Source organism: Arthrobacter sp. zg-Y895 (assembly GCF_020731025.1).
In the GTDB taxonomy this organism is placed as follows: Bacteria; Actinomycetota; Actinomycetes; order Actinomycetales; family Micrococcaceae; genus Arthrobacter_B.
This window is the reverse complement of sequence record NZ_JAJFZY010000008.1, coordinates 1-57,041: the sequence shown is the minus strand read 5'-3', so window position 1 is coordinate 57,041 and position 57,041 is coordinate 1. Positions and strand designations below refer to the sequence as shown.

53 protein-coding genes, 3 tRNA genes and 1 other RNA gene (1 of these 57 running past the window's edge) are annotated in these 57,041 nt (G+C 65.5%); 33 read left to right on the top strand and 24 right to left on the bottom strand.

The window, feature by feature from the left end; genetic code table 11:
- Both LJ760_RS13230 and LJ760_RS13225 read right to left on the bottom strand, forming a co-directional pair.
- Window positions 1–660, bottom strand: partial view of an Fpg/Nei family DNA glycosylase gene (locus tag LJ760_RS13230; protein WP_227921045.1) — the 5' portion only. 261 nt of this gene lie to the left of the window's left edge; 660 of the gene's 921 nt are visible here — the first part of the coding sequence; it begins with the start codon at window positions 658–660; the stop codon falls past the left edge of the window.
- The gene (locus LJ760_RS13225; RefSeq protein ID WP_227921043.1) at window positions 660–1,130 is read right to left on the bottom strand and encodes a ribose-5-phosphate isomerase; all 471 of its coding nucleotides are present in this window, start codon (window positions 1,128–1,130) and stop codon (window positions 660–662) included. Before LJ760_RS13225 ends, LJ760_RS13230 begins: the two co-directional genes overlap by 1 nt.
- 248 nt (window positions 1,131–1,378) lie before the next feature.
- Between LJ760_RS13225 and LJ760_RS13220 the strand changes: the two genes are divergently transcribed.
- The 5 genes from LJ760_RS13220 to LJ760_RS13200 all read left to right on the top strand — a co-directional run bounded on the left by LJ760_RS13220 (window position 1,379) and on the right by LJ760_RS13200 (window position 8,978).
- A complete protein-coding gene (locus LJ760_RS13220; protein ID WP_227921040.1) occupies window positions 1,379–4,474 on the top strand; it encodes an LGFP repeat-containing protein in 3,096 nt (1,031 codons plus the stop codon).
- Window positions 4,475–4,652: 178 nt separating this feature from the next.
- Window positions 4,653–7,205 (top strand): aminopeptidase N, encoded by a 2,553-nt coding sequence (pepN, locus tag LJ760_RS13215; RefSeq protein WP_227921038.1) that lies wholly within the window; start codon window positions 4,653–4,655, stop codon window positions 7,203–7,205.
- Window positions 7,206–7,263: 58 nt separating this feature from the next.
- Entirely contained in the window at window positions 7,264–7,782 is a 519-nt protein-coding gene (locus LJ760_RS13210) for an OsmC family protein (RefSeq protein WP_227921036.1), read from the top strand.
- A 49-nt stretch (window positions 7,783–7,831) separates the two neighbouring features.
- Window positions 7,832–8,500, top strand: a complete 669-nt coding sequence (locus tag LJ760_RS13205) for a mechanosensitive ion channel family protein (RefSeq protein ID WP_227921034.1) — start codon at window positions 7,832–7,834, stop codon at window positions 8,498–8,500.
- Window positions 8,493–8,978, top strand: a complete 486-nt coding sequence (locus LJ760_RS13200) for a globin (protein WP_227921032.1) — start codon at window positions 8,493–8,495, stop codon at window positions 8,976–8,978. The genes LJ760_RS13205 and LJ760_RS13200 overlap by 8 nt, the downstream gene beginning before the upstream one ends.
- A gap of 18 nt (window positions 8,979–8,996) precedes the next feature.
- Here the strand turns inward: LJ760_RS13200 and LJ760_RS13195 are convergent, their stop codons facing one another.
- Together LJ760_RS13195 and LJ760_RS13190 are read right to left on the bottom strand one after the other, a co-directional pair.
- Complete coding sequence (locus tag LJ760_RS13195; protein ID WP_227921029.1) at window positions 8,997–9,659, bottom strand: hypothetical protein; 663 nt, start codon at window positions 9,657–9,659, stop codon at window positions 8,997–8,999.
- Complete coding sequence (locus tag LJ760_RS13190; protein ID WP_227921018.1) at window positions 9,659–10,132, bottom strand: acyl-CoA thioesterase; 474 nt, start codon at window positions 10,130–10,132, stop codon at window positions 9,659–9,661. Before LJ760_RS13190 ends, LJ760_RS13195 begins: the two co-directional genes overlap by 1 nt.
- 147 nt (window positions 10,133–10,279) lie before the next feature.
- On the opposite strand from LJ760_RS13190, the gene LJ760_RS13185 reads away from it, so the two are divergent.
- The gene (locus tag LJ760_RS13185) at window positions 10,280–11,164 is read left to right on the top strand and encodes an acyl-CoA thioesterase (protein ID WP_227921016.1); all 885 of its coding nucleotides are present in this window, start codon (window positions 10,280–10,282) and stop codon (window positions 11,162–11,164) included.
- A 78-nt stretch (window positions 11,165–11,242) separates the two neighbouring features.
- Here LJ760_RS13185 and ettA read toward each other — a convergent pair whose 3' ends face one another.
- The 5 genes from ettA to LJ760_RS13160 all read right to left on the bottom strand — a co-directional run bounded on the left by ettA (window position 11,243) and on the right by LJ760_RS13160 (window position 16,391).
- Complete coding sequence (gene ettA, locus LJ760_RS13180; RefSeq protein ID WP_227921013.1) at window positions 11,243–12,925, bottom strand: energy-dependent translational throttle protein EttA; 1,683 nt, start codon at window positions 12,923–12,925, stop codon at window positions 11,243–11,245.
- An 801-nt stretch (window positions 12,926–13,726) separates the two neighbouring features.
- Window positions 13,727–14,185 (bottom strand): DUF6993 domain-containing protein, encoded by a 459-nt coding sequence (locus LJ760_RS13175; RefSeq protein WP_227921011.1) that lies wholly within the window; start codon window positions 14,183–14,185, stop codon window positions 13,727–13,729.
- A 64-nt stretch (window positions 14,186–14,249) separates the two neighbouring features.
- Window positions 14,250–14,846, bottom strand: coding sequence for a single-stranded DNA-binding protein (gene ssb / locus LJ760_RS13170; RefSeq protein WP_227921008.1), 597 nt, complete (start codon window positions 14,844–14,846; stop codon window positions 14,250–14,252).
- 195 nt (window positions 14,847–15,041) lie between these two features.
- A complete protein-coding gene (locus LJ760_RS13165) occupies window positions 15,042–16,124 on the bottom strand; it encodes an alpha/beta hydrolase (protein ID WP_227921006.1) in 1,083 nt (360 codons plus the stop codon).
- Window positions 16,125–16,318: 194 nt separating this feature from the next.
- Window positions 16,319–16,391 (bottom strand) — tRNA-Arg (locus LJ760_RS13160).
- A 282-nt stretch (window positions 16,392–16,673) separates the two neighbouring features.
- On the opposite strand from LJ760_RS13160, the gene LJ760_RS13155 reads away from it, so the two are divergent.
- The 5 genes from LJ760_RS13155 (at window position 16,674) to LJ760_RS13135 (ending at window position 20,476) form a co-directional block, all read left to right on the top strand.
- Window positions 16,674–17,501 carry a DUF4397 domain-containing protein gene (locus LJ760_RS13155; protein WP_227921003.1) on the top strand — a complete coding sequence of 276 codons (828 nt, stop codon included), beginning with the start codon at window positions 16,674–16,676 and terminating at the stop codon, window positions 17,499–17,501.
- Between the two features lie 87 nt (window positions 17,502–17,588).
- A complete protein-coding gene (locus LJ760_RS13150) occupies window positions 17,589–18,269 on the top strand; it encodes a class F sortase (RefSeq protein WP_227921001.1) in 681 nt (226 codons plus the stop codon).
- 62 nt (window positions 18,270–18,331) lie between these two features.
- Window positions 18,332–18,904 carry an RNA polymerase sigma factor gene (locus LJ760_RS13145; RefSeq protein WP_227920999.1) on the top strand — a complete coding sequence of 191 codons (573 nt, stop codon included), beginning with the start codon at window positions 18,332–18,334 and terminating at the stop codon, window positions 18,902–18,904.
- Window positions 18,885–19,718 (top strand): anti-sigma factor, encoded by an 834-nt coding sequence (locus tag LJ760_RS13140; protein WP_227920996.1) that lies wholly within the window; start codon window positions 18,885–18,887, stop codon window positions 19,716–19,718. The genes LJ760_RS13145 and LJ760_RS13140 overlap by 20 nt, the downstream gene beginning before the upstream one ends.
- A 20-nt stretch (window positions 19,719–19,738) precedes the next feature.
- Window positions 19,739–20,476, top strand: coding sequence for a M50 family metallopeptidase (locus LJ760_RS13135; RefSeq protein ID WP_227920994.1), 738 nt, complete (start codon window positions 19,739–19,741; stop codon window positions 20,474–20,476).
- Window positions 20,477–20,489: 13 nt separating this feature from the next.
- On the opposite strand, the gene LJ760_RS13130 is transcribed toward LJ760_RS13135, so the two are convergent.
- Complete coding sequence (locus LJ760_RS13130; RefSeq protein WP_227920992.1) at window positions 20,490–20,909, bottom strand: DUF3224 domain-containing protein; 420 nt, start codon at window positions 20,907–20,909, stop codon at window positions 20,490–20,492.
- 118 nt (window positions 20,910–21,027) lie between these two features.
- Here LJ760_RS13130 and LJ760_RS13125 point away from each other — a divergent pair, with 118 nt between their 5' ends.
- The gene (locus tag LJ760_RS13125; protein WP_227920988.1) at window positions 21,028–22,293 is read left to right on the top strand and encodes a glycosyltransferase family 87 protein; all 1,266 of its coding nucleotides are present in this window, start codon (window positions 21,028–21,030) and stop codon (window positions 22,291–22,293) included.
- On the opposite strand, the gene mptB is transcribed toward LJ760_RS13125, so the two are convergent.
- Window positions 22,256–23,800, bottom strand: a complete 1,545-nt coding sequence (mptB, locus tag LJ760_RS13120) for a polyprenol phosphomannose-dependent alpha 1,6 mannosyltransferase MptB (protein ID WP_227920986.1) — start codon at window positions 23,798–23,800, stop codon at window positions 22,256–22,258. The two genes, LJ760_RS13125 and mptB, sit on opposite strands and share 38 nt — an antisense overlap.
- A 241-nt stretch (window positions 23,801–24,041) precedes the next feature.
- Here mptB and LJ760_RS13115 point away from each other — a divergent pair, with 241 nt between their 5' ends.
- The 6 genes from LJ760_RS13115 (at window position 24,042) to LJ760_RS13090 (ending at window position 28,231) form a co-directional block, all read left to right on the top strand.
- Window positions 24,042–24,650: a hypothetical protein gene (locus tag LJ760_RS13115; RefSeq protein ID WP_227920983.1), complete on the top strand. Its 609-nt coding sequence runs from the start codon at window positions 24,042–24,044 to the stop codon at window positions 24,648–24,650.
- Window positions 24,651–24,701: 51 nt separating this feature from the next.
- Entirely contained in the window at window positions 24,702–25,304 is a 603-nt protein-coding gene (gene orn / locus LJ760_RS13110; protein WP_442860643.1) for an oligoribonuclease, read from the top strand.
- A 140-nt stretch (window positions 25,305–25,444) separates the two neighbouring features.
- Window positions 25,445–25,520, top strand: a tRNA-His gene (locus LJ760_RS13105).
- A 186-nt stretch (window positions 25,521–25,706) separates the two neighbouring features.
- Window positions 25,707–26,159, top strand: coding sequence for a DUF6507 family protein (locus tag LJ760_RS13100; protein ID WP_227923761.1), 453 nt, complete (start codon window positions 25,707–25,709; stop codon window positions 26,157–26,159).
- Window positions 26,159–27,457 (top strand): hypothetical protein, encoded by a 1,299-nt coding sequence (locus LJ760_RS13095; protein WP_227923759.1) that lies wholly within the window; start codon window positions 26,159–26,161, stop codon window positions 27,455–27,457. The genes LJ760_RS13100 and LJ760_RS13095 overlap by 1 nt, the downstream gene beginning before the upstream one ends.
- A 27-nt stretch (window positions 27,458–27,484) precedes the next feature.
- Window positions 27,485–28,231, top strand: coding sequence for a hypothetical protein (locus tag LJ760_RS13090; RefSeq protein ID WP_227923758.1), 747 nt, complete (start codon window positions 27,485–27,487; stop codon window positions 28,229–28,231).
- Window positions 28,232–28,699: 468 nt separating this feature from the next.
- Here the strand turns inward: LJ760_RS13090 and LJ760_RS13085 are convergent, their stop codons facing one another.
- On the bottom strand, window positions 28,700–29,077 hold the full coding sequence (locus tag LJ760_RS13085) for a VOC family protein (RefSeq protein WP_227923757.1): 378 nt from the start codon (window positions 29,075–29,077) through the stop codon (window positions 28,700–28,702).
- A gap of 528 nt (window positions 29,078–29,605) precedes the next feature.
- On the opposite strand from LJ760_RS13085, the gene LJ760_RS13080 reads away from it, so the two are divergent.
- Together LJ760_RS13080 and LJ760_RS13075 are read left to right on the top strand one after the other, a co-directional pair.
- On the top strand, window positions 29,606–30,763 hold the full coding sequence (locus LJ760_RS13080) for an acyl-CoA dehydrogenase family protein (protein WP_227923756.1): 1,158 nt from the start codon (window positions 29,606–29,608) through the stop codon (window positions 30,761–30,763).
- A 40-nt stretch (window positions 30,764–30,803) separates the two neighbouring features.
- Window positions 30,804–31,376 (top strand): peptide deformylase, encoded by a 573-nt coding sequence (locus tag LJ760_RS13075; RefSeq protein ID WP_227923754.1) that lies wholly within the window; start codon window positions 30,804–30,806, stop codon window positions 31,374–31,376.
- 80 nt (window positions 31,377–31,456) lie between these two features.
- On the opposite strand, the gene LJ760_RS13070 is transcribed toward LJ760_RS13075, so the two are convergent.
- The 3 genes from LJ760_RS13070 to rnpB all read right to left on the bottom strand — a co-directional run bounded on the left by LJ760_RS13070 (window position 31,457) and on the right by rnpB (window position 34,874).
- A complete protein-coding gene (locus LJ760_RS13070) occupies window positions 31,457–32,920 on the bottom strand; it encodes a glyceraldehyde-3-phosphate dehydrogenase (protein ID WP_227923752.1) in 1,464 nt (487 codons plus the stop codon).
- 116 nt (window positions 32,921–33,036) lie between these two features.
- A complete protein-coding gene (locus LJ760_RS13065; protein WP_227923750.1) occupies window positions 33,037–34,344 on the bottom strand; it encodes an MFS transporter in 1,308 nt (435 codons plus the stop codon).
- A 124-nt stretch (window positions 34,345–34,468) separates the two neighbouring features.
- An RNA gene (gene rnpB / locus LJ760_RS13060) (RNase P RNA component class A) lies at window positions 34,469–34,874 on the bottom strand.
- A gap of 78 nt (window positions 34,875–34,952) precedes the next feature.
- Between rnpB and LJ760_RS13055 the strand changes: the two genes are divergently transcribed.
- Window positions 34,953–35,717: a YaaA family protein gene (locus LJ760_RS13055; protein ID WP_227923747.1), complete on the top strand. Its 765-nt coding sequence runs from the start codon at window positions 34,953–34,955 to the stop codon at window positions 35,715–35,717.
- A 4-nt stretch (window positions 35,718–35,721) separates the two neighbouring features.
- Here the strand turns inward: LJ760_RS13055 and LJ760_RS13050 are convergent, their stop codons facing one another.
- From LJ760_RS13050 to LJ760_RS13040, 3 genes are all read right to left on the bottom strand, one after another.
- Window positions 35,722–36,681, bottom strand: coding sequence for a reverse transcriptase-like protein (locus LJ760_RS13050; RefSeq protein WP_331460728.1), 960 nt, complete (start codon window positions 36,679–36,681; stop codon window positions 35,722–35,724).
- 3 nt (window positions 36,682–36,684) lie between these two features.
- A complete protein-coding gene (locus tag LJ760_RS13045; RefSeq protein WP_227923745.1) occupies window positions 36,685–37,425 on the bottom strand; it encodes a zinc ribbon domain-containing protein in 741 nt (246 codons plus the stop codon).
- Between the two features lie 77 nt (window positions 37,426–37,502).
- The gene (locus tag LJ760_RS13040; RefSeq protein WP_227923743.1) at window positions 37,503–38,411 is read right to left on the bottom strand and encodes a Nif3-like dinuclear metal center hexameric protein; all 909 of its coding nucleotides are present in this window, start codon (window positions 38,409–38,411) and stop codon (window positions 37,503–37,505) included.
- Window positions 38,412–38,539: 128 nt separating this feature from the next.
- Here LJ760_RS13040 and msrA point away from each other — a divergent pair, with 128 nt between their 5' ends.
- From msrA to epsC, 3 genes are all read left to right on the top strand, one after another.
- On the top strand, window positions 38,540–39,064 hold the full coding sequence (msrA, locus tag LJ760_RS13035; RefSeq protein WP_227923740.1) for a peptide-methionine (S)-S-oxide reductase MsrA: 525 nt from the start codon (window positions 38,540–38,542) through the stop codon (window positions 39,062–39,064).
- 83 nt (window positions 39,065–39,147) lie between these two features.
- Window positions 39,148–40,083: a cysteine synthase A gene (gene cysK / locus LJ760_RS13030; protein ID WP_227923738.1), complete on the top strand. Its 936-nt coding sequence runs from the start codon at window positions 39,148–39,150 to the stop codon at window positions 40,081–40,083.
- A gap of 48 nt (window positions 40,084–40,131) precedes the next feature.
- Entirely contained in the window at window positions 40,132–40,716 is a 585-nt protein-coding gene (gene epsC, locus LJ760_RS13025) for a serine O-acetyltransferase EpsC (RefSeq protein WP_227923736.1), read from the top strand.
- A 66-nt stretch (window positions 40,717–40,782) separates the two neighbouring features.
- Here the strand turns inward: epsC and gndA are convergent, their stop codons facing one another.
- The 6 genes from gndA to LJ760_RS12995 form a co-directional block, all read right to left on the bottom strand.
- On the bottom strand, window positions 40,783–42,219 hold the full coding sequence (gene gndA, locus LJ760_RS13020; protein ID WP_227923735.1) for an NADP-dependent phosphogluconate dehydrogenase: 1,437 nt from the start codon (window positions 42,217–42,219) through the stop codon (window positions 40,783–40,785).
- A 125-nt stretch (window positions 42,220–42,344) separates the two neighbouring features.
- Window positions 42,345–43,202 (bottom strand): serine hydrolase, encoded by an 858-nt coding sequence (locus tag LJ760_RS13015; RefSeq protein WP_227923732.1) that lies wholly within the window; start codon window positions 43,200–43,202, stop codon window positions 42,345–42,347.
- An 86-nt stretch (window positions 43,203–43,288) separates the two neighbouring features.
- Window positions 43,289–43,364, bottom strand: a tRNA-Val gene (locus LJ760_RS13010).
- A gap of 84 nt (window positions 43,365–43,448) precedes the next feature.
- The gene (locus tag LJ760_RS13005) at window positions 43,449–44,399 is read right to left on the bottom strand and encodes an NAD-dependent protein deacetylase (protein ID WP_227923730.1); all 951 of its coding nucleotides are present in this window, start codon (window positions 44,397–44,399) and stop codon (window positions 43,449–43,451) included.
- Entirely contained in the window at window positions 44,396–44,860 is a 465-nt protein-coding gene (locus LJ760_RS13000) for a peroxiredoxin (RefSeq protein WP_227923728.1), read from the bottom strand. The genes LJ760_RS13005 and LJ760_RS13000 overlap by 4 nt, the downstream gene beginning before the upstream one ends.
- Window positions 44,857–45,276, bottom strand: a complete 420-nt coding sequence (locus LJ760_RS12995; RefSeq protein ID WP_227923726.1) for a DUF3052 domain-containing protein — start codon at window positions 45,274–45,276, stop codon at window positions 44,857–44,859. Before LJ760_RS12995 ends, LJ760_RS13000 begins: the two co-directional genes overlap by 4 nt.
- Window positions 45,277–45,559: 283 nt before the next feature.
- Here LJ760_RS12995 and aceE point away from each other — a divergent pair, with 283 nt between their 5' ends.
- The 9 genes from aceE to fabF all read left to right on the top strand — a co-directional run bounded on the left by aceE (window position 45,560) and on the right by fabF (window position 56,951).
- Window positions 45,560–48,304: a pyruvate dehydrogenase (acetyl-transferring), homodimeric type gene (aceE, locus tag LJ760_RS12990; RefSeq protein ID WP_231709533.1), complete on the top strand. Its 2,745-nt coding sequence runs from the start codon at window positions 45,560–45,562 to the stop codon at window positions 48,302–48,304.
- 295 nt (window positions 48,305–48,599) lie between these two features.
- Entirely contained in the window at window positions 48,600–49,553 is a 954-nt protein-coding gene (locus LJ760_RS12985; RefSeq protein ID WP_227923721.1) for a carbohydrate ABC transporter permease, read from the top strand.
- A complete protein-coding gene (locus LJ760_RS12980) occupies window positions 49,550–50,470 on the top strand; it encodes a carbohydrate ABC transporter permease (protein WP_227923719.1) in 921 nt (306 codons plus the stop codon). The genes LJ760_RS12985 and LJ760_RS12980 overlap by 4 nt, the downstream gene beginning before the upstream one ends.
- A 45-nt stretch (window positions 50,471–50,515) precedes the next feature.
- Window positions 50,516–51,871 (top strand): ABC transporter substrate-binding protein, encoded by a 1,356-nt coding sequence (locus LJ760_RS12975; protein WP_227923717.1) that lies wholly within the window; start codon window positions 50,516–50,518, stop codon window positions 51,869–51,871.
- Between the two features lie 60 nt (window positions 51,872–51,931).
- Complete coding sequence (locus tag LJ760_RS12970) at window positions 51,932–53,155, top strand: PucR family transcriptional regulator (RefSeq protein ID WP_227923715.1); 1,224 nt, start codon at window positions 51,932–51,934, stop codon at window positions 53,153–53,155.
- A 109-nt stretch (window positions 53,156–53,264) separates the two neighbouring features.
- A complete protein-coding gene (locus LJ760_RS12965; protein WP_227923713.1) occupies window positions 53,265–54,218 on the top strand; it encodes an ACP S-malonyltransferase in 954 nt (317 codons plus the stop codon).
- Entirely contained in the window at window positions 54,215–55,276 is a 1,062-nt protein-coding gene (locus tag LJ760_RS12960) for a beta-ketoacyl-ACP synthase III (protein WP_227923710.1), read from the top strand. Before LJ760_RS12965 ends, LJ760_RS12960 begins: the two co-directional genes overlap by 4 nt.
- A 113-nt stretch (window positions 55,277–55,389) precedes the next feature.
- The gene (locus LJ760_RS12955) at window positions 55,390–55,635 is read left to right on the top strand and encodes an acyl carrier protein (protein ID WP_055240832.1); all 246 of its coding nucleotides are present in this window, start codon (window positions 55,390–55,392) and stop codon (window positions 55,633–55,635) included.
- 80 nt (window positions 55,636–55,715) lie between these two features.
- Window positions 55,716–56,951 carry a beta-ketoacyl-ACP synthase II gene (fabF, locus tag LJ760_RS12950; RefSeq protein WP_227923708.1) on the top strand — a complete coding sequence of 412 codons (1,236 nt, stop codon included), beginning with the start codon at window positions 55,716–55,718 and terminating at the stop codon, window positions 56,949–56,951.
- Window positions 56,952–57,041 lie beyond the last annotated feature (90 nt).

The window sequence follows — 57,041 nt, the reverse complement described above, 5'->3', positions numbered from 1 at the left end:
CAGCCGCCAGGGAGACATCCGGGCCCGGAAGAGCACTTCCGCGCGGTAGACGTTGCCAACCCCCGCCAGCACCTCCTGGTTCATCAGCAGGAGGCCGACAGGTGAGCCCTTGCTGCGCAGCCGGCGGATGAATTCCGCAGCGCGCCCGGCACCGGCGCCGCCGTCATCACCGCCGCCGCCGTCCCCGTCCGCCAGCGGGTCCGGCCCCAGTCTGGCCAGCACCTTCTGGCGTTCGGCTTCGGTCACCACTTCACAGGCAGTGGGACCGCGCAGGTCCGCCCAGCCGTGCGTGGAAACCAGCCGGACCCGCACCGCGCCCTTGGGTTCGGGCGGCCCGGAGTAGCCCGCGCCGTCGTCGCCTGCCACCTCCTGCTCCCCCAGCCGCCGGGGCGCCCCGATGCTGGAGGATCCGATGAACGTTTCGTCCCCGCCGAAATCGAAGGCCCCGTAGAGGCCCAGGTGGATACGCAGGTAGAGATCATGGTCGAAGCGCAGGAACAGCTGCTTGCCGTGGGCTTCCGCCGCCTCGAGCACATGTCCGTCCAGCCGGCCGGCACCGGCAGCAAACCGGCCCTGCGGGCTGCTTACGGCAAGCCTTTCACCACCGAACACCGAGGAGAACTGCCGGGCCAGGCGGTGGATCGAATGCCCTTCGGGCATTAGAGCGTGGAGCCGGTGGTTTCGTACCGTGCAATCTGTCCGATCCGGCGGACATGGCGTTCGGCGTCACTGAAGGGCTCGGCGAGGAAGGCTTCGATGATTCCGGTGGCCTCCTCGACGCTGTGCTGGCGGCCGCCGACCGCGACGATATTGGCATCATTGTGCTGGCGTGCGAGCTTTGCGGTCTCCAGGTTCCATGCCAGCGCGGCCCGGACTCCGCGGACCTTGTTGGCCGCAATCTGTTCGCCGTTGCCTGAACCGCCCAGCACGATTCCCAGGGCGTCCGTGCCCGCTTCCTGGTCCCGGACCACGGCCTCGGCAGCGTCGATGCAGAACGCGGGGTAGTCGTCCTCGGCATCGTATTCGCGGGGGCCGTGGTCGACGACGTCGTACCCCTTGCCCGTCAGATGGGCAATGAGGTGGGAGCTCAGTTCCATGCCTGCATGGTCGGTTGCAATGTGGACGCGCATTTGGGGTAAGTCCGTTTCTTGAGGATGGGGAAAAGACGCTTCCAGCCTAGCTTCCGCTGCAGCCGCGCCTCCAAATTCCGCCGCCTCGACCGGAAACCGCTCTTACATGGCGTTCACGCGTGCCGATAGAGCAGGTAGGACTATACTCCGATCCCTCCGGATTGGAGCGGTCTACCCGCGTCCGACGCTGGCGTCGCGGATACTGCACCGTTGCGCCCACCAGGAATCGCCCTACAAGGATTAGTCATTTGAAAAGTGTAAAACTCGCCGTTCTGGCCCTCCTCGCTGCTTCGCTGACGGCAGGCGGACTTCCGGCCCAGGATTACGCCGTCCCCGGCGAACCGGCTGCCACGCAGGTCCCTGCCGATCCCGGCGCAGCCACCCTGCCTCCGTCTCCTGCGCCCGATGCCGGCAGCGCCGTCGTGGAAGCCGTCCCGGAGGCTGAACCGACGCAGTCCGTCCCGGCGACCGACGCCCCGGCCGAGGAACATCCCGCCGGCGGCGAAGAAAGCCACACGGACACGGCCGAATCCGGGGATGAGCTCGGGTACGACCCCGTGGTCGGCGGCGGTTTCCCGGTCCCCGGTCCCAACACTCCGATGGTCACGGACCCGGACGGCACCGTGCGTTCCGCCGTGGAGACGGATATCTCCGCAGCGCATGACCACGGTGCCGCTGCCTTCAGCAGCGCGGACGGCGGGGCAAGCACGATGGGTGCCGCTGCCCGCAGCGGGACGATCAATATCACGCTCGTGTACGCCACGCTTACCGATAACCGGGGCGCGGTGAATGAAGCCGGAGCGCTTAACTCGATGACCGCGGCCAACCAGTACTGGCGGGCCATGTCCAACGGCCGGCTGGGCGTACTCCATGCCAACACCCGCGCCATCCACAGCTCCGCCAATTCCCGGCAGGACTACGCCGACATGATGAACACCATCAAGCGCGACCTCGGATGGCGGGACAGCGCCAACAATGCCCTGCTGGTTTTTGTGCCCGCCAACGATCTCAAGAGCGGGGGCTACGGCGGCATCCTCGGCGGCGGCTGGACTTCCGGTCCCACCAGCGGCTCGGTGTTGATGCCGCAGCCTTCCGGCTTCACCAACAACGTGGTGACCCACGAATTCGGCCACGTCCTGGGCCTGCTGCACGCCAACAGCCTCAAATGCAACAACGGCCGGTCCGATATCGGCGTCGGCTCCAACGGCGCCTGGGCCGACGGTTCCTGCACCTCCCGTGAATACGGGGACACCTCCGACCTCATGGGTTACGCGCAGTATGCTTCGCCCGCCATTAATTCCTATTTCTGGGACGCCGGCGGTTTCGGCCGCGGCGACGAGATCTACAACGCCGGCACTCCCGGCTCCTCGATCACCTACACCCTGAGGCCCTGGGCCGGCTCTTCGGCGCAGCGTGCGGTGAAATTCAGGGATTCTTCCGGTGAGACGTATTACCTCGAGCTTCGGCTTCCGGTGGGATACGACCAGTCCACGGCTGTCGGCGGCAACCGCGGCGTGAAGATCGTCAAACCCGACCTGGCGAACAACTGGGCCGTGAATTCCCTGGTGGTTGCGCCCAACACCCGGGATTTCGTGGGCTATACCAATGCCAACAGCACCTGGCAGGCCGGCCAGACCTTCACGTCGCATTCCGGCACTACCGTGCACGTCAACTGGATCAGCGGCGACGCCGCGTCCGTCACGGTGACCGGCGGCGTGGCCGCGCGTGCCGGAGCCCCGATCGACGAAGCCCGCAGGGCGCACCCGGAGCTGGGCAAAGCCATCGGCGATATCCGCGGCGGGTTGAAGGACGGCGGGGCCTACCAGGACTTCCAAAACGGAGCCATCATCTGGTCCCCCAACACAGGTGCACGCGTTTCCACCGGAGCGATCCGCTCCGCCTGGGCGTCCACCGGTTTCGACGTCGGCTACCTCGGCCTTCCCACCAGTGACGAGGTCTACGGCCTGCCCAACGGCGGCGCTTACCAGGATTACCAGGGCGGCGCCATCATCTGGTCGCCCGCCACCGGGGCGCGGGTCTCCAAGAACGGCCCGATCCGCAACGAGTGGGGCTACACCGGGTTCGAACGCAGCTACCTGGGCTACCCCACGAGCAACGAGACAGGCGGGCTGCCCAACGGCGGTACCTACCAGGACTTCCAGAACGGAGCCATCATCTGGTCTCCGGCCACGGGAGCCCGCGTTTCCCGGAACGGACCCATCCGTGAGGCCTGGCGCCGTTCCGGCTTCGAGAACAGCCCCATCGGCTACCCGACGACAAACCAGGTGACGCTCGCGGACGGCGGCACCTCCCAGGAGTATCAGCGCGGAACCATCATCCACTCCCCTGCGTCAGGAGCCTGGATCGTCACGGGCGCTGTCCGGAATGTCTGGCGTGCCGCCGGAGCGGAAAAGTCGGATCTGAAGTACCCCGTGGGCGAGGAAGTCCGAATGGGCACCCAGGGCACCTACCAGGACTACCAGGGCGGTGCCATGATCTGGTCCGCTGCGACCGGAGCGCAGATCTCCAAGAACGGTCCCATCCGCTCGGCCTGGGGTGCCACGGGCTTCAACGCCGGCTACCTCGGCCTTCCCACCGGGCCGGAGACCAGCATGGGCACCCAGGGAAAGTACCAGGACTACCAGGGCGGCTCGATCATCTGGTCGGAGAAGACCGGGGCCAAGATCTCCCGGAACGGTCCCATCCGCTCCGCCTGGGGAGCCACGGGCTTCAACGCCGGCCCGCTGGGCCTGCCGACCGGGGAGGAGCGGGCCATGGGCACCCAGGGCAGCTACCAGGACTACGAACACGGCGCCATCGTCTGGTCCGCAAAGACCGGAGCCCAGGTGTCCGTAAACGGACCGATCCGCTCGGCCTGGGGTTCCACGGGCTTCAACTCCGGCTACCTGGGGCTTCCCACCGGAAAAGAACAGAGCATGGGAGCGCAGGGCAAGTACCAGGACTATGAGGGCGGTGCGATCATCTGGTCCCAGAAGACCGGGGCGCAGATCTCGAAGAACGGTCCCATTCGTTCAGCCTGGGGCTCCACCGGTTTCAACTCGGGCTACCTCGGCCTTCCGACCAGCGGAGAGAAATCCTCCAACGGCGGAACCACGCAGGAATTCGAGGGCGGCACCATCCTCTCCTCTGCCGGCACGGGAACGCATATTCTCGCAAACGGTCCCATCCGGGACGCCTACCGTGCGCAGGGCGCAGAGACGGGCCGCCTCGGGTACCCGACCTCCGGTCCGACCGCGGCCGCAGGCGGTGCAACGGTCCAGAGCTTCAAGGGTGGAAAGATCACCCGGACGGCCGACGACAAGGTACAGGTCAGCTACAACTAGCCGCTGACGGCAGGACAGTGGAACGGCGGGTTGCTCATTGCAATCCGCCGTTCCGTGCTTTGGCAGGATGCTTGGCAATGAGAGACTGTTGCACAAGATCACTAGTGTTGACGGAACGTGCAACCACCATGAATCCGCCGCACTCCTTGTCCTTGAGAAAGGCCCTACCTTGCCAGGTATGAATCTCACGCGCTCCGAAGCCCGTGAACGTGCAGAACTCCTTGACGTCGAGTCCTACGACGTCAACCTCGACCTGACCCGGGGAGAGACGGTGTTCGGCAGCACGACCGTCGTCCGGTTCTCCGCCCGCCCCGGGACGTCGACCTTCATCGACGCGGTCACCGACACGGTTCACCGGATCACGCTGAACGGCGTGTCCCTGGACCCGGCGGAGGTGTCCGACGGCGTGCGGATCTCCCTGCCGAACCTCGCCGAGTCCAATGAACTCGTGGTGGAGGCGGATGCCCGCTACATGAACACCGGTGAGGGCCTGCACCGCTTCGTGGACCCCGTGGACAACGAGGTCTACCTTTATTCGCAGTTCGAGGTTCCGGACTCCCGCCGGATGTTCGCCGTTTTCGAACAGCCGGATTTGAAGGCCACATTCCGTTTCACGGTCACCGCGCCGTCGCACTGGGACGTCATTTCCAACTCCCCCACCCCGGAGCCCGTTGCCGCCGGCGACCTGACCGACGCCAGTCCGCGCTCCACCTGGTCCTTCGAACCCACGCCGCGGATCTCCTCGTACATCACCGCGCTGATCGCCGGTCCGTACCAGTCCGTCCGCAGCGAGCTGACCAGTTCCGACGGACGCACCATCCCCCTCGGTGTCTTTGCCCGCCGGTCCCTGATGCAGTTCATGGACGCGGAGAACATCTTCGAACTCACCCGCCAGGGCTTCGCCTTCTACGAGGAGCAGTTCGGTACGCCGTACCCGTTCGAGAAGTATGACCAGCTCTTTGTGCCCGAGTTCAACGCCGGGGCCATGGAAAACGCCGGTGCGGTGACCTTCCTCGAGAGCTACGTCTTCCGTTCCCGGGTCACCGAAGCCACCGTGGAACGCCGCGCCGTGACGATCCTGCACGAACTGGCGCACATGTGGTTCGGCGACCTGGTCACGATGCGCTGGTGGAACGACCTGTGGCTGAACGAATCCTTCGCCGAGTTCATGTCTACCCTCGCCGCCGCCGAGGCGACCGAGTTCAAGCAGGCCTGGACCACCTTCGCCTCGCTGGAAAAGGCCTGGGCCTACCGCCAGGACCAGCTGCCCACCACGCATCCCATCGTCGCCGAAATCCGGGACCTGGAAGACGTCCAGGTCAACTTCGACGGCATCACCTACGCCAAGGGCGCGTCCGTCCTCAAGCAGCTGGTGTCCTGGGTCGGACAGGACAAGTTCATGGCCGGCGTGCGCGAGTACTTCGGCAAGCACTCCTGGCAGAACACGGAGCTGTCGGATCTGCTGTCCGAGCTGGAAACAGCCAGCGGCCGGGATCTGTCCGACTGGTCCGCGAAGTGGCTGGAAACTGCCGGCGTAAACACCCTGCGTCCGGAGTTCGACACCGATGAGGACGGCACCATCACGTCCTTCGCCGTGCTCCAGAGCGCTATCGAGGAATACCCCACCCTTCGCCCGCACCGCCTGGCGATCGGCTTCTACAACCCGGACGGGGACGGCCGACTGCAGCGCACGCACCGCGTGGAGCTCGACGTCGACGGCGAACGCACCGAAGTTTCCGAACTCATCGGCCAGCCGCGACCGGCCCTGCTGCTGCTCAACGACGACGACCTTGCCTACGCAAAGATCCGCCTGGACGCCGCCTCGCAGCACACCGCCACCCGCAGCCTGCGCAACATTGCCGATTCCCTCCCCCGGACGCTCGTATGGGCCTCCGCCTGGGACGCGGCGCGGGACGCGGAGATCCCGGCCCGCAACTATGTGGAACTGGTCCTGCAGAACATCGCCTCCGAGTCCGACTCGACCGTTGTCCAGGTGCTGCTGCGCCAGCTGGCCACCACCCTGGCCTTCTACGTCAGCCCCCAGGACCGCGAACCCATGACCGTTGCCGCTGCCGAGAGTCTCTGGGAGCTGGCTTCCGCAGCGGAGCCGGGTTCGGATTCACAGCTGCAGTTCGTCAAGGCCTTCGCCGCCCACGCCTCATCCGACGAGCAGCTGGACGCGCTGGCAGGCATGTTCACCGGCGACCAGTCCCTTGAGGGGCTGGCTGTCGACGCGGACCTGCGCTGGGAGCTGCTCACCGGCCTGGTGGCCGGTGGCCGGCTGGGCACAGCCGACATCGACGCCGAACTCGAGCGCGATGCCACCGCCACGGGTGCCCTGGCCGCGGCCATGGCCCGCGCGGCCATCCCTACAGCCGAAGCCAAGGCCGCGGCCTGGGAAGCAATCGTGGAGCGCTCCGACATGCCCAATGCCGCGCAGCGTTCGGCCATCGCCGGCTTCATGCGGGTCCACGACACCGGTCTGCTGGAACCGTACGCACAGAAGTACTTTGCGTCGATCCGCGACGTGTGGGCCAGCCGCACCCATGAGATTGCCCAGCAGATCGCCGTCGGCCTCTATCCGTCGCGGCTGACGCGCCAGGACACGGTGGACACCACCGATGCCTTCCTTGCCGATCTGGGCGAGGACTCGCCCTCGCTGCGACGGCTGATCCTGGAAAGCCGCGACGGCGTGGTCCGCGCCCTGAAGGCGCAGGAAGCCGACCGGTAACAGCCTTGCTCCCGCGGTTTCCCTTCCATCCAAGGACTTTGACGGTAGCTTGGAGAGCGTGAATCTCTCCGAACACCGTTACACGCTCGACCTGGAATGGACGGGAAACCGCGGCGGCGGGACCGTTTCCTACCGCGGCTACGGCCGCGACCACATCATCCGCGCCCCCGGACTGCCGGACCTGCCCGGAACGGCGGATCCCACCTTCCACGGCGACCGGGACCGCTGGAACCCCGAGCAGCTTCTGCTGGCCGCACTGGCCCAGTGCCACATGCTTTCCTACCTGCACGTGGCGGTCCGGAACGGCATCAGGGTACTCGCCTACGAGGACTCCCCCGAGGGGCTGCTGCGGCTCAACAGGGACGGCAGCGGTGAGTTCACAACAGCTGTCCTTCGTCCCAAGGTGACTATCGACGGCGGCGCGGGGCCTGCCGCCGTCGAACTGGCAGCCGGGCCGATGCACGCCGAGGCGAACAGCCTCTGCTTCATTGCGCGGAGCGTCAACTTCCCGGTGGAGCACCGACCCCAGACGCTGACCGGGCCGGCGCTGCCCTCCGGCCACAGCCGGCACGGGTAGCCTTAACCGCAGACCACTGTCCGGCTACACAAAGGATGAACAGTTACCCGTGCTTTCCGCTTCCGAAATTGACCTCTCCTCAGTGACCGTCAATGATTTTGACTTTTCCGGCCTGATCGAGGCTGCCTTTATCGTCCTGGCCGCTACCGGCGTTTGGTTTGTCGCGCGTTTCCTGATCAACCGGCTGGTGGCGCGGGCCCAGAAGGGCTATTCGCTGCTGCATTCCTCCAAGATCAAGTGGGCGCAGCCGGTGATGCGCAACCTGGACAAAAAACGCCGCGCCCAGCGCGCAGACACCATCGGCGCCCTGCTGCGCAGCGCCGTCAACGTTTCCATCTGGACCGTCGCGATCATCATGGTGCTGGATGCCGTCGGCATCAACATCGCCCCGCTGCTGGCCAGCGTCGGCATTGTCGGCATCGCCCTCGGTTTCGGCGCGCGCGAACTCATCCGCGACGCCCTGGCCGGGTTCTTCATCACCATTGAGGACCAGTACGGAATCGGCGACGTCATCGAAGTCGGCGACACCGCCGGAACGGTGCAGTCCGTGGGCATCCGGATCACCCGGATCATCGATGACCGCGGCGTCATCTGGTACATCCGCAACGGCGAGATCGCCAAGATCGGCAACCGCTCCCAGGGCACGTACCTGGGCGAAACACCGGCGGAACCGGCAAAGGCGGACGCGCTCAAAGACGGCATGGCTGCCAATGACTGAACCGACACCTCTTCCGGCAGAGGCGCCGCCGAGCGCGGCGTCCCTGCCGCTGCGCCCGGCCCAGCAGCCCACGCAGCAGCCCCAGGCCTTCCATCAACCGCAGTACACGGACAACTTCTATGAGGCCGTGGGCGGGCATCCCACGTTCGTGAAACTCGTGGACGTGTTCTATGCCGGCGTGGCGGAGGACCCGCTGATGCGGCCGATGTATCCCGAGGAAGACCTCGGGCCGGCCAAGGAGCGCCTCCTCCTGTTCCTTGAGCAGTACTGGGGCGGCCCGAAGACCTACGGCGAGCAGCGCGGGCACCCCCGCCTGCGGATGCGGCACATGCCCTTCATCGTCACTCCCGCCGCGCGGGACGCCTGGCTGCGGCACATGCGTGCCGCCGTCGACTCCCTCGATCTCTCACCCCTGCACGAGGGGACCCTCTGGGATTATCTGGAGCGGGCCGCCCACTCCATGGTCAACTCCGCCTGATCCGCCGCCGCGGCAGGCCTACAGGACCGCCGGCAACCGGGTCAGGACATGCCCGAGCGGAGTGCTCAGCCGCAGCCAGCGCCCGTTGCTGAACAGGGCGGCGTCGACCTCGGGTCCGCCGGCGGGCAGGAAACCGAGGGACAGCGCCGCAAAGGCAGCCCCGGCCGGCACCGGCGTTTCGGTTCCGCCCATGGGCTGCGCCCAGACCCTTGTCCGGGCGCTGTGCACGACGGCGGCTCCCGGGCTCTGGGGCAGCATCGCGGCAACCTCGCGGATTCCCCGGTGTGCTGTCTGTTCGAGCAGCTGTACCGGAACCCTGCCGGCCGGCTGCCAGCCCGAACGCGGTGCCAGGATGCCCGCCCAGGTTTCACGCACGGTCATCGGCGGCACTGGAAGCACAGTGTCTGCACTTCCCATCCGGGCGAGCCGGTCCCCGACAGCCGACAGTTGGACCGTGGCGTCCACCTCCGCCGGAGCAGCCAGCGGCATGGTCCGCAGGCCCAGCACGGTCGGCGTGTCTTCCCCGAGGATCCGGGGGCGCAGGACGCAGACATAGGCGGCCAGGACACTGCCCACCGCCTGCAGGCGGACCGCGCCGTCGTCGGCCGTCCGGGCACGGGTCACAAAGTTACGCAGATCGGCGGTGACCTGCGGATCGGCCAGCCGGAGTTCGCTGTCCATTAGTTGCCCTGTCCTGCAGGGACGGCTGCACGGAACGGCACGGGCTCGCCCATCCACGCCTGGAGTACTTCCCGCTGCTCGTCCGTGAGCGGTGTGGGCCTGCCGGTGGCAGCCTCGACCTGCACCATTGCCGCTTCGGCATAGGCGTACACCGTCTCCGGGTCTTCATCCGCCACACGGAATCCGTAGGCAAGGCTGCTGGAGCCGATACGGGTCACCCAGACGTCCACCCAGACGGGTTCCTTCCGGTGAAGCAACGGCGACACGTACTCGATTTCCTGCCGGGCCACATACGTTGCCGTCCGGTCCCCGGCCAGATCCCGGAAACTACCCGGTCCGCCCGCACCGGCCGGAAGCGTCAGCAGGCCCAGCTGGACCCGCGCTTCCTCCAGGAACTGGACGAACCTAACGTTGTTGATGTGGCCGTTGGGATCTTGGTCGCCAAAGCGAAGCTGGACGGGGAAACGATGCATGCCCCCATCTTCCCAGAGAGTGAGGTTTGCCCTAAAACGCAGGGCCCCGGCCGCCGCACTGGTTACTGGCCGGTACGTTTAAGCTAGAAGTGTTCCACGGTTCCTGCCCCACGCAGCACCGCCTTTCCTGCTAGGAGATAGTCCCTGATGTCCATTGATGAATCCTTCGATCCGACCGCGTCCCTGCTCGAGCTCCTGAACCTTAGCTGGGCCGGCGGCGCGAAGACCGACGAGGACATTTTTGTCGGGGGTTCCCAGGCGGAACCGCGCAAGCGGGTCTTCGGCGGACAGGTGCTGGGCCAGTCCCTCGTTGCTGCCGCCCGTACCGTTCCCGAAGACCGGATCATGCACTCCATGCACGGGTACTTCCTCCGCCCCGGCGACACCGAGGTGCCCATTACGTTCGGTGTGGAACGGCTGCGGGACGGACGTTCCTTCTCCGCTCGGCGCAGCCACGCCTACCAGAACGGCAAGCCGATCCTGTCCATGATCGCTTCCTTCCAGGTTCCCGATTCGGGAGTGGACCACCAGGAGGAGATGCCCGCCGGCATCCCCGATCCGGAGGACCTGCCGACCACTGCCGAGCTGCTGAAGGACTTCGACCACCCGGTGGCCGAGGCCTGGTCCCACCGGCGCCCCATGGATATCCGCCACGTGATGGATCCGGTCTACGTCCGCGCCGGACGGGAAAAGACCCCGCACAACGCTGTCTGGATGAAGACCTTCAAGCCCATGCCCGACGGCGAGAACCTGCACCGCGCGGCTCTCGCCTATGCCAGCGACTACACCCTGCTGGAACCGGTGCTGCGCGGGCACGGGCTTGCCTGGACCACTCCGGGCATGAGCATCGCCAGCCTGGACCACGCCATGTGGTGGCACCGGCCGGTGCGCGTGGACGACTGGCTGCTCTATGTCCAGGAATCCCCCAGCGCCTCCGCCGCGCGGGGGCTGTCCACCGGACGGATCTTCAACCGAAGCGGTGAACTGGTCGCCACTGTTGCCCAGGAAGGCATGGTCCGCGTCCCGCAGTAAGCACTGCTGACCCCGCAAGAAAAGAGCTCCGCTTCCCCGAAGGGAAGCGGAGCTCTTTTTGCTCTGGCTGTGCCGGACTTAGTCGCGGGTCAGGCGGCGGTGCGTCACACGGTGCGGCTTGGCCGCATCCGGGCCGAGGCGTTCGATCTTGTTCTGCTCGTAGGACTCGAAGTTACCTTCGAACCAGTACCAGTTCGCCGGGTTTTCCTCGGTGCCTTCGAAGGCGAGGATGTGGGTGGCCACGCGGTCCAGGAACCACCGGTCGTGGGAGACCACCACGGCGCAGCCGGGGAATTCGAGCAGCGCGTTTTCGAGGCTGGACAGGGTTTCGACGTCCAGGTCGTTAGTGGGCTCATCGAGCAGGAGCAGGTTTCCGCCCTGCTTCAGGGTCATGGCCAGGTTCAGCCGGTTGCGCTCACCACCGGAAAGGACGCCGGCCTTCTTCTGCTGGTCCGGGCCCTTGAACCCGAAAGCGGAGACATAGGCGCGGGACGGCATTTCCACCTGTCCCACCTGGATCCAGTCGTGCCCCTCGGAAACGACCTCCCACAGGCTCTTCTCCGGGTCGATGCCGCCGCGGGACTGGTCCACGTAGGAGATCTTCACGGAGTCGCCGATTTTCAGCTCACCGCCGTCGAGCTCTTCCAGGCCGACGATGGTCTTGAACAGGGTGGACTTACCCACGCCGTTCGGGCCGATGACGCCGACGATGCCGTTGCGCGGAAGCGAGAAGGACAGTCCGTCGATCAGCTGCCGGTCGCCGAAGCCCTTCTGCAGGCCCTTGGCTTCCAGCACCAGGGAGCCCAGGCGCGGGCCCGGCGGGATCTGGATTTCTTCGAAGTCCAGCTTGCGGGTGCGGTCCGCTTCGGCTGCCATTTCCTCGTAGCGGGCCAGACGGGCCTTGGACTTCGTCTGGCGGCCCTTCGCGTTGGACCGGACCCAGTCCAGTTCATCAGTGAGGCGCTTGGCCAGCTTCTGGTCCTTTTTGCCCTGGACTTCCAGGCGTGCGCGCTTCTTTTCCAGGTACGTGGAGTAGTTGCCCTCGTACGGGTACAGGTGTCCGCGGTCCACTTCGGCGATCCACTGGGCCACGTGGTCCAGGAAGTACCGGTCGTGGGTCACGGCCAGGACGGCACCGTGGTAAGCGGAGAGGTGCTGCTCAAGCCAGAGCACGCTCTCGGCGTCCAGGTGGTTGGTGGGCTCATCGAGGAGCAGCAGGTCCGGCTTCTGCAGCAGCAGCTTGCACAGCGCCACGCGGCGGCGCTCACCGCCGGAGAGGAGGGTGACGTCCGCTTCGGGCGGCGGGCAGCGCAGGGCGTCCATGGCCTGTTCGAGCTGGGAATCAATGTCCCAGGCATCGGCGGCGTCGATGGCTTCCTGCAGCTTGCCCATTTCCTCAAGCAGGCTGTCGAAGTCCGCGTCCGGCTGCGACATCTCTTCGGAAATTTCGTTGAACCGCTGGATCTTGCCGTAAATCTCGCCGACGCCCTCCTGGACGTTGCCGAGTACGGTCTTTTCCTCATTCAGCGGCGGCTCCTGAAGCAGGATGCCCACCGTGTAGCCGGCGCTGAGCCGGGCCTCACCGTTGGAGGGGGTGTCCAGTCCAGCCATGATCTTGAGGATGGTGGACTTACCCGCACCGTTGGGACCCACCACGCCGATCTTGGCACCGGGGTAGAAGGACATGCTTACGTCGTCGAGGATAACTTTGTCGCCAACGGCCTTGCGGGCCTTGGTCATCGTGTAGATAAATTCCGCCATATCTACAAGGCTAATGTGTCAGCGCCGATATGTACCATTTCCCGGCTTCCGGGCGCGGGCGGTTACCCCCGTGCTGCGTCCGGGGATACCGGGACTCAGGGCGTCCGGTTCCCTGCAGGTTGTCCCCGCAAGGCGTCCGGACCCCCGCAGTATGTCCGGAATCCTGCAGGTTGTCCCCGCAAGATGTCCGGACCCCTGCAGTATGTCCGGTTCCCTGCAGGTTGTCCCCGCAATGCGTCCAGATCCCCGCAGTATGTCCGGAATCCTGCAGGTTGTCCCCGCAAGATGTCCGGACCCCTGCAGTATGTCCGGTTCCCTGCAGGTTGTCCCCGCAATGCGTCCAGATCCCCGCAGTATGTCCGGAATCCTGCAGGTTGTCCCCGCAAGATGTCCGGACCCCCGCAGTATGTCCGGAATCCTGCAGGTTGTCCCCGCAAGATGTCCGGACCCCCGCAGTATGTCCGGAATCCTGCAGGTTGTCCCCGCAATGCGTCCAGATCCCCGCAGTATGTCCGGAATCCTGCAGGTTGTCCCCGCAAGATGTCCGGATCCCCGCAGTATGTCCGGAATCCTGCACTGCGCGGAGCAGGAATTGTCACAAACCGCAGGGATCGCGACAAACCGAAGGACTTCCCCAACCGAGGCGCCCTACCTGTCCGGTCAGCTGATGCGCCTCTGTGCCGGTGTCTACAGGCGCTGGTTCCCCCGGTCAGCTCCCGGTCGACTCCCGGTCACTTCCCGGTCAGCGCCCCGGGTCAGCTCCCGGTCAGCGCCCCCGGTCAGTTCCCGGTCAGTTCCCGGTCAGTTCCCGACGAAGCATCCACCGTCAGACAACACCGGCAGCACCGTGACGTAGGCCGACCCGTCCCGGACCTCACCGAAAATGCAGTCCCCGTCCTGCACAGCTGCAGCCTGGATCGAGTCGACTTCCAGGCCGGTCGGCGTGCTGTCCGCCGAGACTTCCACCGATCCCGCGGGGAAGCCGGCCGCGGTAAACGCCGCAGCCACTGCTTCACCGTTGGGCAGCGAATTCGAATCAGCCAGCTTTCCCAACTCGGATTCCAGTGCTTCGGTGATCGCGGCATGGGGCGAGGGAGTCTCCGTCGAGGCCGATCCCGTCGCGGCCGATCCCGCCGGCGCAGGTTCCTCGGCGCTTTCCCCCTGCCATCCGCAGCCGGAAAGCCCGACCGCGAGCGCCAGGAACCCGGCCGCCATGCCAGCGGCGGGAGTGGTCGGTCGGGCTCTGCGGCGGGGGTTCATCCGGCGATTGTGCCACGTATGACGCTGCGTGGACAAAAAGTCTCCCGGTATTTGGGGTGCGCTCTCAATACGGCGCGGCGACTCCTTGACGGGCAGCCTTCGTGGTTTCCGCCTGTTCGTCCTCCGCGGTCAGGCTGTCCCCGGCGACGGCATCAAGAAGCTCGCCGGTCAACGCATCAATCCGGCCCAGGGACTCCTCGGACTCAAGATCCTCGTGAGACCCGGCCCCGGCGTCGTCTCCTGCCCCGCCGGCCATCCCGGTGTCGGCACCGCCGCCGACACCGGATGCGTCGCTGCCTGCGGACGTGGTGCGGCGGAAGCTGGCGGTCCCCCACATCAGGTCATGGCCCACGGTGTCGGCGTCGATGTCGGCGCTGGTGCCGCTGCGACCGTCCTCCGTGACCCACTGCCGCAGGCGCAGCCGGCCGGTCACTACTACCCGGTCCCCCTTGTGGATACTGAACGCGGCGTTGGTGGCCAGCTGGCGGAACAGGCTGACGGCGTACCAGTTTGTCTGTCCGTCCTGCCATCCCCCGGTGTCACGGTCATACCGGCGCTCCGTGGTGCACATTCGAAAGCTCGCCACCGCGAGTCCGTTGTCAGTGGTGTTCTGGCGGAGGTCGGTGGCAACGTAGCCCCGGAGCGTAATGGTGTCACTCATGTTTTCCTGCCTTCGGTTCGGTACCGCGGCGCCTGCGCCTTTTGGCGATGCGCAGTGTCGCCCGCATGCGTTCCGGCTGGTCCACCGGTGCGTGCGAGTCTTCACCGATGGGTGTGCCCGTGCCCTTGGGAAGGGCCGGAGTGTGGACCATGAGAGGCGGGAAAGGGCGCTGCCTGTCCTGTGGAGGAAGAGCTGTCAGTCCCCGGACCGTGTGCCCTGCACTTTCCTCGCCTGGGCCCAATCTGCGAATCCTTCGATGGCCTCGGCCGCGAAACGGGAACGCACAGATGCAAAGTAGTCAAAGGAATGCTGTGCACCGGGCAGCCTGCACCACACCACCGGCTGCCGGGAGATCCCGGCAAGGGTCTGCGCAAAGTCCCGTCCGTGGTCAACGGACACCACGCTGTCACTGTCACCGTGGAGGAGCAGGAAAGGCGGGGCGGCGGGGTTGGCATAGGCTGCCGGCGTGCTGTCCGGGTTGGTGCCCTGCACCCTGCCGTAATAGCCGTAGAGGCAGACAGCCCCTGCCACCGTAGTATCGGCATCCTCGAATCCGGGCTGCAGCTCCGTCCGGCCGGGCGTCAACGCGGTGAATGCCGCCAGGAATGCACCGGCCGAGTTTCCCGCCACGACCACCGGTCCCGTACCTGCGCCATAGGCGGCTCCGTTCGTCGTGACCCATGAGAGGACCCGCTTGGCATCCACCACGTAGTCGGGAAACCGCGCAGCCGGAGCCAAACGGTAGTTGGCGCTAACGCAGGTCCACCCGTGGGATGCCAGCCGGTGCAACAGATACAACGATTCCCGGTTCTTGGCCCCGGAGACGAAACGTCCGCCGTGAAAGTGCACAAACACGGGACCCCTGGCCGGTCTCCCCCGCGGCAGATACAGGTCAAGGGTGTTTTCCCGGCCCAAGTCTCCGTACCGCAGTCCCCTGACCCGCTGCACGTCCCGGCAGCGGCGCCTGAAGGGCAGGAAAAGCCCGGCCACGACGGTGCCGCGTCCAGCCCCGGCGGAAGCCTCCCCTCGCAGGGCGGGGCGCCAGCCGCCACCGAGACAGGCATCCAGGGCCGCCATAGGAACGCCGCGGCTCCGCACCGCGCGCACTGCCACCCACACGAGCCCGGCTCCAACAACTGCCATGCCTCCCACAGCGGCCGTCGCCAGCGGCGGAGAGACGTCCCCTTCTCCAACGGCAAAGGCAGTTGCGGCCACGCCCAGCAGCAGCGGAAACAGCGGAGCCTCGTTGAAGGTCATGCCGATGAGGTAGGCCGCCACGGACCAACGGGACCGGATAGAGGTACGTTTACGTGGACTGGCCGCGCCGGGCGGCCAAAGCGCGCAGCAGGTACTCACTCCAAGCAATAGAAGGGTGATGAGGTAACCGGCGGGCACTGCGGCTCCTTGGGAGAGCGGGCGTACCCCGCGAAGCCTACGCCACCGTCGAAGGCGCTGCGCCAGATCCTGCTGAGTGCCCCCGGCGCGACTCGAACGCGCAACCTACGGATTAGAAGGCCGTTGCTCTATCCATTGAGCTACGGGGGCAACCACACGATGATACTACGGACGCCGCAGGCTCCCGTCCGGGACCGTTCCCGCACGGCACTTCTGCGCGCGTCCGTTCCCTGCCACACCCGCCGCCACCGTCCCGGGCTTGGCTCGTCGAAGTACCGGGCTTCGCCCGTCGAAGCAGGGCTTGGCTCCTTGGAAAAACTTTTGCGGAAAATATCTCCGGTTCTGCATCCACGACGGTCCCTGCGGAAGTAGTAGGGGTGTAAGTCACGGAACCCGTACCCGAAAGGTGCGGCAGATCAAGGAGCTCAGACCATGCGCAAGACCGCTACCGCTCTCGCGACCCTCGGACTGGGTGCCGCCGCAGCCTTCTCGGCTGTACCGGCATCCGCTGCTGATTCCGACACGGCAAAACTGTCGGTACTGCACGGCGTCCCGGACACTCCCGTGGACGTCTACGTCAACGGCACGCTTACCCTGGATGACTTCATGCCCGGCGATCTTGCCGGGCCGCTGGAGCTGCCGGGCGGCAACTACCAGCTGGCCATCACGGCCGCCGACGCCGCCGACGCCTCCGCCCCGATCATCGGCCCGGTCTCTGCAGACCTGGCAGCTGGAGGCAACTACACTGCCACCGCCAACCTCGATGCCTCGGGCAACCCGACGGCAAACCTGTTCACCAATGACACATCCGCCGTCGACGCAGGCAAATCACGCCTGACCGTCCGCCACGTGGCCGCCGCACCGGCCGTCGACGTCCTGGCCGGCGGCACACCGGTAATCGAGGGCCTCACCAACCCCAATGAGAAGGCGCTGACCGTGGATGCCGGAACGGTTTCCGCTTCGGTCGCTGCAGCCGGCACCACCACTCCGGTGATCGGTCCGGCGGATCTGGCCCTGGCCGAAGGCACGAACACGATTGTCTATGCGTGGGGTTCGCTTGAAGCAGGGAACCTGGCCCTCGCCACCCAGACCATCGAGGGGCTGCACTCCGCACCGCAGGCTGTTCCGGGTGCCATGGAGCAGGTTGCCCAGTCCGGGGATGACCAGACGCTGACGGCGGCTGCCGCTGTCGGCGGCGTCGCGCTGCTCACCCTGGGTGCCGCCCTGCTGCGCCGCCGTGCCACGGTCAGCGACAGCTAAGCAGCACCCGCCCGATCCCCCCGATGCTGCGGCGCACCCCCTTTCCGCGCCGCAGCACCGGGGCCACCCTTTTCCGGAGGTCCATCCATGACCGTTGTCCCCCTGCGACGATTCGCCGCAGCGGCCTGCCTCTCCGCCGGCGTCCTGGCCGGTACTGCGGCCTGCAGCGGCGCCCCCGAGACCGCTTCCCCGGCGGATTCGGTTTCGACGGCACCCGCACCAGCGTCGACGACGGCGCCCGCGCCGACGTCGACGGCGGCACCAACCGTTCCCGCCACTGACATACCCGTTCGGCCCGCCGTACCTACCCCGGCGGAAGTTGTTCCCGAACCCGTGCGGGTCAGCGTGGAGGGAACCGGCATCGAGCTGGACGTGATCCCGGTGGGGCAGGAAGCGAACGGCGCCATGACGCTGCCGGACAACCATTACCAGGCCGGCTGGTACCGCTACGGACCCGCACCCGGATCCTCCCGCGGAGCAGCGGTGCTGGCCGCCCATGTGGACTCACGCACCGAGGAACTTCCCATCGCGGGCTTGGATGATGTCCCTGCCGGCACCCCCGTGACCGTGACCCGCAGTGACGGAACCGTCGTGAAGTACACCACCGAAAAGGTGCAGAACATTCCCAAGGCATCACTCGACGAATTTAATCTCTTCGACCGTGACGGTGCGCCGCGGCTGGAACTGGTAACGTGCGGCGGTAGATGGCTGGACTCGGTAGGTGACTATGAAGACAACGTTGTGCTCACCGCCGTACCCGTACCATAGTGGCTACCTCAGAGAGCTGCCGGATACCGGACGCAGCCCCGCACGGCAGGAGAACGGCACTGATGCCCACGGGCGCCCCAGATCGCGACGCCGCGATGGACCATGCCTTTGCGGCAGGGGACGAAGCGGCGCTGGCGGAGGCCTACCGCCGGTTCTCGCCCCTGATCCGCGCGCTGGCGCTGCGCAAGCTGCTCGATCAGGGCTCAGCCGACGACGCCGTGCAGGAAGTGTTCATCCGGGCCTGGAAATACCGGGACAGCTACGCACCTGACCGCTCCACCCTCGCCGCCTGGCTGGTAGGGATCGGACGGAACGTGGCAGCCGGTATGGCCACTGCCCGGGGCCGTTCTTCGGAGACCCTGATGGAGGCTCCGGAGTCCGGCAGGAATCCGGTTCCGCCCGCCGGTCCTGATCCCGACGGCGTGGCAGACCGCGTGGTGCTGGATGCCGAGCTGGCCAGGCTCGGGGAACCCCAGGGTTCCATCCTCCGCCTGGCCTTTCATGAAGACCTGACACATCAGCAGATATCGGAAACACTGAAACTCCCGTTGGGTACCGTAAAGAGCCATATTCGAAGAAGCCTTGTCCAACTCCGGCAGCGATTGGAGGTCAGCGATGCAGCATCTGCCACCTGAAGCGCTGGCCCTGTGCGCCCTGGGCGAGGCCGGTCCACAGGACACGGCGCACCTCGGCAACTGCGCCGAGTGCACCGCCGAGGTCACCGCACTGCAGCGCGTCGTGACCGCCGGAAGGACCACGTCAGTTCCCGAGGGGCTCCCCCGGCCGCCGTCGTCGGTCTGGGACTCCATCCACGCCCGGCTGGGACTCGGGGATGCCGTGCGCGCCGATCCCTTTGACGCCCCTACCTTTGACGCGACTCCGTCCCCTGAGGCTGCGCAGGCATCGTCTCCGCCCGAGCAGAACGTGGAGGCCGGATCGGCGCCGTCTCCGGCGCCCGTGCAGTCGTCCCCGGCAGGGGCGACGCCGGTTCCGCTGGACGCCGCCCGGAAGCGCCGCGAACGACGTCGGCTCCCGCAGGTCCTCGGTGCCGCCGCGGCCGCCGTGGTGCTGGCAGCCGCAGGCACCTGGGGCATCTCCCGGATCCTGGCGGACCGCAGCGAAGTTATTGCCGCGGTGGAGCTGGCCCCCTTGCCTGCCTATTCGGAAACGGGCCGGGCCGAGGTGGACCAGCGTTCCGACGGCGGACGCGAGCTGGTAGTCACGGCGAGCGGATCCGATGCCCAGGGCTTCCGCGAAGTCTGGCTGATCGCCCCTGATGTTCAGCGCATGGTCAGCCTCGGGACGATGGAGGGCACGGAAGGCCGGTTCACCATCCCGGCTAACCTTGACCTCGATGAGTACCCAATTGTTGATATCTCGGACGAGCCCTTTGACGGCAATCCCACCCATTCCGGCGATTCCATCCTGCGCGGAGTCCTCGAGCTCTAAGCCCGCACTGGCGGCCGTCCGTGGATGAGTCTCTGGGCGTGGCCGCCGAGTGGTGGTCGCGGGTCCTGGCTGGCTTCGACCGCGTTCCGGCCGTGGAGCCCGGGCCCGGGGTGCTGCTGATGATTGCCGCCGCTGCCGCACTACTGAGCGTTCCCCGGGCAACGTGGCGGTGGTTCGGGCTATTCGTGACGTTTGTCCATGAACTCGGCCATGCCTTCGCGGCGCTGATGACCGGGCAGGTAGTGAAGGGCATCCGCCTCCGCTTTGACCACTCAGGAGACATGCGTTCCCTGGGGCGGGGCGGTTTCCCCGCAGCTTGGGCCGGCTTCTGGGGCTACCCTGTTCCGGCCGTGGTCGGTGCCGTCCTGGTGCTGGCGGCGCTGGGCGGCTGGTCGGGTGCGGCACTGTCGCTCAGCGCCCTGGTCCTGGTTGCTGCCCTGCTGTTCATCCGAAACGGCCAGGGGTTCATAATTGCTTTCGGCTGCGCGTCCGTGTCTGTGCTGCTGGTCTGGTTCGCTGCCCCGCCGGTGGCGGGCTATGTGGCCATGTGTACGGGTATCGCGCTCCTGGTGGGCGCTGTCCGGGACTGGCTCAATGTACTGAGCGTACATACACGCCGGCGCCGGAACCTGGAAAGCTCCGACGCCTACATCCTCTTCCGGCGTACCGGGGTTCCTGCCGCCCTGTGGCTGGCGGGATTCGCCCTCGTCATTGCCGCTTCGCTCGCGACGGCGGTGTTCGCCGCGCTGGGCGCCTAGTCCGCCCGCGGACCTAGGCCTGGGGAGCCGGGAAGGTTACCCGCAGCTCGAGCCGGTGCTGGCCGTCTTCTTCCTGCGTGTAGATGGCCTTGCCGGAGATGCCGGCGAGGTCGTCGGTGCCGGAGCCGGGAATGATATGTCCGGAGCTCGCCGTCGCAGTTCCCTCGGCCAACCCCCAGTGCTGGATGACCATGGTTCCGGAGCGTCCCGCTATGGTTCCGGCAAAGACCTCGGAGCCCACATAGCCGGCTCCCATGGAGTTGCCGGCCATAATCAGGTCAGCGACGGAAGTCCCGGTGATGTCACCCTCGTAGATCTTCACCGCCCGAACCGTGGAGAGTTCGCTGTTGGTTCCTTCCACCTGGTACGGCGTCGGTTCCCACTCCGAAACGTCGAAATCCGCCACAATCACTTCTTCAGTTAGGTCGGTCATTACTCCAGTATCCCGTGTCCGGCGGCGGATTGCATGCCGGGTGCCGCGCTTGGGTAGCCTTATCGCTGTGCACGGACGCGGCACGGCAACGGATTTACCTAAGGAGCACCACCCTCGCATGACCCGGAAATCGGCATTCCAGCATCATCGGTTACTCCGCCCCGCCACCCTCTGGACGGTATTTGCCGTAGTCCATCTGGGCTTCCTTGCCGCCCTCGCGACCCGCATCCTCGGCGGCGATGTCCTCAGCGATGTGGGCTTCTACCGGCTGTGGGCGTTCTCGGGAATCCAGAACGGCTACTGGGTCGGGATTGACGGCGGCTGGGTCTATCCCATAGCGGCGCTCCTACCAATGGTCCTGTCAGCGGTCTTTGGCTACGATGCCTACCAGTTCACCTGGTTCCTGCTCTTCACCGCCCTGAACGCGGCCGGCGTCGCGGTCCTCGCACGGCGCGCCGGGACCCAGGGCATCGCCTCCGCCTACTGGTGGCTGGCCGTCACGGCACTGCTCGGACCGGTTGCCGTGGGGCGCGTGGACGGACTCACCGCACCGCTGGTGATTATGGGCCTGCTCTTCCTTGCCACCCGTCCGGTCCTGGCGTCGGCCCTGCTGTCGCTGGCTACCTGGATCAAGGTCTGGCCCGCCGCCGTAATCCTCGCGGTGCTCGTAGCGTGGAAGAAACGCCTCACCCTGCTGGCTACCGGTGCCGCCGTGTCGGCGGTTATTGCCGTCGCCGTGGCACTCTCCGGGGGCCTTTCCCACCTGCTGAGCTTTATCGGTGAACAGGGCGCCCGCGGCATGCAGATGGAAGCGCCGTTCACCACGCCGGGGCTCTGGCAGGCGATCCTCGGATCCTCCGACGCATACATTTTCGAAGACAAGGCCATCAACACCCGTGAAGTCCGCGGAGCCCTCGGCGAGCCCGTGGCCGCGCTGATGACGCCGTTGCTGGCGCTGGCCGCCCTCGCCGTCGTCGGACTGCTGATCTGGGCGCTGCGCCGCGGAGCCGATTCCCGTGCCCTGCTGATCTCCGGCTCGCTGGCACTGGTGAGCGCGTTCATTGTGTTCAACAAGGTGGGATCGCCGCAGTTCATGCTGTGGCTGGGCGCCGTGGTCGCCGTCGGACTGGCATGGGAAGGCAAGGCCTGGAAGGTACCCGGGGTACTTATGCCGGCAATTGCCGCGCTGACCACGCTGGTCTATCCGATGTTCTACTCTGCCCTGTACAACGACCTGAACATTGCCGTCGCCCTGCTCCTGACCGCCCGCAACATCCTGCTGCTGGTGCTCTTCGGCTGGTCGGTGGCCCGGGTCATCCGCCTTACCCGGGCCGGCGGCGAAAGCCTCAGTGCGTCCGAAGTTCGCCCGGAGCAGGCTCCGTAAGCTTTTTGCGGAACAGGACCTTGGTCTTGGGATCCAGGAAGATCAGGTAAAGGGCGAAGCCCAGCGCGATCACGGCAGCGATCTGGCGGGCCGCGCTGAGGCTGAACTCAAAGTAGGGCCAGATATCGAGCTGGTCGCTGATGGCGTAGACCATGAAGAACGACACGAACAGGTACAGCGTCTTCGCCTGCCAGTCGTCCCGCAGGCCTGTGACGGCGAACAGCGGGATGAGCCACACGACGTACCAGGACTGGATCATCGGTGCCAGCATCACGATGGCGGCGAAGGCCAGTGCCAGCCGCCTGATCATGCGGCTGTGCTGCCCCACGAACATCTGCCACAGCACAATCCCCACGGAGGCCACGCGTCCGATGGTGTGGACAATGTCGGCCAGGGTCCAGCCCGGCAACCCCAGGGCGTTGCCCAGGGTTGCCACCAGCATGCCGGCGAAGCCCACCGGGGCGTACCAGATCCAGACGCTGCCGGGCGTGCTCAGGGCGCCCACCCAGCCGAAGCCGAAGCCGTTGATCAGGCCCATGATCCACAGCAGGCCCAGGGAAATAGCCGCAGTCATGAACCAGTAGACAAACTTCCGCCGCCACGACGCATTCTTTCCGGCCCACAGCAGGCCGATGAACGGAAGGAAAATGATGGTGATCGGCTTGATGCCGATGGACAGGGTCACCAGCAGGATGCCGGCGAGGGCCCGGTTGGTCGCGGCCAGGTACAGCCCGGCCAGTGCCAGGCCGATCATCAGGGCATCGTTATGGACTGCGGCGATGAAATTAACCAGGAACAGCGGGTTGGCGGCGGTCAGCCAGAGGGCGCGGTTCGGGTTGATGCCGTGCAGCTCGGCCAGCTTCGGCACGTAGTAGACGCAGAGCGCGACGCCGAGCAGGGCTATCAGCCGGAACAGCAGGATCGAGAACTCAGGCTGGCCGCCGGTAATCCGGACCACGAGTTCTTCGATCCAGAGGAAGACCGGCCCGTAAGGGGTGGGGCTTTGGGCCCAGAGATCATCCGCGCCGAGCTGCAGGTAGTTGGAGATCTGGGAGTAGCCGTCCTTGTACGGGTTCAACCCGCTGACCATCACCAGTCCCTGGGCGATGTACGCGAAGACATCCCGGCTGAACAGCGGCAGGGCAATGCACATGGGTGCCGACCATGCGATCACGGCGCTCAGTACCACCGGCCGCGACTCCGGACCCCAGCATCCCTTCATCCGCTGGCCGAGCCGCAGCCAGGACCGCACCAGGAGCATCCCGCCCGTTGCCAGCATCAGCACAGCGGCTACGGCGCCGATGGGCTGATCGAAGCGCATCCAGATAATCAGCGGATTGCTCCGGAGATTGGCAGAAGCGAGCGACAGCCAGCCCACGCCGAATGATCCGAAGAGGATCAAAAGGGAACCGATGAACCCCTGCAGGATCGCGATGTTGGGGCGGTCGGCTTTCGCTATCTCCGTGCCCGGAGACGAAGGCTCGGTCGCGGGGACCTGGGCGGTCATCTACGTGGTTCCAATCTCTGGGTGACACTGTGTCCTGCGGGCCTGTCGGCAGTCAGGGTCCGGTACCTGCTTCGAATGCGGGCATGAAAATGCCCGGGTACCGTAACAGGCTGATATTAGCACCGGGCCCTGCGCTTGCCCGGGTCGTAGCCGACGCGGCCGCCGTCAATCCTGTGAGCCGGACCACCGTCGCATACACTGGTGTTTCTGTTGTGACAAACGAGGCAAGGCGGTATTGGCTGTGGGGCGCCACCGGGCAACAAAGATAAACAAACCCGTAGGGATCCGGGTCGCGGCAGCGCGGCCCGTACTGCCGCAGGGACGCAGTCCGGAACTGCTGGCGTGGGGTGTCTTCCTCACTGCCGTTGCCGTCGTCGCGATGTTGTGGGTCGAGGTACCTTGGGGCACCGTGACGGCCGCGTCGGCGCTGTTGTTCCTCGCGTTCGGGCTTAGCTGGCTCTTCGCTCCGCCGCGTACGACGACGGCGGCGGCCTCCGCCGTTCCCGTTCAGGCTCTTCCGGCTCCGGCGGTGCCTGCTCCGGCAGTGGTTCCCGCCCCAGCCCCGCCCACCATTGCAGTTGCATCTCCCGCATCCGCGGCACCGGCCACTCCGCATGCCCGCACCCGTTCCGCAGACCGGACCCGAAACGCGCCGCACGGACGGCGTGCGGCCGCCGCCCCGGTGTTTCACGAGATGCCCGCCGAGCCGAGCCGCTGGACCCGCACCTTCGGACCGCCCGACACCGGCCAGATCCCCCTGCAGCCCTACCTGGCCGGCGTTCCCGCGAGCTACGCCACCGCTGACAACGACCTTCCGGACCGGCGCCAGCGCAGCCACTCCAGCCTTTAGCCTCCGGACCCTTTCCAAGGACCAGGTGGTCGAAAGCGGTACATTGGAGAAGTGCCAATAACAAATGAACGTATGGTCTGGATCGACTGCGAAATGACCGGCCTGGACATCAAGAACGACGCCCTGATCGAAGTAGCCGTCCTCGTGACGGACTCCGAGCTGAACATCCTCGGCGACGGCGTGGACGTGGTCATAAAGCCCGATGACGCCTCGCTGGCGCAGATGGGTGACTTTGTGCGCCAGATGCACACCACCTCCAAGCTCCTGGACGAACTGCCCAACGGCATCACCATGGCCGAGGCCGAGGCCGCCGTCGTCGAATACATCACCAAGTGGGTGCCCGAGCCCAAGAAAGCGCAGCTCGCGGGCAACTCCGTGGGGACGGACAAGATGTTCCTGGCCCGCGACATGCCCGAAGTGATCGATTACCTGCACTACCGGATCATCGATGTATCCACCATCAAGGAGCTTGCCCGCCGCTGGTACCCGAGGGCCTACTTCCAGGCGCCGGCGAAGAACGGCGGCCACCGTGCCCTCGGCGATATCCGCGATTCCATCAATGAGCTGCGCTACTACCGCGAGGCTATTTTCGTCCCCGCGCCGGGGCCGGATTCCGCGACTGCCAAGAAGATTGCCGCAGGGATTTCGAGTTAGCTCCATCACAAAAGAGCCGTACGGCGCAGGACGTGTCAAAAGCACTCCAAAAACCGTGTAAGCTTGATTCCGCTGCCTCAGATAAATGAGTCCGCAAGACCACTCGCCTGGACTTCGCGGATGAACGTTTGAGGCACATGGTGGGTATAGCTCAGTTGGCAGAGCGCCTGGTTGTGGTCCAGGAGGTCGCGGGTTCAACCCCCGTTACTCACCCCAAGAGAAGGACTGAGGGACGCCGGAAACGGCGTCCCTCAGTCGTTTAAGCGTTGCTGCGGGAAAATCATCTTCACTCCCCTACCGGCAACCGGTCCCGGCGCGGAGCGCGGACAGAACTCCCCATTGACATGCCTGCCGGCGTCGGTTTTGATTGCCGCACATCAGCTTATGGGGGCAGGCTCAGTCATGAAGTTCGATCTATCCGTACAACAGCAGCAACCTGGACCTGCAGAAACGTCCGGATCGGGTGACGGCACCTACGACGTCATGCCGGAAGCCGTCCGTCAGGTCCTCTCCGACGTACAGATTCAGGCCGCCGAGTTCGGTCAGCTGACCGGCGAGGCCGCTACTGAAATGATGGAACTCTCGCAGGCCTGCAAGGCACCTCCCATCACCGCAGAGCTCTCCTCTCTTTACACGTACGTCATGAGGCGGGCGATCAATATCGCCAGCCGCCGTACGGCCAATGCCGTCGTCGCCGTGTCTCAGGCGGTTAACGCGCTGGCGCAGGGCGACGACCAGATGAGTGAGTCCGCCCGCAGCGCTGCCGCCCAAGCCGCCCAGGAACACGCAGATGACGCCCCCGGCGCTGCGGACAATCCCCGCAACACAGGGCGCGGCCCCGCGCAGGCCTTCTGATGGCGTTCGGGCTGGAGGAATTCGCCGAACGACTCCCCGACGCGGCGGCGATACTTTCCCACACCACAGCGGTCCACCGTGTCGTCAATCGTACGGATGCCGCGATGGAGGGGATCGAACAAACCTGGCTTCGGCTGTCGCAGCCGGGCGTTTATTCGGTAACCGGGGACGAAGTCGTTTTCACGGCCCTGCAGCCGGCGCGCACTGCAACGTCGGACCTGGTTGAAACAGCCACCGAATTATCCGAAGCCATGGCTAGCTATGCTGACGAAATCGATTCACTGAAAGGCCGGTACACGGACCTCAAAGCCCGGGTGGACAGCTTCGATGCGGAGCACCCCTGGACGGAGAAGGCCGACTGGAATGACGACGACGAGGCTGTCGCCGAGCACAACGTTTTAGCTTCGGAGTCGGCCCGGCTGCTGGCGGATCTGGATCAGGCGCAAAGGGACGCAGCGAACCGGATCGCCGCGATCTCCGGAAGCAGCCGCCGTTACTCAGAGGGCGGGGACGGCGAGGAAATCGAGTACGGACGTTCTCCGGAAGACCGGGTGGCCGGCATGGGCGGCCCCATGGAAGACGGCGATTTTTGGCTGGTGGACTGGTGGGAGTGGACCGGACGCAACCGCGAACGTGTCTGGGACGCCGGCAACGAGGTGCGCGAACGTGTCTGGGACACCGGCAAAGAGGTGCGCGAACGTGTCTGGGACACCATCAAAGACGGTTTCGTCCCCGGCATCCCGAACAAGGGCCCCAGATTCCGGGATGGCAAAGGCTCCGCCGGGGGGAAGGACTTCGCCGACACTTACAGTCCCAACGGCCGGGATCCGGCGCACCAGCCTCAGGTCGGCGACCCTGACGGAGGCAACGGCTCGTTCCAGGATATAAAACCACGCAGCATCAACGGGGCCCCCGAGCAGCAATACATAACGGGCATCGACCGGATACACGAAACGCAAGCCCGCGAATACGTCGTTCATAACAAAGACGGCGTCGGGATTGCTTTCGACGGCCACACATGGCGGGGGGATCCTCCCGTAGAAGTTTTTCAAGAGGTAAAAGGGCATCTGGATTTCCTGGACAATATCAAGCCTGCTCTGCTGACAAAGAGACTGGACGAAATGGTTACTCGGGAGCTGGTGCCCCAGATTGATGCGCTGAAGCACTCCGGAACACCCGGATATGTCCATGAATTGGTATTTACCGAAAAGGTAGTCATGGATACCTTTGAGCAGGTCATGAAGCGATACCCCCTGCTACGGAAGGACATCGTGGTCAGATTTGAGCCGATGCCGTGAATACCATCAGTCAGGTAGGTTGACTCCATGAAACAGACCGTTGCAGAACTCTTTACTCCCGAGGACGGCTGCGCCTTTATTCCGCTCATGTGGGGTGGACGGAAGGAGACGTCCACAGAAGTACTAGTCAGGGCCACAGCGACTATGTCCGCGCTCACTCACGCGGTGCCGAAGGAGCTCGCTGTGAACCCCTTTTGGATGCGGATCGCGGACGATGGGCTGGGCTATTCCCCCGCACCTAGTACTTTAGACGGCCTCCAAGAGCTAGTGCGCAAAGAAAATGAAAAACCGACTGGGCCAACGACGCTCCAACTGCTGCTCTTTGCAGACAACACGGATGAAGGTCTCTTGGCTTCCTTCAACTTGAATGCTGGGGCTGAACAAACCTATGTAGGGAACAGCTGCACTGTCACGCTCGAACAGGGGTACCCCCTCGGGCCTGTTGATGCAGCTGAAAACCTGTTCCGGGAGTTGATTCGGATCTGGCAACCCGAGACGGCGATCTTGTGTACAGACCGGACAATCGCGGACATAGGAGATCTTTATGACACATATGCCGGGTATTTGAGTTGGGTTTCGGCAAGTGCCACTGATGTCCCTGGGTATCTGACGTCAGCCAGGGCGGAGCATTTCGGTGACGGAGTCGTGCTCGCGGCAAAACACTGGACGGTGGACGGAGTGAGATGCATGCACCAGGAACTGCTTGCCGAAAGCGTGCCGGCGCTAACTGCGATAGCCGCAGTCCAGGTCGTCCCGCAGTTTCCGCCTAAGTGAGCGAAGCACTTGACGCAAGGCGCACCCCACCCACTTGGGGGGCGGGGGGCTCGTCGCCTACATTTCGGGCGTTATGGTGCCCTAGTGCTCGATGCCCCACTCCCGTTACTCACCCGAACCGCAACCATGGTAGTGTTTCAGCCAGATTTAGCAGTATCTAACACAACAATCAATGTTCCGTTGGTTCAACCGAAACCCGCTAGATTCCGGGGCTTTCAGGGGTAGTGAGCGTCTGGTTCAACCCCCGTTACTCACCCCAGGAGAAGGACTGAGGGACGCCGGAAACGGCGTCCCTCAGTCGTTTAAGCGTTGCTGCGGGAAAATCATCTTCACTCCCCTACCGGCAACCGGTCCCGGCGCGGAGCGCGGACAGAACTCCCCATTGACATGCCTGCCGGTGTCGGTTTTGTTCAGAACTGAAGACCTCAGATGCCCTGGTCATAGTGTCAACGTAGTCGAGAGACGCTGTTACTCGCTGGGGGCTCCATCAGTCCATATGCCGAAGGACACCCCACATGGATCTTGGAACGTTGCGAACCAGCGGTCATCGCCGCCGAGGGCAGTTCTGCTTCGTTCGACCTGGCCCCCGAGCTCTCTGACTCGTGAGAGGAAGCCTTCGAGGTCATCAGTTTCGAAATAGACCCGGGTTCCGGCCGTAGGCGCCGTTCCTACGGTTGCACGCTGAAGACCGCCAATTCCCGACTCGCCACTTCTGATGATCCAGTAGCTCGCATCGAGCTCTGAATCCTCGAACGCGGGGGCGAACGTCCAACCTTGGAGATCGCAGTGGAACGACATGAACTTGTCGGGGGCTTCGGTCTCGACTTCCCACCAGACGATGTTCATAAGGGCATGCTAGCGGACGGCCAGCGGTCTTTGGTGCCGAGACCTACTTCAGCCCGCGCTCCGCGTACTGGACCGAGTGGGCTCACGGTGCTCGACCGAGGTCGAATCCGCCATCCGCATTCCTTTCGGTGACGGCGCGCCCTGTATGCGGCCAGGGAATGGGCATGGGAAAGCACCCGTCGCGGATGCCGGCGTTTACTGGGCGGCCGGGCCGCCGTGGTAATCTCTTTCTTGAATTTCAGCGGCCAGCGGCATTTTGAGCGAACAACAAAAGCGGCCGGCTCCCATCGGATTTCCGCGGCATCACAGGGCCGCAGTCTGTCGTTCCGTTGGCAAAACCCGGCAGCGGACACCGGGCGCAGCGGGCGGAGTTTAGCGCTTTGACGAACCGTCCCAGGAGTGTCCGGGCCGCCGATAGGTTTGTGTTTCACTGTATTCGGCAGGCGTTGTGCAACGCCTCCGGCGGGCAGCAGCCCCGGGCAAAGACCACTACGCCTATGCGTGGCTTATCAATGAGGAGGCGCCGCCTTGGAGCGCAGACTGTTCGAAGAGGACCATGAGCTGTTCCGGGAAGTCGTCCGGGAATTCGATTCCCGCGAAGTCGCCGCCGGGTACCCGGAATGGGACGCGGCGCACATGATGCCCCGCCGGCTCTGGAAAGCCGCCGGCGAGCAGGGCCTGCTCGGTTTGGCCGTCCCCGAGGAGTTCGGCGGCGCCGGCATGCCGGATTACCGCTTCCGCGCCGTGATGGACGAGGAATTTGCCCGCTCCAACCACCTCGCCGTCGGCCTCGCCTTCCATCTGCATGACGACATGGTCCTCCCCCACCTGCTGGCCTACGGCTCCGACGAGCTGAAGGAATACTGGCTGCCCGGCATGGTGTCCGGAGATAAGGTCACCTCGGTGGCCTGGACCGAGCCCGGAGCTGGCAGCGACCTGCGCGGCATCCGCACCAAGGCGGTCCGCACCGACGACGGCGACTGGCGCCTCAGCGGCCAGAAGACCTTCATCGGCAACGGCATCAGCGGAGATGCGTCCCTGGTCCTTGCCCGGACAGACGGCGGCACCGGGCGCGGACAGCGCGATTCGTTCAGCATGTTCATGGTGGAGAAAACCGAGGGCTACAGCACCGGCCGCCAGCTCGACAAGATGGGCCTGAAGGCCTCCGACACCGCTGAGCTCTTCTTCGACGATGTTCACGTCCCGTCCGCCAACCTCGTGGGCGAAGTCGGCCGCGGGCTGGAGTACGCCGAGGGGCAGCTTCCCCAGGGCCGGCTGGCCATCGCCGTCGCCTCCTCCGCCGTCGCCCGGCAGATCTACGAAGCCACCGTGGAATACACGAAAAACCGCAACGCCTTCGGGGACCGGATCGCCGATTTCCAGAACAGCCGTTTTGCACTGGCGGACATCCTCACCGAGGTTGAAGTCACCGAAGCCTACGTCGATTCGGCCATCCTTGCCTTCAACGAAGGAAAGCTCGACGCCGTCTCGGCCGCCAAGGCAAAGCTCTGGGCCAGCGAACGGGCCAAGTCCATCACGGACCGCTGCCTGCAGCTGCACGGCGGCTACGGCTACATCCTGGAATACCCGGTGGCCCAGGCCTTCCTGGCGGCCCGCCTGCTGACCATCTTCGGCGGCACCAGCGAAATCATGCGGGAAGTCATCGGGCGCGGCATCGTCCGCTGAGCCCGGTTCCCGGCACCAACACCACGAGAGAAAGACAGTAATGACCGTTCGTCCCATCGTCATCCACGGAGAACCCGTACTGCACCGCAGGGCGGCCGAGGTGGAAGAGTTCAATGACGAACTGCGCACCCTGGTTGCCGACATGTTCGAAACCATGGACGTCGCCAACGGCGTCGGCCTCGCAGCCCCGCAGATCGGCGTCGGCCTGCGCCTGTTCACCTTCGACTACGAGAACGACGACGACGCTCCGAACCGCGGCGTCGTCATCAACCCGGTCCTGATCACGTCCAAGATCCCGGGTTCCGCCCCCGATCCGGACGAAACCTCCGAAGGCTGCCTCTCCGTACCCGGCGAGAACTTCCCGGTGAACCGGGCCGAGTGGGCCAAGGTCAGCGGCTTCGACGAGTTCGGCGCGCCCGTGCAGTTCGAGGCGACGGACTGGTTTGCCCGGGTGATCCAGCATGAGTACGACCACCTCGACGGCAAGCTCTACGTGGACCGGCTTACCGACCGGTGGAGCCGGAAGGCCCGGAAGGTGCTGAAGGCACAGGGCTGGACCGTGCCGGGCCATACCTGGATGCCGGGCGTGGACCCGGACCCGTTCGGCCACTGAGTCCGTCCGTACCGGCACCGCCCCGTCATGCACGAAGGGCCCGCAGGCATAAGCCTGCGGGCCCTATGCGTTGCCGGCTGCTAGCCGGCGATGGCTGCCAGCGACTGTGCCTTGGGGAAGGCCGGCGGGTTGACGTGCGCCATCTCCTCCAGGACCCGGACCACCTGGCAGCTGTACCCGAATTCGTTGTCGTACCAGACGTACAGCACGAGGTTCTTGCCGTTGGAAATGGTCGCGAGACCGTCCACGATCCCGGCACGCTTGGAACCCACGAAGTCGCTGGACACCACCTCGGGTGAGGCAATGTAGTCGATCTGCTTGTGCAGCGGCGAGTTCAACGAGGTTTCGCGCAGGAAGGTGTTTACTTCGTCCCTGGTGGTGGCGCTTTCCAGGTTCAGGTTGAGGATGGCCATCGACACGTCCGGGGTGGGAACGCGGATCGCGTTGCCGCTGAGCTTGCCTTCCAGTTCCGGCAGTGCCTTGGCAACCGCCTTCGCGGCACCGGTTTCCGTGATGACCATGTTCAGGGCCGCGGAACGCCCGCGCCGGTCGCCGTTGTGGAAGTTGTCGATCAGGTTCTGGTCATTGGTGAAGGAATGCACCGTTTCCACGTGCCCGTTCACAATGCCGTACTTGTCGTTAAGGACCTTGAGTACCGGGGTGATGGCGTTGGTGGTGCAGGAGGCAGCCGTAATGATCCGGTCCTCGTCCGTGATGGAACCGTGGTTGATCCCGTGCACGATGTTCTTCAGGTTCCCCTTGCCCGGTGCGGTCAGCAGCACCCGGGACACGCCCTTAGCGGCCAGGTGCTGGGACAGGCCTTTCTCATCGCGCCAGCGGCCGGTGTTGTCCACCACCACCGCGTCGTTGATTCCGTACGCCGTGTAATCCACGGTCGCCGGATCATTGGAGTAAATGACCTGGATCAGGGTGCCGTTGGCGAGGATGGTGTTTTTTTCCTCGTCCACCGTGATGGTGCCATTGAAGGCACCGTGCACCGAATCCCGGCGGAGCAGGCTGGCGCGCTTCACGAGATCGTTTTCGGAGCCCTTCCGCACCACGATCGCACGCAGCCGCAGGCCCTGCCCGCCGCCGGCCTTCTCAACGAGGATCCGGGCCAGGAGCCGTCCGATGCGTCCAAAGCCGTAGAGGACGACGTCGGTGCTCGTCCGCTCGTCGGCTCCGCTCTTGCCGGCGACGTCGGCCAGTTCCGCGCGCAGGAACTCGGTGAGGTCCCCACCCTGCTCCTTGTACTTGTTGCTCAGCCGGGCCAGGTCCACGGACGCGGCACCTAGTTCCAGCTCGGTCAGGGCCAGGAGCAACGGGTAGGTCTCTGCGACCGGCAGTTCGGTTTCGTCGATCTGGCGGGCGAACCGGTGCGCCTTCAGAATGTCGATAACCGACTTGTTGACGAGTGGACGCCCATAGACCGAGGTCACCACGCTGTTTTCCCGGTAGAGCCGCCCGATAAGCGGAATCATGGCCTCGGCGAGGGCCTCCCGATCCATCCAGGCATCAAGGCACGTATCCGAATTGGAGCTCACAGAACTTCACATCCTTTTCTCAGCCGGCACTGCGTTGTGCCGGTTGGCGGTAATCCCTACCAGTGTATTAGGACACATCAACCCCACCGGACCCATGGATGAGAGATCGGTCACAATCAGGAGGTGTGCAGGCCGGTTCCGGCGCGGGTGGCGGCCAGCTCATCCGTTCTCGGGGGTTCCAGATCCGCGAGATCCCGGACCCGGCGCAGCGGGCCGAAGACAGCGGTCAACGGGGCCAGCGCGGCCACCAGTATTCCGGTCAGGATCGCCCCCCGGATATCCATCACCTCGACCAGCAGCCCGGCGGCAAAGGCCGCGACGGCGAGCATGCCCCAGGTCACCATCCGCTGGGCGGACCCGAGGCGGCCGAGCATCTGCGGCGGGCAGACCCGCTGGCGGAAGGTCGTGGAGACGACAATGTTCAAGGCAATGGAAAAGCCTGCAATAAAGAGTCCGACGAAGCCGGCAGTCATTCCCCAGCCCGGAGAGATAAACAGCAGGCTCGCGTATCCGCCTACTACCGGGAGCATCGAATACCGCCACACGCGCCCGGAGCCGAGACGGCCGGAGATCCACTTGGCGGACAAGCCGCCGATGGTTCCCCCCACCGCCGTAGCTGCCGTCAGGAGGCCCAGCATGCCCGGAGACTCTCCGAGGGAACGGATCACCAGCAGGACCAGCAGGGACACCACAATGTTGCCGCCGAGGTTCCAGAGCGCTCCGGTGATGAGCAGCATGCGCAGGGGCACGGTACTGAAGGTGTAGCGCAGCCCCTCCCCCATGTCCCGGAAAACCCTCCGGTCCTTCGACCGGTCGGGACGGGCCTCGGCAACGTCCAGCCGGAGAATCGCCGTCAGGGAGGCAAGGGACGCGGCGACCTGCAGCAACAGAGCATTGGATGCCCCCCAGGCATCCGTGACCCAGCCGCCCACCGCCCGGCCGCCGGCGTCGCCCAGGGCACCGGAACCCGTCATGAGCCCGTTTCCCTCCACCAGTTCCTCGCGGTCCACCGCGGCAGGCACGAGTGCCTGCTCGGCAAGGGTAAAGAACACTGCTGCGAGTCCTGCGCCGAAAGACACCGCGAACAACTGGGTAACCGTAAGGGCCCCCAGCCACCACGCCACCGGCAGGCTGGCCAGCAGGAGCGTCCGCACGGCAAGCGAAACCACTATCAGCGGCCGCCGCCGGTGTCTGTCCACCAGCACGCCGATGGGCAGTGCGAACAGGAGCCAGGGAAGGAAGGTCATACCGGAAAGGACGGCAACCGTGGAGTTCGAGGCGTCCAGTTCCGTCACCGCTATCACCGGCAGGGCCACGCTGGTTACGGCAGTGCCGAATATTCCGGCGGTCGAAGAGATCCACAGCCGTCGGAAATTGGCATTTCGCAGAACCAGGGGCTTCCTTGCCGCCTCCGTGTGGGACATTGCCACAGACTAGCCCAGCACCGGATGAATAAAACGAGTCAACGTGCCGGAAAAGGAATATTGCACGAAAGCTTTGCGAACAGTGCGGAAACCTTTGGCTGCTGCGCACGGCCGCGGAAGTATGTGGACGGGTTGGCCGATAAGCCGGGTTTTGTACGCCCGGACCGTTACCGGACCGGGAGCGGCAATCATCCATCTAGGGCAGCCGTTGCCGGCTGCCTCAAGCGGCCTACCCGGACACATCGGGCGGGCAGCCCTCAAACGTGTCCTGTATGGCCTTGCTCCGGGTGGGGTTTACCTAGCCGTCCCGGTCACCCGGGACGCTGGTGGTCTCTTACACCGCCTTTTCACCCTTACCTGCTCAGGCTGCAAAGCAGCGTAAGCCGGCGGTTTCTTTTCTGTGGCACTGGCCTGCGGGTTTCCCCGAGTGGGCGTTACCCACCACCCTGCCCTGCGGAGCCCGGACTTTCCTCGGCGGCTGCGGTTTCCCCAAAAGGAATCCGCGCCGACGCGATTGCCTGGCCAACCCGTCCACAGTCAACTCTACCGTCCCGCAGGCACTGCCCCTGTCCGGAGCCTGCACCGGCCGGCTCGCGTAGGATTAACCGGTGCTGATTCTGCTCCCGCCCTCCGAAGGAAAAACCGCCGCAGTGTCCGGGCCGGTCCTGGACCCGTCCCGGCTGCATTTCCCGCTGCTTTCCGAACCCCGCGCGCTGGTACTCAAGGCCCTGGCCGAAGCCAGCAGCGCTGAGGATGCCCTGGCGGTCCTAGGGGTGGGTGCAACCCTTGCCCCGGAGGTACGGCGCAATACCGCCCTGGACGCCGAGCCCTGCGCGCCTGCTCACCGGGTCTACACGGGTGTGTTGTACGACGCGCTGGGCTACGCGTCGCTTCCGCCGGCAGTGCAGCGGCGTGCAGACGATGCCGTGCTGGTGATGTCCGCTCTGTGGGGTGCCCTCGGCTTTGCGGATCCGATTCCGGCGTACCGGCTCTCGATGTCAGTGCGGCTTCCGGAGACCGGGCGCCTTGCCGCCTTCTGGAAGCAGCACCTGACCGGTCCGCTGGACGAGTACGCCGGGGATTCACTGGTGGTGGACTGCCGTTCCAGCACCTATGCGGCGGCTTGGACGCCGGATCCGCAGCGCACGGCGGCGGTTAACGTATTCACCGTCCGCGACGGCCAACGCAAAGTGGTTTCGCACTTCGCCAAGCACACCCGCGGCGAGCTGGCCCGCCATCTGCTCCTGCGCACCGGCACGGAGCCGGCGACACCGCAGGAACTGCTGGCTGCTGCACAGGAAAAGTGGGAGGCCGAGCTGGTGGCCCCGGCAGGCCGGAAGCCGTACCAGCTCAACCTCATCCTGGCCGGATAGCGCCCTAGCCGGCCACCAGTTCCACTTCGAAGCCCTCTTCGTTTTCCAGATAGGCGGCGTAGTGCTCCGCTCCCCCGGCGTGGGGATGCCGGTCCGCGAACATCAGGGTCCAGCCGTGGCTGGCCGCACGCCGTGCCAGGAGTTCGACGTCGGCCTCCGAACCGGCGCAGAACGCGAGGTGGTTCAGTCCGGCCCGCTTCCGGGAATAGGGACCCCGTTCGACGTCGGGGCCTTCCTCGAGCACTATGTAGCCCTCGGCGCCCTGCCAGCTTGCACCGGTGGTCCAGGTGTCCTTCCGGACGTAGCCCACCCGTTCCAGCAGCCAGCCCAGGGACTTTTCGGCCGCAGCGAAATCGTTGACCCAGATCTCCGTGTGATGCAGCCGTCCCGTGGGGGCGGCCGCAGGAGCAGGAGACGACGCCGCTTCGAGTACCGCCGCGGCGGCGGCTGCCTTGGTCTCCGCACCGGCGCGCGGCTTCCACGGAACACCGGCCGTGCCGGCGTCCATGGCCTCATTGGACAACCGGTCCGCGTCCTTGTTCAGTTCCCGCGGAATCCACTGGTATTTCACCCGCTGCGGATTGACGATCGAACGTGCCTTCGCCGCAAGTTTCTGCATGTCGGCATGCTTGATCTTCCAGCGGCCGCTCATCTGCTCGACCACGAGCTTGGAATCCATCTTCGCCAGGATCCAGCAGTCCGGGTCGATGCTGTGCGCCAACTCCAGGGCCGCGATAAGGCCTGAATACTCGGCAACGTTATTGGACACCCGGCCCACGTATTCGGCCTTTTCAGCCAGGATGCGGCCGGTGTCAGGATCGCGGACCAGCGCGCCGTAACCGGCGATACCCGGATTGCCCCGCGACCCCCCGTCGGCTTCCACAATCAGGGTCCGCCGGGAGCTGCCGGCGGAGGCACGGCGGGGTTCCTCGCCGGAGTCGGGCTCCGGGTCAAACAATGTCACCGCTTAGCTGCCCCACTCGGCAGAGCGGACCAGGATGCAGCCCGAATCCGGGCAGAACACAATCTCGTCTTCCGCGGCCTTGCGGATGTCGGCAAGGTCACCGGGGCTCAGCTGCATACCCGATCCCTCGGAGGTGCCGTGGAAGAGCCGGGCGGCGCCGATGCCGTGCTTTGACAGGGTCTTTTCGTAGACGGCAAGCAGCGCGGTATCGAAGCTGTCGGCAAGCTCTGCGCGGCGGGCTTCGGCGTCGGAACGGTCCGCGGCAATGACGGCGAGTTCGGCGTCGCGCTTCTCCTCCAGTTCCCGGCGCTTCTCGTGCAGGGACGTCAGTGCTTCACCGGCTTCGGCTTCGCGGGTGCGGGCAGCCTCGAGCCGTTCCATCACATCGAGTTCGACGTCTTCAAGGTCGGACCGGCGGCGTTCGAGGGACACGATTTCCGCCTGCAGCGCCGTGAGCTCCTTGGAGCCGCCCTTGCCGCTGTCCAGGTGCTGCTGGTCGCGGGCCATCCGTGCAACCACGGACGCTACGTCCGCTTCGGCGCGGGTGAGCTCACGTTCAATGTCGGCCACTTCCGTGCCGGCTGCCACGCGTGCGCTTTCAGCTGCGGCGACGGCACCGGCCAGGGACGCGATCTCGGGATTGTTGCTAACGTTGCGGGCCTGATTGCGCAGGGACTTGATCCTGCTGTCCAGGGCCTGCAGATCCAGCAGCCTCAGCTGCTCCGCGGGCGATGCTTTTGCCACCGGTTACCTCCGTGTATATCCGGGCCTGCCTGGCCCGGCTCTCCTAAGCCTATGCCACCGCCGGGGATCACTTCAGCCTACGGCGTCAGTACGAAGTCCCACGGATCTGTGTTCACGCCGCTGACGCGCACGTCAGCGGCGAAGCCCTGGTCCGTCAGGACGTTTTCGAGGGCGTTCGCGGCCGGCGTCAGCCACAGCCATTCGCTGCCGAAGTGGGAGACGTCCATGAGGTACGGACGGCCGTTTCCGGCAAGGGCACGCTCCCGCAGTTCCGACGCCGGGTGGTGGCGCAGGTCCGCGGTGACGTAGACGTCGGCGCGCTGGGCCCGGACGGCGTCGAACAGGCTGTCACCGGCTCCGCCGCAGACGGCCACCCGGCGGACCAGGCCCTGCGGGTCGCCCGCCACGCGGACGCCGCCGGCGACGGCGGGCAGGAGGCTGAAGACGCGCTCGGCGAAGTCCGCCAGCGAAAGCATCTCGGGAAGATCCCCGACCCGGCCGATCCCCTCTTCGGGCAGGCCTTCCGCAGCGGGAACCAGCGGCGTGACGTTCCGGAGCCCGAAGGCGTCTGCGAGCACGTCGGACACGCCCCCGACGGCGCTGTCGCCGTTGGTGTGCACCGTCAACAGGGCGCAGCCGCCCTCGATCAGCCGGTGCACTGCCTCGCCCTTGAACGAGTTGGCAGCTACGGAGTTGACCGGTTTCAGCAGCAGGGGGTGATGGGTCACGAGCAGGTCCGCTCCCCATTCAAGGGCCTCGTCGATGACTTCACGGGTGGGATCAACCGCGAACAGGATCCGCCGGACCTCCCGGTCGCCGCGGCCTGCAACAAGGCCGGGCGCGTCCCAGTCCTCGGCCAGTGATTCGGGCCAGAGTTCTTCGGCTGCCAGCAGTACGTCGCCAAGGGTGGGTGTGTCGCTGCCGCCGGTGGCCTGGTCAGGTTCAGTGTCCGCGCCGGCGCGCTCGTGGGGGTGATCCGCTTCCATGACTTTAGTTCTACCCGCTGCCGTTGCCGTGCTCAATTCCGCCGCGCCTGCCGTGACGGAACGAACACCGCCGCACCCGGTTGCCGGACATCGGGAATCAAAGCGGGACGTGATGCCTTGTTAAGGGCATGAAGACGTATGTATTAGGCGGAGGCTGCTTTTGGTGCCTCGATGCTCTTTACCGCAAGGTCCGCGGCGTAACCGACGTAGTTTCCGGCTACACAGGGGGCGCGGTGGACAACCCGGACTATGACAGCGTGAGCGCCGGGATCACCGGGCACGCAGAAGTAGTGGCCGTGACCTTTGACGAGGACATGATCCCCCCGGAAGTCATCCTGGACATGTTCTTCTCGCAGCATGATCCCACCACCCTGAACCGACAGGGCTACGACGTCGGCACCCAGTACCGGTCCTCGATGTTCTACCGGGACGAGGATCAGCGCAAGGAATTCGAAGCTGCGATTGAGCGTGCCCGGGAGAACTGGAAGGACCCGATCGTCACCGAGATCGTGCCCCTTCCCCGGTTTTACCCGGCGGAGGATTTCCACCAGGACTTCTACGCCAAGCACCCCGGCCAGGGTTACTGTCAGGTGATTATTAATCCGAAGCTGGCCAAGGCCCGCAAGTATTACTCCGAATGGCTTCAGGACTAGGGCTGTCCGGCCGCGCCGATAGGCTGGAACGGGCATACCTGAGTCCGGCTTTTTAAAGCAATGTTGAAGGAATAGAGGAAACCATGGCTCGTATTTATGACGATGTAACCCAGCTCGTAGGCGGTACCCCGCTGGTCCGCCTGAACCGGCTTGCCGAGGGGCTTCCCGCCCAGGTGGCCGTGAAGCTGGAGTTCTACAACCCGGCCAACAGCGTCAAGGACCGGATCGGCGTAGCCATTGTCGACGCCGCCGAGAAGGCCGGCGCGCTTCAGCCCGGCGGCACCATCGTGGAGGGCACCTCCGGCAATACCGGCATCGCCCTGGCCATGGTGGGCGCTGCCCGCGGCTACAAGGTGATCCTCACCATGCCCGAAACCATGTCCACGGAACGCCGTGTCATGCTCCGCGCCTACGGTGCGGAGATTGTCCTCACCCCCGGCGCCGAAGGCATGCGCGGAGCAGTGGACAAGGCCAAGGAAATCGTGGCCACCACTGAAAACGCCATCTGGGCGCAGCAGTTCGCCAACGAAGCGAACCCGGCCGTACACCGCGCCACCACCGCCGAGGAAATCTGGGCCGACACCGATGGAAAGGTGGACATCTTCGTGGCCGGCATCGGCACCGGCGGCACCATCACCGGCGTCGGGCAGGTCCTGAAGGAACGCAAGCCGGACGTGAAGATCGTGGCCGTAGAGCCCAAGGACTCCGCCATCCTCAACGGCGGATCCCCCGGACCCCACAAGATCCAGGGCATCGGTGCCAACTTCGTCCCCGAGATCCTGGACACCACCGTCTACGACGAGGTCTTTGACGCCTCCATCGAGGATTCCGTAGCCACGGCCCGCGCACTGGGCACCCAGGAGGGCATCCTCGGCGGTATCTCCTCCGGTGCCATCGTCTGGGCTGCACTGGAACTCGCCAAGCGCGAAGAGAACGCCGGTAAGCTGATTGTTGCCACCGTCTGCGACTTCGGAGAACGCTACATCTCCACGGTCCTGTACGACGACATCCGCGGTTAGTCCGCGTTCCGTCCCTGCGGGACGGACCATCCGAGCAGAAAGTTCTCTGTGAGTCTGTTAGCCCGACTGCGCGAAGACCTCGACGCCGCCGCATCGCACGATCCGGCGGCCAGAGGCTCGCTCGAAAACCTCGTTGTCTACTCCGGCCTGCATGCCATCTGGATGCACCGGCTGACGCACCGCATGTGGGCTCGGCCGCCGCTGCGGTTCCCGGCCCGCGTGCTCTCGCAGGTGACCCGTTTCGCCACCGGCATCGAAATCCACCCCGGAGCGACCATCGGCCGCCGGTTCTTTATCGACCACGGCATGGGGGTGGTCATCGGCGAGACGGCGGAGATCGGCAACGACGTCATGCTTTACCACGGGGTGACCCTGGGCGGCCGTTCGCTGGCCAAAGTCAAGCGCCACCCGACCATCTGCGACGGCGTCACCGTAGGCGCGGGAGCAAAGATCCTGGGGCCGGTGACCATTGGTGCGAACAGTGCGGTGGGAGCCAACGCCGTGGTGGTCAAGGATGCCCCGGCGGATTCGATCATCACCGGCATTCCGGCTAAGTGGCGGCATCGGGACACCAAGATGACCCAGCCCGCGGTGGACCCGGCCGAATACATCGATCCGGCCATTTACATCTAGCCGGAACAGCTCACTAAAAAGGTCCGCAGCATCAGCTGCGGACCTTTTTAGTACCCGTTGGGTTTCTTAGTGGGTGTCCACTGCCTCGACCTCGGCGCGGTCTTCGCCCCACATGGTGTGGAAGGTTCCTTCGACGTCGACCCGGTGGTAGGTGTGTGCACCGAACAGGTCCCGCAGGCCCTGCGTCAGTGCGGCCGGAAGCCGCTTGCGGCGCAGGCCGTCGTAGTAGGCCAGCGAGGAGGAGAACACCGGCACGGGAATGCCCAGCTGCACGGCGACGGAGACCACGCGGCGCCAGGCCGGGACGGCTGCGGCGATCGACTCCGCGAACGCCGGGGCGAACAGCAGGTTCGCGGGAGCTTCACTGCCGGCGTAGGCCTTCATGATGTCGTCCAGCAGTTCCGCGCGGATGATGCAGCCGGCACGCCACAGCGAGGCGATCTCGTCCAGCTTCAGTTCCCAGCCGTATTCCTTGGCTGCAGCGTTAAGCATGTCAATGCCCTGCGCGTAGCTGACCAGCTTGGAGGCGTAGAGGGCCTGCCGCACATCGTCGACGAACGTATCGGGAAGCTCGACGGCGGTTTCCTCGCCCTGGAGCGTGTGCTGTGCAACCTCGCGTTGTCCGCGCTGGGAGGACAGTGCGCGGGCGAAGACCGACTCGGCGATGGCCGAAACCGGGGAACCCAGGTCCAGGCCTGAGACGACCGTCCAGCGTCCGGTGCCTTTCTGCCCGGCGGAGTCCACCACTACGTCCACGAACGGTTTCCCGGTCCGGGCGTCCACGTGGCCCAGGACCTCCGCGGTGATTTCGATCAGGAAGGAGCTGAGCTGGCCGGTGTTCCACTCGTTGAAGATCTTGGCCTGCTCGGCCGGTTCAATGCCGGCGGCGGAGCGCAGCAGGTCGTAGGCCTCGCCGATCACCTGCATGTCCGCGTATTCGATGCCGTTGTGCACCATCTTCACAAAGTGGCCGGCCCCGTCGGTGCCGATCCAGGTGCAGCAGGGCTCGCCGTCGTACTTCGCCGCGATTTTCTCCAGCATCGGGCCCAGGGAATCGTAGGACTCGCGGGAACCGCCGGGCATGATGGAGGGGCCCAAGAGGGCTCCCTCTTCACCGCCGGACACGCCGACGCCGACAAAGTGCAGGTCCTTCTCGGCCAGGGCGGCCTCGCGGCGGCGGGTGTCTTCGAAATGCGAGTTGCCGCCGTCGATCACGATGTCGCCCGGCTCCAGCAGCGGAACCAGCTGGCCGATCACCGAGTCCACCGGCGCTCCGGCCTTGACCATGATCAGTACGCGGCGCGGTTTCTCCAGTGAGTCGACCAGTTCCTGCAGCGTCTCGGTGCGGATGAAGTCCCCCTCATCGCCGTGGGCGGAAAGCAGGGCATCCGTTTTCTCGATGGAACGGTTGTGCAGGGCCACCGTGTAACCGTTGCGGGCGAGATTGCGGGCGAGGTTTGCACCCATGACGGCAAGGCCGGTTACACCAATTTGTGCACTCAAGTTCTCTCCAAGGATGGTTCGGGTGCCCGGCGGGCACGGGGACGGCACAGGATCATTGCGCCGTGTTCACGCTCCAGCCTATGCTTCTTCGGCGTCCGGCCGCCACAGGGGCCCGGGTCGCGGGATCAGGCCCCGGCTTCGTAGCCGTTGATCACCGAGGCAACGCCTTCGATAATCCCGATCCCCTCCTCGAGCGTGGAGTTCCGGGAACTGAGCACAACAATGCTGTAGTCACTGTCCCCGGCCCGGACGAACCCGGCGCTGCCCACGTTCCACACGGCGTCGTCATCCTGCAGCCAGCCGTTCTTCAGTGCCACCTCGGCATCGGGTGCCTGCACCCCCGCATTGATCCCCCAGTTCTGCTCCGGGCAGACGTTTTCCATGAGTCCGACGGCGAACGCCATCAGGTCCGGGTCCAGCCAGTCGGCACCGCAGGCCACCGTCCGGGCAATACGCAGCTGGTCCCCTGCAGTGGTTTCGCCGGCTCCCCAGACTTCCCCGGCTTCCGTATCCTCCACCCCAATGAGCTCATAAGTACGGTTCAGTTCCTCCCGGCCCCCCAGCCGGCCGTACAGCTCGCTGGTGGCTTCGTTGTCGCTGTATTCGATCATCAGCGTTGCCAGGTTTTCTTCCTCCGCCGTGAAGCTGCGCTGCTCTTCGGTGGCCTGGCGGACCAGGGTCAGGAGGATGGGGACCTTCACCAGGCTTGCTTCGAGGTACCGTCCGTCCGGGTTTTCAATCCAGGATTCCCCGGTGCGGTTGTCCTGGAGGGCCACGGAAAAATCTTCCCGCCTGTCCCCGGCCATCACGTCCAGGGCCGCTGCAATCGATTCCGGCGCCCCTGTCTCCGCGGTGCTGCCTGTGCCCTGCTCTGCTGTTGGTGGTACCTGCGGAGCGTCGCCCGGCGCCGAGCAGCCGCCCAGCAGGATCATTACGGCTAGCGCCGCACCAACGCGCTTCCGCGCCTGGAATTCCTTTGCCATCAACCCCACTCGTCCCGTACGTCTGTGCGGTTAAACCAAAAGCCGCCGTTGCCTTCCACATCTGCGGAAAGTAACGGCGGCTTCTCTGGTGGGTCCTACCGGGATCGAACCGATGACATCCACGGTGTAAACGTGGCGCTCTACCAGCTGAGCTAAAGACCCAAGACATGTTGCCCGGCCGTCAGAAACTTCTCCGCAGGCCCTGCATCACGAGGAACTACATTACCGTAAGACCGCGCCGGATGCCTAATCGGCGCCGTTCTGCCCTCCGGCCGGCAGGTCCGGGAGGTTTTCGGCCAGCCAGGTCAGGGCCGTGCTGACTCCCATATCGATCTTCAGGGTGGCCAGCGGATCCCCCCGCGTGGACCCCCGGTTGATGATGACCACCGGTTTGCCGGCCTTGGCCGCGTACCGGACAAAGCGCAGCCCGCTCATCACGGTCAGTGAGGAACCCGCCACCAGCAGGGCACCGGCGTCGTCCACCATCGAGAAGGCCCGGGCCACGCGGTCCTTGGGGACGTTCTCGCCGAAGTACACGAAGTCCGGTTTCAGCATTCCACCGCAGACGGGACAGTCCGCAACGACGAAGCTCTCGGTATCGGCGATGTCCGCGTCGGCATCCGGGGCGATCCCGCCGTCGAGCCGCACCTGCTCCAGATAGCCGGGGTTCAGCTCCTGCAGCAGCCCGGCAACCTCGGAACGGGAAAAGCCGGAACGGCAGTTCAGGCAGACCACATGGTCGTAACGCCCGTGCAGGTCGATGACGTTGACGCTGCCGGCGTCCGTGTGGAGCCGGTCCACGTTCTGGGTGATCAGGCCCGAGAGCAGCCCCCGCCGTTCCAGGACCACCGCGGCCGCATGGCCGGGGTTGGGCACCGCGTGGCGCAGATGGTGCCAGCCAATGTGGTTGCGGGCCCAGTACCGGCGGCGGAGGTCCGGATCGCCGACAAACTGCTGGTAGGTCAGCGGATTCCGGGGCGGCGCGTCGGGCCCGCGGTAGTCCGGGATGCCGGAGTCCGTGCTCAGCCCGGCACCGGTCAGCAGCGCCAGCCGCTGCCCGCCCAGATAGCCGACGGCGCGCTCGAGGAGCCGCAGCTCCGCCTCGGTGGGTGCCGGAACGGGCTCGAGGGCATGGCCGCTGGCAAAACCCGTGAGGCCGAGGCCCGGGCGGGAGTCCTTCGGCTGCTGCTCGCTCACAGTGCCTCCAAAGCAGTACGGTACTGCTCGAGCGGACGCGCAGCGCCCGGGTCGGAACGGATGCATGCGCGGAGGGTGCCCTCCCCGTCCATTACAAAGCTGGCGCGTTCCGCCAGCCCCCTGCCTGCGTCAAAAGCCCCAAAGGCCCGTGCCGTCTCGCCGTGCGGCCAGAAATCGGAAAGCAGGTCGAAACCGAAGCCTTCCTGCTCGGCCCAGGCGCGCAGGGTGTACTTCGAGTCACAGGATACTGCCAGCAGGCGCACGCCGGCGCCGTCGAAAAGGGCACGTTCGGACTGCAGCTCCGCGAGCTCGCCCCGGCAAACCTGGGAGAACGCGAACGGGAAAAAGACCAGCACGACGCCGGCACCCCGCAGCCCGTCCAGCCGGACCTCTTCGCCGAACTGGTTGGGAAGGCAGAAGTCCGGAACAGCAGCACCTGCCGTGAGCAGGTGCGCAGTCACTTCTTGCGTCGGCTCACCAGGCGGGTGGCAGCCCAGTCCTCGGTGACGCCCGGGGAAGTGGTGACGTGCAGTCCCGCTGTGGGGGCCGCTTCCTCGATGTCGGCAGGAGGAACGTAGCCCTCGCGCCCGGACTTCGGAGTCAGAACCCAGACAACGCCGCCGTCGTCGAGCGTGGTCAGGGAATCGACCAACGCGTCCACGAGGTCGCCGTCGTCGGCCCGCCACCAGAGGATGACGCCGTCCACAACATCGTGGTCGTCTTCAGTAAGCAACTCGCCGCCGATGAGGTCCTCAAGGTCCTCACGGAAGTCGAAGTCCACATCCTCGTCGTAGCCGTACTCCTGAACCAGGTCCCCGTCCTTGAAACCCAATCTGCTCGCCACGTTTTCTTCAGTGACGGCCTCGGCCTCGCTCACTTCACTCCTCCTGGTTGACTGCATGAATACAAGGGAATCACACATTTGCCTGATCTGCGCTGTCTCCGACTCAACCAAACACCTAAAACCCGCAGGCTTCAAGGGTTCCGGGGTCTACGCCGTCAGCGATGACAGCCGTGCAGGCTACGCAACAACGGCTGCTCGGGACTAGAGTGGATAAAAAGGGGCGCCGAGGCGCGCATACGCGCAAGCGAAGATCCGGCGGACACCGGCCGGATACCACAGAAAGAATGTCGCAGACACAATCTGTACATGAGAGAGGTTGGCCGTGGCCGCAGAAGACACAACGGACATCCTGAGCGGGTTAACCAACCAGCTACCGGACCGTGATCCTGAGGAAACCGCAGAATGGATCGAATCGCTCGACGAGCTGATCCGTTCGCAGGGCACTGAACGCGCGCAGTACATAATGCGTTCACTGCTCCAGCGTGCCGGTGCCCAGAGCGTGGGCGTGCCGATGGTAACCACCACCGACTACGTCAACACCATTCCGGTTGACCAGGAACCTGAATTCCCCGGCGACGAGGAAATCGAACGGCGATACCGCGCCTGGCTGCGTTGGAACGCCGCCATCATGGTGCACCGGGCCCAGCGCCCGGGCATCGGCGTAGGCGGCCATATTTCCACGTACGCCGGAGCAGCGACCCTGTACGAAGTGGGCATGAACCACTTCTTCCGGGGCAAGGACCACCCGGGCGGCGGAGACCAGATTTACTTCCAGGGTCACGCCTCCCCCGGCATGTATGCCCGCGCCTTCCTCGAAGGCCGTCTGTCCGAAGAGGACATGGACGGCTTCCGCCAGGAGAAGTCCCGCGAGGGGCATGCACTGTCCTCCTACCCGCATCCGCGCAGCATGCCGGATTTCTGGGAATTCCCGACGGTTTCCATGGGCATTGGTCCCATGAACGCCATCTACCAGGCACAGTCCAACCGCTACCTGCAGAACCGCGGCATCAAGGACACTTCCCAGCAGCATGTGTGGGCGTTCCTTGGCGACGGAGAGATGGACGAGCCCGAATCGCGCGGCCTGCTCCAGCTCGCCGCCAATGACAAGCTCGACAACCTGACCTTTGTGATCAACTGCAACCTGCAGCGCCTCGACGGCCCGGTCCGCGGCAACGGCAAGATCATGCAGGAACTGGAAGCCTTCTTCCGGGGCGCAGGCTGGAATGTCATCAAGGTTGTCTGGGGCCGCGAGTGGGATGACCTGCTCCAGCGCGACAAGGACGGCTCGCTGGTGGACATCATGAATGCCACCCCCGACGGCGACTACCAGACCTATAAGGCCGAGTCCGGCGGATTTGTGCGCGACCACTTCTTCGGCAAGACCCCGGAGACCAAGGAACTCGTTGCCAACCTGACCGACGAGGAAATCTGGAACCTCAAGCGCGGCGGCCACGATTACCGCAAGGTTTACGCCGCGTACAAGGCAGCCACGGAATTCAAGGGCGCGCCGACGGTCATCCTGGCCCACACGGTCAAGGGTTACGGCCTGGGCACGCACTTCGAGGGCCGCAACGCGACCCACCAGATGAAGAAGCTCACGCTTGATGACCTGAAGGCTTTCCGCGACCACCTGCGGATCCCGATCAGCGACGAGCAGCTCGAAGCCGACCCGTACCAGCCGCCGTACTACAACCCGGGAGCGGATGCCCCCGAGATCAAGTACATGCTGGAACGCCGGCGCGAACTGGGCGGCAACGTCCCTGAACGCCGGGTAAAGCACGAACCCGTCCACCTTCCGGACGAGAAGGCCTACGAAGTAGCCAACCGGGGTTCCGGCAAGCAGCTGGCCGCCACCACCATGGCCTTCGTCCGCCTGCTCAAGGACCTGATGCGGGACAAGGAGTTCGGCAAGCGCATTGTGCCGATCATCCCCGATGAGGCCCGTACCTTCGGCATGGACTCGTTCTTCCCGACGGCCAAGATCTACAACCCCAAGGGGCAGAACTACCTGTCCGTGGACCGGGACCTCGTCCTGGCCTACAAGGAATCCCCGCAGGGCCAGATTGTGCACGTCGGCATCAACGAGGCCGGCTCGATTGCGGCGTTCACCGCGGCGGGCACGTCCTACGCCACGCACGGCGAGCCGCTGATCCCGGTCTACGTGTTCTACTCGATGTTCGGCTTCCAGCGCACCGCCGACTACATCTGGGCGGCTACCGACCAGATGGCACGCGGGTTCCTGATCTCGGCTACCGCCGGCCGCACCACCCTCACCGGTGAAGGCCTGCAGCATGCCGACGGCCACTCGCCGATCCTGGCCTCCACCAACCCCGCGGTGAAGACCTACGATCCGGCGTACGGCTACGAGATCGGACACATTATCCGCCACGGCCTCGAGGAGATGTACGGCCCGGATTCCAAGGATCCGAACGTCATCTACAACCTCATGGTCTACAACGAGCCGATCCAGCAGCCCAAGGCCCCCGAGGACCTGGACGTGGAAGGCATCATCAAGGGCATCTACCTGCTCGCACCGGCAAAGATCGACGGACCCCGCACGCAGCTGCTGGCCTCCGGTGTTGCCGTGCCGTGGGCACTGGAAGCCCAGAAGCTCCTTGCCGAGGACTGGGGTGTCTCGGCCGATGTCTGGTCCGTGACCTCCTGGAACGAGCTCCGCCGCGACGGCCTCGCCGCCGAGGAGGAAGCGTTCCTGAACCCCGGCTCTGAGCCGCGGGTGCCCTTCGTCACCCAGCAGCTGGCCGGTGCCACCGGCCCGATTGTTGCCTCGACGGACTACATGAAGGCCGTACCGGACCAGATCCGTCAGTTCCTGCCGAACGAATTCGCCACCCTCGGTGCCGACGACTTCGGTTTCGCGGACACCCGTGCAGCTGCACGCCGGTACTTCAAGATCGACAGCCACTCGATGGTGGTGCGGGCATTGGAGATGCTCGCCCGCCGCGGTGAAGTCGACGCCAATGCCCCCAAGGAGGCAATGGAGAAGTACCACCTGCTGGACGTCAACGCCGGCACCAGCGGAAACGCCGGCGGCGACGCCTAAGCAATCCGCCGGCCCCGAAGCTCGGGGAACATGAAAGGGAACCGCCGCATCTGCGGCGGTTCCTTTTCGTTTGGCGGCCCATCCCGCCCGAATCCCACGTCCCTGCCAAAACACTCGTAGTACCGCTGTCCCTTGCGGCCACGACACGGCCCGTAACAAATGACGGAACCGCCGCACGCCACGGCGGTTCCTTTCCGTTTTCTCCCTGCGTGCCGTTATGCTCCCCACAATCGGCGCGCATCCCTACGGCTGCTTGCTGTTCGTTCGACGTCGAACCCTCGCCCAAAGGAGGAAGATGGCCAGGACCACTGTGTCGCCGCCGGTCTCCGCCGCACCGCCCGGCAGGAACCCCCCGGTCCGCCGCCGCCGTTTTTCCGGCCGCAGCCGCAGGGACTTTTTTACCTTCCTGGCCTTTGCGCTGCCCAACCTGATCCTGATTGCCGCATTCACCTACCGGCCGCTGTTCAGCAACATCTACTACTCCACCCTGAACTGGACCCTTGGGGCCAAGACAGCCACGGTGGTCGGGATCGAAAACTACGTCACGTTCTTCACCTCTCCCGATGCCCGGGACGTGTTGACGGTAACGGCCGTGTTCACGGTCTTCACCGTCGGCGGATCGATGCTCCTCGGACTGCTGGTTTCGCTGGCGCTGAACCTGAAAGTCCGCGGCACCACCCTGGCCCGCGCAGCCGTCTTTGCCCCGTATGTCCTGTCCGGCGTGGGTGTGGGCCTGGTCTGGTTGTTCATTTTCGACCCCGTCTACGGAGCACTGGCCTGGGTGCTGCGCGGTTTCGGAGCCAGCAGCCCCGAATGGATCAACAACCCGGACCTGGCCCTGGTCATGGTCATCCTGGTTTATGTATGGAAGAACCTGGGCTACTGCGCGGTGGTCTACCTTGCCGGCCTCCAGTCGATTCCGCGCGACGTCCTCGAGGCCGCACAGCTCGACGGCGCGGGAGCGGCACGGCGGTTCTTCAGTGTTTCGCTGCCGCTGCTCTCCCCGACAACCTTCTTCCTGCTCATCACCACCCTGCTCAGTTCGCTGCAGGCTTTTGACCTGATCCGCATCATGACCCCCACGGGCAACGGCACGAACACCCTGATCTTCGAGGCCTATCTGCAGGCCTTCGGCGGATTCAACCGGGCGGGCTATTCGGCCACCGTCTCAGTGATCCTGTTTGTGCTGCTGCTGGTGGTCACCGGCTTCCAGCTCCGGTTCGTCGAGCGAAAGGTGCACTACTCATGAGTGTCCCCGCACCCGCCGCCCCCGTGTCCGCGCCGACACCACCCGGCAGCAAGGGTCCCGGCCGGACCGGCGACGGCCCGCTCTCACGTCGAAACATCACCGAAACCCTGGTGACGGGGTACGTTCCCCTGGCCCTCACCACACTGGTGGTATTCCTCCCCCTGATGTGGATGGTCCTGTCCTCCTTCAAGGGGCCCGGCGAGATCGTTACAACGGACCTGGATGTCCTGCCGGACTCCCTGGACTTCAGCAACTACCAGGAGGCCATGACCCTGGTGCCGTTCGGCAGGTTCTTCGTCAACAGCGTGATCGTCACGCTCGCCGGCGCCTCCATCAAGGTGGTGCTTGCCATCCTCACCGCGTACGCGCTGGTCTTCATCAGGTTCCCGTTCAAGCGGGCGATTTTCGTAGCCATCCTGGTGGCCCTCATGGTCCCGCCGCAGGTGGCCATCCTGCCGAACTACATCCTCGTAACGTCCCTGGGCGGTGCCGACACGTATTGGGGCATGATCCTGCCCGGACTTGGGACCGCCTTCGGGACCTTCCTCCTGCGGCAGCATTTCCTTACCCTGCCCGGCACCATCCTGGAATCAGCGGAGATCGACGGAGCGGGACACTGGTCCCGCCTGTGGCGGATCGTGGTCCCGATTTCGGTGCCGACCATCGCCACCGTGGGACTGGTCACGATCGTGACCGAATGGAATGAGTACATCTGGCCGCTGGTGATCGTCAGCCGGCCCGAGATGATGACCCTGCCGGTGGGCCTGACCCTGCTCCGGAATTCCGAGTCAGATCCCGCCAGCTGGGGCATCATGATGGCCGGCGCGGTCCTGGTGCTGGTTCCGATCCTGGTGGTCTTCGCAGCCCTGCAGCGCTACATCGTCGCCGGACTGACCCAGGGCTCCGTCACCGGCTAAACCGCACGGCAAAACATCCGCACTGCCCGACCAGAAAGGCATTCCATGTCAGCAGCACCCAAGCCGGCCTTCAACCGCCGCCTGTTCCTGTCCCTCAGTGCTGCCGGCGCCTCCGCCGCCGCCCTGGCGGCCTGCGGCGGGCCGTCCACGGAGGCGGACACGCCCGTCGAGGAGGACGAACTCGACTTCAGCGGAGTGACCCCCGCCCCGGAGATCACCTTTTGGTCCAGCCACCCGGGCCAGTCCGAGGCAATTGAAACCGAAATCATCGAAAAGTTCCACGCTTCCCAGAGCGCGATCCGCGTCAACATGGTCAGCGCGGGATCCAACTACGAAGAGGTGGCCCAGAAGTTCCAAACCACCCAGCAGGGCGGCGACCTTCCCGCAATCGTCATCTTCTCCGACGTCTGGTGGTTCCGCTATTTCCTCAACGAATCCATCATCCCGCTGGACGCACTGATGGAACAGCTGGACTTCGACACCGCCGACTACCGGGACCAGCTGTTCAGCGACTACAAGTATGACGGCCGGCAGTGGGCTGTCCCGTTTGCCCGCTCCACGCCGCTCTTCTACTACAACAAGGAACACTGGGCCGCCGCCGGACTGCCCAACCGGGCACCGGAGACCTGGCAGGAGTTCTCGGAGTGGGCACCGAAGATCAAGGCGGCGGTGCCGGGCATCCAGCATGTCTACCAGCACCCCGCCTTGATTGACTATGCGGGCTGGACCCTGCAGAACCAGCTTTGGGGCGAGGGAGCGGCCTGGAGCGACGAATGGACCATTACGGCGGCCTCGGACGAGGCCGTCACCGCCATCCAGCAGGTCCAGGACACCGTTTACCGGGACGCCTGGGCCGGTGTGTCCTCCAAGGATGCCACCGCCGACATGGCGGCAGGCGCCGTCTCCGCGGCTGTGGGTTCCACCGGGAACCTGGTGGGTGTCCTCAAGACGGCAACATTCGACGTCGGCGTGGGCTTCATGCCCGGCGGCAGCCGGGAACTCACCGGAGTCTGCCCCACCGGCGGCGCCGGCCTGGGCATCCCGAAGGACATCAGCCCCGAGCAGCAGCTCGCCGCCGCGACTTTCCTGAAGTTCCTGACCTCCCCGGAAAACACCGCAGCGTTCTCCGCGGCAACGGGCTACATGCCGGTGCGCAAGTCCGCGGACATGACGAAGGTGCTGGCTGCGACGCCGCAGATCCAAACGGCCATCGACCAGCTGGCCGTCACCCGGAACCAGGACTATGCCCGGGTGTTCCTGCCCGGAGCGGACCAGGAGATCGCCAAGGCGGCCGGCAGGATCCTCACGGAGCAGGCCGATGTGAAAACCACTCTCACGGAACTGTCCGCAATTTTGGAAGGTATCTACACAAACGACGTAAAACCCAAGCTACCCGCCTAGCCAACTTGTAGCCTTCACACAAAATAGCGGTTCACTCGCGCAGGCCGTAAGCTCGCAGGTATGCCAGTGCGTCCCAATACGTCCGCTGCCTCAGCGCCGCCGGAAGCAGACCAGCCCACCGTCGAGCGCCTGAAAGCGAATATCGGCAGGCTTTCGACTGCCACCCTGCAGCAGCTGGACATTTCCCTGCCGTGGTACCGGGGGCTGCGCCCGGACGAGCGCTCGGCGCTGGGAATGGTTGCGCAGAAGGGCATCGCGTCCTTCGTGAACTGGTACCAGCGTCCTGCCTCGCCCGCCTGGGTGCTCAGCGACGTCTTCGGCACCGCCCCAACCGAGCTCACCCGCTCGATCAGCCTGCAGAAGGCCCTCCAGCTGATCCGGGTGGTGGTCCAAGTGGTCGAGGACCGGGTTCCGGAGCTGGCCGGCAGCGAGGTCCAGTCCAAGCTGCGCGAAGCGGTGCTGCGCTATTCGCGTGAAGTGGCCTTCGCCGCCGCCGACGTCTATGCCCGTGCGGCCGAAACCCGGGGTGCCTGGGACACCCGGCTGGAGGCCCTTGTTGTCGACGCCATCCTGCGCGGCGAGAGTTCCGACGCGCTGCGCTCCCGGATCGCCGCCGTCGGCTGGAGCTCCGCGGCGCCGGTCACCGTTATGGTGGGCGGTTCTCCTGCCGAAGCCAATGCCACGTTCGTGAATGAACTCCGCCGGGCCACGGGCCGGCTGGCCGAAGACACCCTCGTGGGGATCCAGGGCGAGCGGCTGATCCTGGTCCTGGGCGGACTGGAGGACAAGGCTTTCTCCTACACCCGCCTGTCCGAACTCTTCGGTCCGGGTCCGGTGGTGTACGGCCCGCCCGCGCTCTCCCTGGTCGAGGCCGGCCCGTCCGCGCAGGCCGCGTTTGCCGGACTTACCGCCGCCCGCGCCTGGCCGGCTGCCCCACGCCCGGTGGCAGCTGACGATCTGTGGCCCGAGCGGGTGATGTCCGGGGATGACACCGCGCGCAAGGCCCTGGTGGAAAGCATCTACACACCCCTGCTGGGTGCCTCCAACGGGCTGGCCGAGACCCTAAGCGCATACCTCTCGCTGGGCCACTCCCTGGAGGCCACGGCACGCGAACTCTTCGTCCACGCCAATACGGTCCGCTACCGACTGCGGCGGGTCTGCGACGTCACCGGATGGGACCCGATGCTGCCCCGCGAAGCGTTCGTACTGCAGACCGCACTGGTGGTCGGACGCCTGGCGCCGGCCGGAAAAGCAGCCCCCGAGAAGCCAGCCGTCCGCCTCTGAACCCTGCCCAGGTGCCGTCGTCGGCTTGTAGACTTCCTACAAAGCCGTCCGGGGAGCTTGGTCTACGCAAACACCCGGTACCGTCCCCTATCTTTGGAAAGCTGTATACGTGCTTGCAATCGTCTGCCCCGGCCAGGGGTCCCAAACGCCAGGATTCCTCTCACCGTGGCTGGAACTGCCCGGCGTACGGGATCACCTTTCCGCGCTGAGCGACGTCGCCGGCCTGGACCTCATTGCCCACGGCACGGTCTCCGACGAGGAAACCATCAAGGACACCGCCGTCGCCCAGCCCCTGATCGTTGCCGCCGGCCTGATGGCCGCCCGGCTGCTGCTGGCTCCCTCGGCGCTGACATCCTCCACCGTCCTGGCCGGCCACTCGGTCGGCGAGATCACCGCCTCCGCCATCGCCGGTGCGCTGCCGGAAAACGACGCGCTGGTGTTCGTCCGGGAACGGGCCAACGCCATGGCACGCGCCGCAGCGGTTGAGCCCACGGGCATGAGCGCCATCCTTGGCGGGGATCCCGACGACGTGGCCGCCGTGCTGGAAGCCGCAGGGCTCACGGCCGCGAACGCCAACGGCGGCGGGCAGACCGTGGCGGCCGGAACGCACAACCAGCTCGAGGTACTCACCGCAGCACCGCCGGCCAAGGCACGGGTTATTCCGTTGAAGGTCGCCGGGGCGTTCCACACCTCCCACATGGCCCCCGCCGTGACTGTCCTCGAAGCACTGCGCCCCTCCCTCACCCCGCAGGCGCCGCTGGCCACGCTGCTCTCCAACCGCGACGGCGCCGCAGTGGTGTCCGGTGACGCCAACCTTGACAGCCTCATCGCCCAGGTATCCCGCCCGGTACGGTGGGACCTCTGCATGGAGAACATGCTCGGCATGGGCGTTACCGGCCTGCTGGAACTGCCGCCGGCAGGAACCCTCACCGGACTGGCACGCCGCGGCATGAAGGGCATACCGACGCTGGCCCTGAAATCCCCAGAAGATCTAACCGCTGCCCGGGAGTTCATCCGTGAGCATTCCGGAACGGCAGCAACAACCGGAGAAGGTAACGCGTGAGCACGCCCACCCTGAAGCAGTCCCCCGTCAACGAATTCAGCCGAATCCACGGCATCGGCGCCTTCCGCCCCGACGTCATTGTCAGCAACGACGATGTCTGCCAGTGGATCGATTCCTCCGATGAGTGGATCCGCCAGCGCACCGGCATCGTCACCCGGCACCGTGCGGACAAGGGCACGTCCGTGGTGGACATGGCAGAGGCTGCCGGACGCGAGGCGTTGAAGAACGCCGGCATCGAGGGATCGCAGCTCGGCGCCGTCATCGTCTCCACCGTGACCCACCCCTACGCGACGCCGTCCGCGGCCACCCAGATCACCGAGCGGCTGGGCGCAACGCCGGCACCGGCCTACGACGTTTCCGCAGCCTGCGCCGGGTACTGCTACGGCATTGCCCAGGCAGACGCGCTGGTCCGCTCCGGCGCCGCCACCTACGTGCTGGTCATCGGCGTGGAGAAGCTTTCCGACTTCATCGACAACACCGAACGCACCATCTCCTTCCTGCTCGGCGACGGTGCCGGCGCCGTCGTCGTCGGACCCTCCGACACCCCCGGCATCGCGCCCTCCGTCTGGGGCTCCGACGGCAGCAAGTCCGGTGCCATCGGCATGACCCACTCCATGCTGGACGTCCGTGAACTTTCCCTCGCCGCCGAGGCCGACGGCGGCATGAGCCCCGCGGACCTCTCCGGCCGGGACACCAAGCTCTGGCCCACCCTGCGCCAGGACGGCCAGACGGTCTTCCGCTGGGCCGTATGGGAGATGGCCAAGGCTGCCCAGCAGGCGCTCGACGCCGCCGGGATCACCGCCGAGGATCTCTCCGCCTTCGTGCCGCACCAGGCCAACATGCGCATCATTGACGAAATGGCGAAGCAGTTGAAGCTGCCCGAGTCAGTCATCATTGCCCGCGACATTGCCGATGCGGGAAACACCTCGGCCGCGTCCATCCCCCTGGCCACCTACCGCCTGCTGCAGGAGCACCCGGAACTGAGCGGCAAGTTGTCGCTGCAGATCGGCTTCGGTGCCGGCCTTGTGTTCGGCGCGCAGGTAGTCGTCCTTCCCTAGACCCAATTCCCGCAGTGCCGGCGACGCCGGTGCAGCCCACAGAACCACACCGCTTCGGCGGTTGGAAAAACCGGACCGGTCCCCGTACCGGCACTACAAGAAAAGGAGCCAACATGGCTAGCAACGAAGAAATCCTGGCCGGCCTCGCCGAGATCGTCAATGAAGAGACGGGTCTGGCCCCCGAGGCCGTTGAGCTGGACAAGTCCTTCACCGATGACCTGGACATCGACTCCATTTCCATGATGACCATCGTCGTCAACGCCGAAGAGAAGTTCGGCGTGCGCATCCCGGACGAAGAGGTCAAGAACCTGAAGACCGTCGGCGACGCCGTGGACTTCATCTCCAACGCCCAGGCTTAACCTTCCGGCGGCCGCTGCCTGGCGGCGGCCGCCCGGTACTGCCGGAACCAGCACCTGCAACTGCTTCAAGAGAGTGAATCATGGCCCGCAAAGTAGTCATCACAGGCCTCGGAGCGACCACGCCCATCGGCGGGGACGTTCCAACCATGTGGAAGAACGCACTGCAGGGTGTCTCCGGCGCCCGTACCCTGGAAGAAGACTGGGTGGAGAAGTACTCGCTGCCCGTGACCTTTGCAGCGCGGGCCACCACTCCCGCTTCGGAAGTCCTTTCCCGCGTCGAAGCCAAGCGGATGGACCCCTCCACGCAGTTCGCCGTCGTCGCGGCGCGCGAAGCCTGGGCCGATTCCGGCCTCGCAGACATTGACCACGACCGGCTTGCCGTCTCCTTCGCCACCGGTATCGGCGGCATCTGGACCCTGCTCGATGCCTGGGACACCCTGCGCGAGAAGGGACCGCGGCGTGTACTGCCCATGACCGTTCCGATGCTGATGCCCAATGGCCCGTCCGCCGCGGTCAGCCTCGACCTCGGTGCCCGCGCCGGTGCCCACACGCCCGTTTCAGCCTGCGCCTCCGGAACCGAGGCCCTCCACCAGGGCCTGGAAATGATCCGCTCCGGGAAAGCCGACATCGTCGTCGCCGGCGGCGCGGAAGCCTGCATCCACCCGATGCCGTTGGCATCCTTTGCCTCCATGCAGGCCCTGTCCAAGCGCAACGACGATCCGGAGCGCGCTTCCCGCCCCTACGACCGCGACCGCGACGGCTTCGTTATGGGTGAGGGTGCCGGTGCGCTGGTACTCGAAAGCGAAGAGCACGCCCTGGCCCGCGGGGCACGGATTTACGCCGAACTCGCCGGCACGGCCGTCACCGCCGACGCGTACCACATCACCGCACCGGACCCCGAGGGCCTCGGCGCCACCCGGGCCCTGAAGTCCGCTCTCTTTGATGCCCGGGCGCAGGCCGAGGACGTAGTCCACGTGAACGCGCATGCCACGTCCACCCCGGTGGGCGACAAGCCGGAATACACTGCGCTGAAGGCTGCTCTGGGCAGTGCCCTCGACGGTGTCGCCGTGTCTGCCACCAAGTCGCAGATGGGCCACCTGCTGGGTGCCTCCGGTGCAGTCGAGGCCGTCCTGACGGCTTTGGCGGTCTACGAACGCCAGGCACCGGCCACGATCAACCTGGAAAACCAGGATCCGGAGATCCCGCTCGACGTCGTGACCTCCAGCCGCCAGCTGCGCGGCGGAGACATCGTGGCGCTCAGCAACTCCTTCGGCTTCGGCGGGCACAACGCCGTCGCCGTGCTGCGCAGCCGCTAAGTCCTTCGTTTACAAAACAGGCGTGCGGGGCCCCCGGGGGCCCGCCCCCCGGGGTGTTTTGGTATGGTGTTTTTGTTGTACAATCCGGCC

What these genes read in the sequence shown, in the direction of transcription:
- LJ760_RS13040 (WP_227923743.1), bottom strand. Translation starts at nt 38,411, where the DNA reads ATGGAAGCGGATCACCCCCACGAGCGCGCCGGCGCGGACACTGAACCT.
- LJ760_RS13140 (WP_227920996.1), top strand. Translation starts at nt 18,885, where the DNA reads ATGCAGCATCTGCCACCTGAAGCGCTGGCCCTGTGCGCCCTGGGCGAG.
- LJ760_RS13125 (WP_227920988.1), top strand. Translation starts at nt 21,028, where the DNA reads ATGACCCGGAAATCGGCATTCCAGCATCATCGGTTACTCCGCCCCGCC.
- pepN (WP_227921038.1), top strand. Translation starts at nt 4,653, where the DNA reads ATGAATCTCACGCGCTCCGAAGCCCGTGAACGTGCAGAACTCCTTGAC.
- LJ760_RS12975 (WP_227923717.1), top strand. Translation starts at nt 50,516, where the DNA reads ATGTCAGCAGCACCCAAGCCGGCCTTCAACCGCCGCCTGTTCCTGTCC.
- cysK (WP_227923738.1), top strand. Translation starts at nt 39,148, where the DNA reads ATGGCTCGTATTTATGACGATGTAACCCAGCTCGTAGGCGGTACCCCG.
- LJ760_RS13225 (WP_227921043.1), bottom strand. Translation starts at nt 1,130, where the DNA reads ATGCGCGTCCACATTGCAACCGACCATGCAGGCATGGAACTGAGCTCC.
- LJ760_RS12970 (WP_227923715.1), top strand. Translation starts at nt 51,932, where the DNA reads ATGCCAGTGCGTCCCAATACGTCCGCTGCCTCAGCGCCGCCGGAAGCA.
- LJ760_RS13200 (WP_227921032.1), top strand. Translation starts at nt 8,493, where the DNA reads ATGACTGAACCGACACCTCTTCCGGCAGAGGCGCCGCCGAGCGCGGCG.
- LJ760_RS13185 (WP_227921016.1), top strand. Translation starts at nt 10,280, where the DNA reads ATGTCCATTGATGAATCCTTCGATCCGACCGCGTCCCTGCTCGAGCTC.
- LJ760_RS13085 (WP_227923757.1), bottom strand. Translation starts at nt 29,077, where the DNA reads ATGAACATCGTCTGGTGGGAAGTCGAGACCGAAGCCCCCGACAAGTTC.
- ssb (WP_227921008.1), bottom strand. Translation starts at nt 14,846, where the DNA reads ATGAGTGACACCATTACGCTCCGGGGCTACGTTGCCACCGACCTCCGC.
- LJ760_RS13100 (WP_227923761.1), top strand. Translation starts at nt 25,707, where the DNA reads ATGAAGTTCGATCTATCCGTACAACAGCAGCAACCTGGACCTGCAGAA.
- msrA (WP_227923740.1), top strand. Translation starts at nt 38,540, where the DNA reads ATGAAGACGTATGTATTAGGCGGAGGCTGCTTTTGGTGCCTCGATGCT.
- LJ760_RS13155 (WP_227921003.1), top strand. Translation starts at nt 16,674, where the DNA reads ATGCGCAAGACCGCTACCGCTCTCGCGACCCTCGGACTGGGTGCCGCC.
- LJ760_RS13095 (WP_227923759.1), top strand. Translation starts at nt 26,159, where the DNA reads ATGGCGTTCGGGCTGGAGGAATTCGCCGAACGACTCCCCGACGCGGCG.
- fabF (WP_227923708.1), top strand. Translation starts at nt 55,716, where the DNA reads ATGGCCCGCAAAGTAGTCATCACAGGCCTCGGAGCGACCACGCCCATC.
- LJ760_RS13175 (WP_227921011.1), bottom strand. Translation starts at nt 14,185, where the DNA reads ATGAACCCCCGCCGCAGAGCCCGACCGACCACTCCCGCCGCTGGCATG.
- LJ760_RS13145 (WP_227920999.1), top strand. Translation starts at nt 18,332, where the DNA reads ATGCCCACGGGCGCCCCAGATCGCGACGCCGCGATGGACCATGCCTTT.
- ettA (WP_227921013.1), bottom strand. Translation starts at nt 12,925, where the DNA reads ATGGCGGAATTTATCTACACGATGACCAAGGCCCGCAAGGCCGTTGGC.
- LJ760_RS12985 (WP_227923721.1), top strand. Translation starts at nt 48,600, where the DNA reads ATGGCCAGGACCACTGTGTCGCCGCCGGTCTCCGCCGCACCGCCCGGC.
- LJ760_RS12980 (WP_227923719.1), top strand. Translation starts at nt 49,550, where the DNA reads ATGAGTGTCCCCGCACCCGCCGCCCCCGTGTCCGCGCCGACACCACCC.
- LJ760_RS13150 (WP_227921001.1), top strand. Translation starts at nt 17,589, where the DNA reads ATGACCGTTGTCCCCCTGCGACGATTCGCCGCAGCGGCCTGCCTCTCC.
- LJ760_RS12955 (WP_055240832.1), top strand. Translation starts at nt 55,390, where the DNA reads ATGGCTAGCAACGAAGAAATCCTGGCCGGCCTCGCCGAGATCGTCAAT.
- LJ760_RS13065 (WP_227923750.1), bottom strand. Translation starts at nt 34,344, where the DNA reads ATGTCCCACACGGAGGCGGCAAGGAAGCCCCTGGTTCTGCGAAATGCC.
- LJ760_RS13130 (WP_227920992.1), bottom strand. Translation starts at nt 20,909, where the DNA reads ATGACCGACCTAACTGAAGAAGTGATTGTGGCGGATTTCGACGTTTCG.
- LJ760_RS13015 (WP_227923732.1), bottom strand. Translation starts at nt 43,202, where the DNA reads ATGGCAAAGGAATTCCAGGCGCGGAAGCGCGTTGGTGCGGCGCTAGCC.
- LJ760_RS13190 (WP_227921018.1), bottom strand. Translation starts at nt 10,132, where the DNA reads ATGCATCGTTTCCCCGTCCAGCTTCGCTTTGGCGACCAAGATCCCAAC.
- mptB (WP_227920986.1), bottom strand. Translation starts at nt 23,800, where the DNA reads ATGACCGCCCAGGTCCCCGCGACCGAGCCTTCGTCTCCGGGCACGGAG.
- LJ760_RS13195 (WP_227921029.1), bottom strand. Translation starts at nt 9,659, where the DNA reads ATGGACAGCGAACTCCGGCTGGCCGATCCGCAGGTCACCGCCGATCTG.
- LJ760_RS13075 (WP_227923754.1), top strand. Translation starts at nt 30,804, where the DNA reads ATGACCGTTCGTCCCATCGTCATCCACGGAGAACCCGTACTGCACCGC.
- LJ760_RS13090 (WP_227923758.1), top strand. Translation starts at nt 27,485, where the DNA reads ATGAAACAGACCGTTGCAGAACTCTTTACTCCCGAGGACGGCTGCGCC.